At 68.2% G+C, this 51,209-nt stretch carries 49 protein-coding genes; 18 read left to right on the top strand and 31 right to left on the bottom strand.

All coding sequences use genetic code 11. The features are described from left to right. Window positions 1–648: ATP-binding cassette domain-containing protein (locus A5652_RS00395; RefSeq protein WP_156745066.1), on the top strand; the 648-nt coding region annotated here is incomplete at its 5' end. Next, window positions 635–2,440: a thiol reductant ABC exporter subunit CydC gene (gene cydC / locus A5652_RS00390; RefSeq protein WP_082983715.1), complete on the top strand. Its 1,806-nt coding sequence runs from the start codon at window positions 635–637 to the stop codon at window positions 2,438–2,440. The genes A5652_RS00395 and cydC, both read left to right, overlap by 14 nt. Here the strand turns inward: cydC and A5652_RS00385 are convergent. The 10 genes from A5652_RS00385 to A5652_RS00340 form a co-directional block, all read right to left on the bottom strand. Then, window positions 2,387–3,787, bottom strand: a complete 1,401-nt coding sequence (locus A5652_RS00385; protein WP_067345340.1) for a bifunctional lysylphosphatidylglycerol flippase/synthetase MprF — start codon at window positions 3,785–3,787, stop codon at window positions 2,387–2,389. The genes cydC and A5652_RS00385 overlap by 54 nt on opposite strands. 143 nt (window positions 3,788–3,930) lie before the next feature. Then, window positions 3,931–4,848 (bottom strand): acyl-CoA thioesterase II, encoded by a 918-nt coding sequence (locus A5652_RS00380; protein WP_067345332.1) that lies wholly within the window; start codon window positions 4,846–4,848, stop codon window positions 3,931–3,933. Window positions 4,849–4,862: 14 nt separating this feature from the next. Then, window positions 4,863–6,281, bottom strand: coding sequence for a pyruvate kinase (pyk, locus tag A5652_RS00375; protein ID WP_067345328.1), 1,419 nt, complete (start codon window positions 6,279–6,281; stop codon window positions 4,863–4,865). A gap of 66 nt (window positions 6,282–6,347) precedes the next feature. Further along, window positions 6,348–6,701, bottom strand: coding sequence for a DUF2752 domain-containing protein (locus tag A5652_RS00370; RefSeq protein ID WP_067345337.1), 354 nt, complete (start codon window positions 6,699–6,701; stop codon window positions 6,348–6,350). A 179-nt stretch (window positions 6,702–6,880) separates the two neighbouring features. Next, window positions 6,881–8,527, bottom strand: coding sequence for a prolipoprotein diacylglyceryl transferase (locus tag A5652_RS00365; RefSeq protein ID WP_067345325.1), 1,647 nt, complete (start codon window positions 8,525–8,527; stop codon window positions 6,881–6,883). Further along, a complete protein-coding gene (gene trpA / locus A5652_RS00360) occupies window positions 8,524–9,339 on the bottom strand; it encodes a tryptophan synthase subunit alpha (RefSeq protein WP_067345322.1) in 816 nt (271 codons plus the stop codon). The genes A5652_RS00365 and trpA overlap by 4 nt, the downstream gene beginning before the upstream one ends. Then, a complete protein-coding gene (trpB, locus tag A5652_RS00355; protein ID WP_197513667.1) occupies window positions 9,336–10,598 on the bottom strand; it encodes a tryptophan synthase subunit beta in 1,263 nt (420 codons plus the stop codon). The genes trpA and trpB overlap by 4 nt, the downstream gene beginning before the upstream one ends. 70 nt (window positions 10,599–10,668) lie before the next feature. Next, window positions 10,669–11,487, bottom strand: a complete 819-nt coding sequence (gene trpC / locus A5652_RS00350; protein WP_067345315.1) for an indole-3-glycerol phosphate synthase TrpC — start codon at window positions 11,485–11,487, stop codon at window positions 10,669–10,671. Between the two features lie 111 nt (window positions 11,488–11,598). Continuing rightward, the gene (locus A5652_RS00345) at window positions 11,599–12,285 is read right to left on the bottom strand and encodes a TIGR02234 family membrane protein (RefSeq protein ID WP_067345312.1); all 687 of its coding nucleotides are present in this window, start codon (window positions 12,283–12,285) and stop codon (window positions 11,599–11,601) included. After that, a complete protein-coding gene (locus A5652_RS00340) occupies window positions 12,278–13,810 on the bottom strand; it encodes an anthranilate synthase component I (RefSeq protein WP_067345310.1) in 1,533 nt (510 codons plus the stop codon). Before A5652_RS00340 ends, A5652_RS00345 begins: the two co-directional genes overlap by 8 nt. Before the next feature lie 72 nt (window positions 13,811–13,882). Between A5652_RS00340 and A5652_RS00335 the strand changes: the two genes are divergently transcribed. Continuing rightward, entirely contained in the window at window positions 13,883–14,341 is a 459-nt protein-coding gene (locus A5652_RS00335) for a peroxiredoxin (protein ID WP_067345335.1), read from the top strand. Between the two features lie 3 nt (window positions 14,342–14,344). On the opposite strand, the gene A5652_RS00330 is transcribed toward A5652_RS00335, so the two are convergent. The 9 genes from A5652_RS00330 to hisD form a co-directional block, all read right to left on the bottom strand. Then, window positions 14,345–15,436, bottom strand: coding sequence for a calcium:proton antiporter (locus A5652_RS00330; protein WP_067345307.1), 1,092 nt, complete (start codon window positions 15,434–15,436; stop codon window positions 14,345–14,347). Window positions 15,437–15,603: 167 nt separating this feature from the next. Next, the gene (gene hisI, locus A5652_RS00325; protein WP_067345304.1) at window positions 15,604–15,951 is read right to left on the bottom strand and encodes a phosphoribosyl-AMP cyclohydrolase; all 348 of its coding nucleotides are present in this window, start codon (window positions 15,949–15,951) and stop codon (window positions 15,604–15,606) included. Next, entirely contained in the window at window positions 15,948–16,736 is a 789-nt protein-coding gene (hisF, locus tag A5652_RS00320; RefSeq protein WP_067345301.1) for an imidazole glycerol phosphate synthase subunit HisF, read from the bottom strand. Before hisF ends, hisI begins: the two co-directional genes overlap by 4 nt. 1 nt (window position 16,737) lies before the next feature. Then, a complete protein-coding gene (locus A5652_RS00315; RefSeq protein ID WP_067345298.1) occupies window positions 16,738–17,538 on the bottom strand; it encodes an inositol monophosphatase family protein in 801 nt (266 codons plus the stop codon). A 6-nt stretch (window positions 17,539–17,544) separates the two neighbouring features. Next, window positions 17,545–18,276 carry a bifunctional 1-(5-phosphoribosyl)-5-((5-phosphoribosylamino)methylideneamino)imidazole-4-carboxamide isomerase/phosphoribosylanthranilate isomerase PriA gene (priA, locus tag A5652_RS00310; protein WP_067345296.1) on the bottom strand — a complete coding sequence of 244 codons (732 nt, stop codon included), beginning with the start codon at window positions 18,274–18,276 and terminating at the stop codon, window positions 17,545–17,547. 82 nt (window positions 18,277–18,358) lie between these two features. Next, window positions 18,359–18,991 carry an imidazole glycerol phosphate synthase subunit HisH gene (gene hisH, locus A5652_RS00305; RefSeq protein WP_067345293.1) on the bottom strand — a complete coding sequence of 211 codons (633 nt, stop codon included), beginning with the start codon at window positions 18,989–18,991 and terminating at the stop codon, window positions 18,359–18,361. Further along, window positions 18,988–19,608, bottom strand: a complete 621-nt coding sequence (gene hisB / locus A5652_RS00300) for an imidazoleglycerol-phosphate dehydratase HisB (protein ID WP_067345290.1) — start codon at window positions 19,606–19,608, stop codon at window positions 18,988–18,990. Before hisB ends, hisH begins: the two co-directional genes overlap by 4 nt. Further along, window positions 19,605–20,756 (bottom strand): histidinol-phosphate transaminase, encoded by a 1,152-nt coding sequence (locus A5652_RS00295; protein WP_067345286.1) that lies wholly within the window; start codon window positions 20,754–20,756, stop codon window positions 19,605–19,607. The genes hisB and A5652_RS00295 overlap by 4 nt, the downstream gene beginning before the upstream one ends. Continuing rightward, window positions 20,753–22,099, bottom strand: a complete 1,347-nt coding sequence (hisD, locus tag A5652_RS00290) for a histidinol dehydrogenase (protein WP_067345283.1) — start codon at window positions 22,097–22,099, stop codon at window positions 20,753–20,755. Before hisD ends, A5652_RS00295 begins: the two co-directional genes overlap by 4 nt. Before the next feature lie 86 nt (window positions 22,100–22,185). Between hisD and A5652_RS00285 the strand changes: the two genes are divergently transcribed. Further along, window positions 22,186–22,599 (top strand): nitroreductase family deazaflavin-dependent oxidoreductase, encoded by a 414-nt coding sequence (locus A5652_RS00285; protein WP_067345280.1) that lies wholly within the window; start codon window positions 22,186–22,188, stop codon window positions 22,597–22,599. A 117-nt stretch (window positions 22,600–22,716) separates the two neighbouring features. Here the strand turns inward: A5652_RS00285 and nadC are convergent, their stop codons facing one another. From nadC to nadA, 3 genes are read right to left on the bottom strand one after another with little or no spacing between them, the layout of a single operon-like run. Then, a complete protein-coding gene (gene nadC / locus A5652_RS00280; protein ID WP_067345276.1) occupies window positions 22,717–23,577 on the bottom strand; it encodes a carboxylating nicotinate-nucleotide diphosphorylase in 861 nt (286 codons plus the stop codon). After that, window positions 23,574–25,154, bottom strand: coding sequence for an L-aspartate oxidase (locus tag A5652_RS00275; RefSeq protein ID WP_067345273.1), 1,581 nt, complete (start codon window positions 25,152–25,154; stop codon window positions 23,574–23,576). The genes nadC and A5652_RS00275 overlap by 4 nt, the downstream gene beginning before the upstream one ends. Continuing rightward, window positions 25,151–26,200 carry a quinolinate synthase NadA gene (gene nadA, locus A5652_RS00270; protein ID WP_067345270.1) on the bottom strand — a complete coding sequence of 350 codons (1,050 nt, stop codon included), beginning with the start codon at window positions 26,198–26,200 and terminating at the stop codon, window positions 25,151–25,153. The genes A5652_RS00275 and nadA overlap by 4 nt, the downstream gene beginning before the upstream one ends. Window positions 26,201–26,246: 46 nt before the next feature. Here nadA and A5652_RS00265 point away from each other — a divergent pair, with 46 nt between their 5' ends. Together A5652_RS00265 and A5652_RS00260 are read left to right on the top strand one after the other, a co-directional pair. Continuing rightward, window positions 26,247–26,972 (top strand): NUDIX domain-containing protein, encoded by a 726-nt coding sequence (locus A5652_RS00265; RefSeq protein WP_067345267.1) that lies wholly within the window; start codon window positions 26,247–26,249, stop codon window positions 26,970–26,972. Window positions 26,973–27,132: 160 nt separating this feature from the next. Continuing rightward, entirely contained in the window at window positions 27,133–28,473 is a 1,341-nt protein-coding gene (locus A5652_RS00260; RefSeq protein ID WP_067345264.1) for a lipase family protein, read from the top strand. Here A5652_RS00260 and A5652_RS00255 read toward each other — a convergent pair. From A5652_RS00255 to bioB, 3 genes are read right to left on the bottom strand one after another with little or no spacing between them, the layout of a single operon-like run. After that, the gene (locus tag A5652_RS00255) at window positions 28,468–29,136 is read right to left on the bottom strand and encodes a DUF2567 domain-containing protein (RefSeq protein WP_067345261.1); all 669 of its coding nucleotides are present in this window, start codon (window positions 29,134–29,136) and stop codon (window positions 28,468–28,470) included. The two genes, A5652_RS00260 and A5652_RS00255, sit on opposite strands and share 6 nt — an antisense overlap. Next, window positions 29,133–29,360 carry a hypothetical protein gene (locus A5652_RS00250; RefSeq protein WP_064883538.1) on the bottom strand — a complete coding sequence of 76 codons (228 nt, stop codon included), beginning with the start codon at window positions 29,358–29,360 and terminating at the stop codon, window positions 29,133–29,135. Before A5652_RS00250 ends, A5652_RS00255 begins: the two co-directional genes overlap by 4 nt. 29 nt (window positions 29,361–29,389) lie before the next feature. Then, a complete protein-coding gene (gene bioB / locus A5652_RS00245; protein ID WP_067345258.1) occupies window positions 29,390–30,427 on the bottom strand; it encodes a biotin synthase BioB in 1,038 nt (345 codons plus the stop codon). A gap of 134 nt (window positions 30,428–30,561) precedes the next feature. Between bioB and A5652_RS00240 the strand changes: the two genes are divergently transcribed. The 4 genes from A5652_RS00240 to A5652_RS00225 all read left to right on the top strand — a co-directional run bounded on the left by A5652_RS00240 (window position 30,562) and on the right by A5652_RS00225 (window position 34,429). Further along, window positions 30,562–30,753, top strand: a complete 192-nt coding sequence (locus A5652_RS00240; protein WP_067345256.1) for a hypothetical protein — start codon at window positions 30,562–30,564, stop codon at window positions 30,751–30,753. Between the two features lie 112 nt (window positions 30,754–30,865). After that, complete coding sequence (locus A5652_RS00235; RefSeq protein WP_067345253.1) at window positions 30,866–32,698, top strand: hypothetical protein; 1,833 nt, start codon at window positions 30,866–30,868, stop codon at window positions 32,696–32,698. Between the two features lie 4 nt (window positions 32,699–32,702). After that, window positions 32,703–33,068, top strand: a complete 366-nt coding sequence (locus A5652_RS00230) for a hypothetical protein (protein WP_067345251.1) — start codon at window positions 32,703–32,705, stop codon at window positions 33,066–33,068. After that, window positions 33,065–34,429 (top strand): hypothetical protein, encoded by a 1,365-nt coding sequence (locus A5652_RS00225; protein WP_067345248.1) that lies wholly within the window; start codon window positions 33,065–33,067, stop codon window positions 34,427–34,429. The genes A5652_RS00230 and A5652_RS00225 overlap by 4 nt, the downstream gene beginning before the upstream one ends. On the opposite strand, the gene A5652_RS00220 is transcribed toward A5652_RS00225, so the two are convergent. From A5652_RS00220 to A5652_RS00205, 4 genes are read right to left on the bottom strand one after another with little or no spacing between them, the layout of a single operon-like run. Then, window positions 34,426–34,938 carry a 2'-5' RNA ligase family protein gene (locus tag A5652_RS00220; RefSeq protein ID WP_067345245.1) on the bottom strand — a complete coding sequence of 171 codons (513 nt, stop codon included), beginning with the start codon at window positions 34,936–34,938 and terminating at the stop codon, window positions 34,426–34,428. The two genes, A5652_RS00225 and A5652_RS00220, sit on opposite strands and share 4 nt — an antisense overlap. Continuing rightward, the gene (gene bioD, locus A5652_RS00215) at window positions 34,938–35,618 is read right to left on the bottom strand and encodes a dethiobiotin synthase (RefSeq protein ID WP_067345241.1); all 681 of its coding nucleotides are present in this window, start codon (window positions 35,616–35,618) and stop codon (window positions 34,938–34,940) included. The genes A5652_RS00220 and bioD overlap by 1 nt, the downstream gene beginning before the upstream one ends. Before the next feature lie 9 nt (window positions 35,619–35,627). Beyond that, window positions 35,628–36,773 (bottom strand): 8-amino-7-oxononanoate synthase, encoded by a 1,146-nt coding sequence (locus A5652_RS00210; protein ID WP_067345238.1) that lies wholly within the window; start codon window positions 36,771–36,773, stop codon window positions 35,628–35,630. 6 nt (window positions 36,774–36,779) lie between these two features. Then, complete coding sequence (locus tag A5652_RS00205; protein WP_067345235.1) at window positions 36,780–38,084, bottom strand: adenosylmethionine--8-amino-7-oxononanoate transaminase; 1,305 nt, start codon at window positions 38,082–38,084, stop codon at window positions 36,780–36,782. Between the two features lie 62 nt (window positions 38,085–38,146). Here A5652_RS00205 and A5652_RS00200 point away from each other — a divergent pair, with 62 nt between their 5' ends. The 7 genes from A5652_RS00200 to A5652_RS27965 all read left to right on the top strand — a co-directional run bounded on the left by A5652_RS00200 (window position 38,147) and on the right by A5652_RS27965 (window position 48,597). Further along, window positions 38,147–38,623: a hypothetical protein gene (locus tag A5652_RS00200; RefSeq protein WP_067345233.1), complete on the top strand. Its 477-nt coding sequence runs from the start codon at window positions 38,147–38,149 to the stop codon at window positions 38,621–38,623. Window positions 38,624–38,948: 325 nt separating this feature from the next. Further along, the gene (gene ripD, locus A5652_RS00195) at window positions 38,949–39,788 is read left to right on the top strand and encodes an NlpC/P60 family peptidoglycan-binding protein RipD (protein WP_067345231.1); all 840 of its coding nucleotides are present in this window, start codon (window positions 38,949–38,951) and stop codon (window positions 39,786–39,788) included. Window positions 39,789–39,933: 145 nt separating this feature from the next. Continuing rightward, window positions 39,934–42,099 (top strand): acyltransferase family protein, encoded by a 2,166-nt coding sequence (locus A5652_RS00190; protein WP_067345228.1) that lies wholly within the window; start codon window positions 39,934–39,936, stop codon window positions 42,097–42,099. A gap of 61 nt (window positions 42,100–42,160) precedes the next feature. Beyond that, window positions 42,161–44,362: a glycogen debranching protein GlgX gene (glgX, locus tag A5652_RS00185; protein WP_067345225.1), complete on the top strand. Its 2,202-nt coding sequence runs from the start codon at window positions 42,161–42,163 to the stop codon at window positions 44,360–44,362. A gap of 3 nt (window positions 44,363–44,365) precedes the next feature. Then, on the top strand, window positions 44,366–46,666 hold the full coding sequence (gene treY / locus A5652_RS00180; RefSeq protein ID WP_067345223.1) for a malto-oligosyltrehalose synthase: 2,301 nt from the start codon (window positions 44,366–44,368) through the stop codon (window positions 46,664–46,666). After that, the gene (treZ, locus tag A5652_RS00175) at window positions 46,659–48,398 is read left to right on the top strand and encodes a malto-oligosyltrehalose trehalohydrolase (RefSeq protein WP_067345220.1); all 1,740 of its coding nucleotides are present in this window, start codon (window positions 46,659–46,661) and stop codon (window positions 48,396–48,398) included. The genes treY and treZ overlap by 8 nt, the downstream gene beginning before the upstream one ends. A gap of 37 nt (window positions 48,399–48,435) precedes the next feature. Next, a complete protein-coding gene (locus A5652_RS27965; RefSeq protein ID WP_197513665.1) occupies window positions 48,436–48,597 on the top strand; it encodes a hypothetical protein in 162 nt (53 codons plus the stop codon). A gap of 7 nt (window positions 48,598–48,604) precedes the next feature. On the opposite strand, the gene A5652_RS00170 is transcribed toward A5652_RS27965, so the two are convergent. Beyond that, window positions 48,605–49,933, bottom strand: coding sequence for an aminotransferase class I/II-fold pyridoxal phosphate-dependent enzyme (locus A5652_RS00170; RefSeq protein WP_067345217.1), 1,329 nt, complete (start codon window positions 49,931–49,933; stop codon window positions 48,605–48,607). Window positions 49,934–49,973: 40 nt separating this feature from the next. Between A5652_RS00170 and A5652_RS00165 the strand changes: the two genes are divergently transcribed. Beyond that, entirely contained in the window at window positions 49,974–50,645 is a 672-nt protein-coding gene (locus A5652_RS00165) for a pyridoxamine 5'-phosphate oxidase family protein (protein WP_067345215.1), read from the top strand. Window positions 50,646–50,659: 14 nt separating this feature from the next. Here the strand turns inward: A5652_RS00165 and A5652_RS00160 are convergent. Then, a partial coding sequence (locus A5652_RS00160; protein ID WP_156745065.1) for a phosphatase PAP2 family protein occupies window positions 50,660–51,209 on the bottom strand: 550 nt, incomplete at its 5' end.

Here is a 51,209-nt window from a genome sequence, read left to right as displayed (position 1 = left end):
AGCCTCGATCGTCTGACCGTGGACGGCCGCGACGGCCCGGCGCCACGCGATCTGAACGCGATCATCGAACCCGGCTCGGTGACGGTGCTGACCGGACGTAACGGCGCCGGCAAGAGCACCACCCTGCAGGCGATCGCCGGCATCAGCGTGCCATCATCGGGTCGGGTCATCGTGGACGGCGTCGCCGTCGCCGACCTCGAGCCGGCCGCATGGTGGGCGCAGCTGTCCTGGCTTCCGCAACGCCCGGTGCTCGTGCCGGGCACCGTCGACGAGAACCTCATGCTGCTAGGGAACCTCGACGACGTCGAAAAGGCTTGTGCCGACTCCGGGTTCGACACGGTGTTGGCCGAGCTGCCAGAAGCGGGCGGCACCGCGCTCGGACGCGGCGGTGTCGGGTTGTCGCTGGGACAGCGACAACGGCTGGGTCTGGCCCGGGCGCTCGGCTCGACGGCCGCCGTGCTGTTGCTCGACGAGCCGACCGCACACCTGGACGCCGCCACCGAGGAACGCGCCTTGCGGGCCATCGTCGAGCGGGCGCGGGCGGGTGCGACCGTGATCGTCGTCGGCCACCGCGCGCCCGTCCTGGCCATCGGCGACCGGGTGATCGAAGTCGTCGCCGAGCGGGGAGTGCGTTATGCCCCAGCGTGATTCCGCGTCGCGTCGCCGCGCCGCGCCCGCGGCGATCGCAAGCGCGGCGAAGCCGGGCGCTGCGGGTCGGCGCGCTAGGTTACCGTTGGCCGCCGCCGACCTGCTGCGCCCGCGGCTGCCCCGCGTCCTGGCGGCTGTCACGCTCGGGGTCCTTTCGCTAACCAGTGCGCTGGCCCTGGCCGGCGTTTCGGCATGGCTGATCACGCGGGCATGGCAGATGCCGCCCGTGCTGGACCTGTCGGTGGCGGCGGTCGCGGTCCGCATGTTCGCGATCTCGCGGGGCGTGCTGCACTACTGCGAGCGACTGGCCACCCATGACACGGCCTTGCGCGCGGCCGGCACCGCGCGCGTACAGATCTACCAACGCCTGGCGCGCGGACCGGCCGAGGCCTCCATCCGGCTGCACAGCGGTGAACTGGTGGCGCGGGTGGGTGCTGACGTCGACGAGCTCGCCAACGTCCTGGTGCGCGCCCTGGTGCCGATCGGCGTCGCAGTGGTGCTGGCGCTGGCGGCGACGGCGGTCGTCGGTGCCATCTCACCGTCGGCGGCCGTCGTGCTGGCCATCTCCCTGCTGACCGCCGGGTTTGTCGCTCCCCGGCTGGCAGGTCGGGCCGCAGCCACGCAGGAAGACGTCGCCCGGCAGCATCATTCCGAGCGCGACACGTCGGCCATGATCGCCCTCGAACACGCGCCCGAGCTCCGGGTGGCCGGCCTGCTTCCCGATGTCATCGCCGAATCGCAACACCGTCAACGCACTTGGGGCGATTCGCTGGACGCCGCCGCCAAACCGGCCGCCATCGCCGAAGCGATGCCCACCGCGGCGATTGGGGCCAGCGTGCTGGGCGCGGTCGTGTCCGGGATCGGGTTGGCGCACGCGGTCGCCCCCACCACGCTGGCCGTGCTGATGCTGCTGCCGCTGTCCGCCTTCGAGGCGATGACGCCCTTGCCGGCCGCCGCCGTTCAATTGACACGGTCGCGGATCGCCGCGCGTCGACTGCTCGAACTGACCGCTCCCGGGTCTGAGACCACGACGGCGAGAGCGTCCACTCCGCTGCACGTCGGCTCGGGACCGACTTCGGCTTGCGCGAAATTGTCCGCCGACGTGCGTTCGGGTCACGACGATGCGGCACGCTCCACCCGCATCAAGGTGGACCTGGCGCCGGGCGCGCGACTGTGCGTCACCGGCGCCAGCGGATCCGGGAAGACGACCCTGCTGATGACACTCGCCGGCCTGCTGCCGCCACTGGACGGGCAGGTGACGCTGGACGATGTGGATGTGAGCGGGCTCGACGAAGCCGATTTGCGCAGCGCGATCGGCTTTTTCGCTGAGGACGCCCATATCTTTGCCACCACGGTCCGCGACAACCTGTTGGTCGCGCGCGGAGACTGCCCGGACGAGAAACTGACCGCAGCGCTGGAAGCGGTCGGCCTGCAGACGTGGATCGCCGGTCTACCCGACGGATTATCCACGGTGCTGACCGGTGGGGCGCAAGCTCTTTCGGCCGGCCAGCGCAGACGGCTATTGCTCGCCCGGGCGGTGATCTCGCCCGCGGGCATCGTGCTGCTCGACGAACCCACCGAACATCTCGACGTCACCGACGCGGAGCAGATTCTGCGAGATCTGTTGACCCCGGAAACGGGGTTGTTCACCGCGCAGCGGACCGTGGTAGTGGCGACCCACCACCTGCCCGAGGGGCTGGGCTGTCGGCAACTAACCGTCAAGGAGACGCAGGCACACTCAGATGTGTCGCCGCCGCGGCGTGAATTCCAGCGACAACAACACGAACAGTAGCGGAACGATCTGCGTCATGGAGATCAGCGCGTAGCGCCGGGCGTCAAGGGCATGCCATTTGCGTAAATACCGATACAACGATTCGAGGGCGATCAGCGGGTCGAGAACGTGACTCAACCGATAGAAGACGCGTTGGGTCCGTCCACGCTGCTTGTCGTCGAAGATCTCGGGGAACGCGGCGAAGGCAAGCGATACCCGCTGCGCCCCAGTCTCTTTGCCCGCCATGATCATGTCGACGCTGAGCCGCTCGTCAAGGCCGTTCGGGGCACTGCGCCGGCGCCACGGCACGTCGAGGGTGATGTCGCTGCCCCCGCCGGCCGTGGCGTACCGGTGAAACGCCTGCACGGTGCCCGCTTTGTCCCTGGCGATGATCAGCTGAATCCCGGGGAATCGGCCTTCCAGTACGCCGTCGAGGTTCATGTGGAATCCGCGGTCGGCGTGGGCCCCCTTGGATGACTCCCGCACCACCTCGGTGAGCTCGGCCAGCAGCTTGTCGTCGAGTTCCTGCTCCGCCACGATTTCGGTTGTCACGCCGCAGTTGTGGGTGCGTTGCACCGCTTGACGCAGGTTGCGGAATCTGCGGCCCACCATATCGAAGCCGGACACGTCGACCACGACATCCCGGCCAATCGGTATGGGCCGCAACGATTGTCCTAGTAGCGACGAATCGTTCCACAGGCTCAGCCGCCGCTCGCTGCAGCCGACCACGGCGATGCGCCACCCGTGGGCGTGGCAGGTGGCGGCGAAATCGGCGATCAGTTCCGGGAAGTGCGCCTCATCACCCACCGGGTCACCGCCGACCACGGCGATACCCATCCGCGTGCGGTAGGCCAGCGCCGCGGTGCCGTCGGCGGTGAAGTGGTAGCTCTTGCCGGTCTGCATGGTGAACGGGGCAAGCACGTCGCCGCTGGTCGCATTGATCAAGTTCCACAGCCGGGGCAGGTCATCGGGCCGGGGATGGGAGGTCGTCGGCCACATCAACACGATGCCCGAGCTTGCGATCACCACGTCGCCGAACAGATCGAAGGACAACACATGCAGGCCAAGCCCGACCACCACGAATAAGGCGGCAGCGATGGCATGCATCGTCGTCACGGGCCGCCCCAGGAAGATGCCGCGAGCCATCCAGGCCACCGCCACCAGAACGGTCAGCGACCAGGCCAACCGGTCGGTGTAGTCCCAGCTCGGATGGCGGTGGTGGTGAGCGAGTATCCCGATGAACCAGCAGGTGGCGCAGAGCAGCGCCAAAGCACCGATCAGGCGGGCCGCGAGTGAATCGACCGACAGGACAACGCGTTCGCGCGCGCGCGTTCTCGCTGCCGTGACGTCCACTACCGGGCCGTTCACAATCACCTCCCGATGCGCTGATATCAGCCGGCGGCTTGATCGCCGCCTGTGCACCGCTTCCCGACCACGTCAACGCTACGCCCGAACACGACCGTTTCGGGGCCGAATTCGCACGAGAGATTCCGCACCTATTCGGTCACGTTTTAGCGGCCCGAAGAAGGGAAGTATTTGAGCACGCCTTCTTGCACGACCGTGGCCAGCGGTTGCCCGGACCGATCGAAGAAATATCCCGTGCCCAGCCCGCGCGAATCGGCTGCTACCGGCGACGATGTGGAGTACAACACCCAGTCGTTGAAGTTGACCTGCCGGTGAAACCAAATGGAATGATTGGCCGACGCGGCGAATATGCGGTCGAATCCCCACGAAAGACCGTGCGTGGTGATAACCGAGTCCAATACCGTGGTGTCCGACGAATACACCATTGTTGCCGTGTGCAATAAGGGGTCGTCGGGAAGGTCGCCCAGGGCCTTGACCCAGACCCGATTGTGCGCGAGGCGGTCGCCCTTGGTGCGCATCACCCATGCCGGGTCGTTGGTGTAACGCCATTCGATGGGCTGCAATGCATTGACGAAGTGCGGAACGGTCTGCTCGTAGCCGCGCAGCAGTTCGCCGATCGTGGGCTGCGTGTGCGGCTCGGCCACCTGTGGCGGCTCGATGCCGTGCTCCAGGCCGCGGCCGCCGGCCATGTAGGAGATCATCGCCGAGCACAGCAGCGTGCCGTCTTGCATCGCATCGACGCGCCGATTGGCGAAGCGGCGCTCGTCGCGCAGCCGGGTGACGCGAAACTCGATGTCCTTGGCGGTGTCTCCCCCATTGATGAAATGCACCGACAGCGCGCTCGGCGGCAGGTCGTCGCGAATCAGGCTGCGACTGCTCGCGACGAACGACTGCGACATCAGCTGGCCACCGAAGGTTCGCATCGGGTTCTTGCTCGGGTGCGAACCGATGAACAGGTCGTCTTCGACACGGTGGAGGTCGAGTGTCGCCAGCAGCTCCGCGAAATCCGAATGGGCCTGTGCCGCGGCTTCTTCTGGGTCTCGAGACTCACAGCCGGCCGCCACACGATCTCCTCTACCTAGACGTCGTCCTCCCCGATCCGGTGCACGTGGATGAGGTTGGTTGACCCTACTGTGCCAGGTGGCGCGCCGGCGACGATGACCACCAGGTCGCCGCGCTTGTAGCGCCCGAGCTCCAACAGCGACTTGTCGACCTGGCGGATCATGCCGTCGGTCGAGGTCATCATCGGGACGATGAACGTTTCGGTGCCCCAGGTCATGGCGAGCTGGCTACGCACCTCGGGCCACGCCGTGAAGGCAAGCAGCGGCAGCGGGGTATGCAGGCGTGCGAGGCGCTTGACCGTGTCGCCGGACTGAGTGAACGCGACCAGTGCCTTGGCGTCGAGCCGCTCGCCGATGTCGCGGGCGGCATAGGAGATCACCCCGCGTTTGGTGCGCGGCACGTGTGTCAGCGGCGGCGCGGCCGTGGAATTGTCCTCGACCGCGCAGATGATGCGCGCCATCGTCCGAACGGCCGCCAGCGGGTACTTCCCCACCGAGGTTTCCCCGGACAGCATCACCGCGTCGGCGCCGTCAAGGACCGCGTTGGCGACATCCGAAGCCTCGGCCCGGGTCGGCCGTGAGCTCTCGATCATCGAATCAAGCATCTGGGTCGCCACGATCACAGGTTTCGCGTTCTCCCGGGCCATCTGGATGGCCCGCTTCTGCACCAGCGGAACTTCTTCCAGGGGCAGTTCGACGCCAAGGTCGCCACGGGCCACCATGATCGCGTCGAAGGCCAGCACGATGGCTTCCAGATTGTCGACCGCCTCCGGCTTCTCCAGCTTGGCGATCACCGGCACCCGCCGGCCGACGCGGTCCATCACCTCGTGCACCAACTCGACGTCGGATGGCGAACGCACGAAGGACAGCGCAACCAGGTCCACCCCGAGTTCCAGCGCGAAGGTGAGGTCCTCCACGTCCTTGTCCGACAGGGCCGGTGCGGACACGTTCATCCCGGGAAGCGAGATGCCCTTGTTGTTGCTGACCGGCCCGCCCTCGACGACCGTGCAGATGACGTCGTCGCCCTCGATACCGTCGATGAGCAGGCCGACCTTGCCGTCGTCGACGAGAATTCGGTCACCGACCGTGGCGTCCTCGGCCAACTTCTTGTAGGTGGTCGACACCCGGTCGTGGTCACCTTCGCAGTCGGCCACGGTGATCCGCACCGTTTCACCGTCGGCCCAATACGTCGGGCCGGTGGCGAAACGTCCCAGTCTGATCTTGGGGCCCTGCAGGTCAGCGAGCACGCCGACGGCTCGGCCCGTGGCATCGGACGCGGACCTGACACGCTCGTAGGCGGCTTTGTGATCGGAGTAGTCGCCGTGGCTGAAGTTCAACCGGGCGACGTCCATTCCGGCCCCAACCAGGGCCAGGATCGACTCATCCGAACTGGTCGCGGGGCCAAGGGTGCAGACGATCTTTCCGCGTCTACTCACGCCGACCCAGCATAGTCGCGTGTGAACCCCGCGGCGCGCACATAATCGCCGCCGCGCAGTGTGCTCTTACCCACCAAGAACGGTGGGAAACAACGGGAAGGCGGGCAGGTTACGCAGCACCGTCCAGGCGATCGTCGCGAGCACGATCGTCAGCAACGCCACTTTGGACGGCCACCCCTTGCCGCGGGCGCGGCGCACCAGCATCCACGCGATCAGCAGCGGGATTCCCACGAGCGCGAAGACGTTGTCGTGGATGGCGGCGATCAGGTCGCCGTGCAACAGGTCGTGCGTCATCCGCAGGCCGCCGCAAAACGGGCAGTTCCAGCCTGTGAGCAACTTGAACGGGCACGCCGGGTAGACGGAACTGGGGCTGTGCGGGTCGGCCAGGGCGACGTAGCCGAGCGCGCCGCCCAACGCCACGCCGGTACCGGCCGCGACGAAGATGCGATGACGCCGCGCGCCGCACGGATGGGGTTGTCCCGGGGTCTGCGCGGGCGGATGAGGCTGCATCACTTAGCCCGCTGACCTTGCGTTGGTCACGCCTTTCAGGATGCCAGATCCGTTGCGCCCCGCCGTGCGAAGTCGGGGCACGGCGGCGGTTAGCGGCCCGACAACCTGTTCCGCAGTCGCGAGCCCCATCGCCGACGCGGTTCCGGCTGAGCCGGGGTCGTTTCGGCGGGCTCTTCGGGCTCGGGTTTTTCGGATTCGGGTTCGGTGGCCGCCGCCGAGTCGACGTCTGCCGTTTCAGGTTCGGCTGCCTCGGCTGTTTCGGCGACAGGCTCGTCGTCCGAATCCTCGTCGACGGACTCGTCTTCCGTTGCGGCTTCCGGTTCTTCGGCTTCAGGTTCTTCGGCTTCAGGTTCTTCGGCTTCCGCGTCGGCTTCGGCCTCCGGCTCGTCGGCTTCGACCTCGGTGGCTTCCGCTTCCGGTTCGTCAGGCTCCTCGGCTTCGGGCTTTTCCGCTTCGGGCTCTTCCGCTTGCAATTCCTCGGCTTCGGCTTCGGACTCTTCGGCTTCGGACTCTTCCGTTTCGGGCTCTTCCGCTTCGACCTCTTCCGGTTCCGCGTCGAGCTCTTCAGCTTTGCCTACCGGCTCGTCCGACTCGGAGCCCTCGGCTGCGGGCTCGGTTTCGGGCTCGGCTTCCGTTTCGACCTCGAGCCCGTCTGTCCCGGCCTCACTCGGTTCCACACCGGCGGCCGCTTCCGTCGAGTCCGCCACCGGTTCTTCTGCGGCCGCGGCGGCGCTGTCGTCAGCCTCCACCGTCTCCCCCGACCCTGGCGGCGCGTCGGCCCCCGCCGCAGCGCCCGCAGCAGTCGTCGCGACGGCCACCGGTGCGGGCTCATCCTCCGACTCGGCGACGGCCGCTCCCTCGTCGAGGTACTCGTTGCCGCGCAGGCTGGCGGGATCTTCGCGCCCCTTCGGCGCCGCCATCAGGTACACGACGGCCCCGATGAACACAAAAGTCGATGTGAACGAGTTGATCCGGATGCCGGCGATGTGGGTGGCGGTGTCGTCGCGCAGCAGCTCAACACAGAACCGCCCCACGCAATAGCCCGCCACATACAACGCGAACAGTCGGCCGTGGCCCAGATTGAAGCGCCGGTCGGCGTAGATCAACGCGATGAAAACCAACACATTCCAGATCAATTCGTAAAGGAACGTCGGCTGCACCACGAATGCGATCTGGCCCGTCGAGATGCCGTCCAGCGAATGCGGGTCGATGTATCCCGAGGGGTCTCGGCGGTAGAAGACCTCCAGGCCCCACGGCAGGGTGGTTTCGCGGCCATAGAGTTCCTGGTTGAAGTAATTGCCGAGCCGACCAATGGCCTGCGCCAGAATGATTCCCGGGGCCAGCGCGTCGGCGAAGGCCGGAAGCGGAATCCCGCGCCGGCGGCAGCCGATCCAGGCGCCGACGCCTCCGAGGGCCACCGCGCCCCAGATGCCCAGCCCGCCGTCCCAGATCCGCACGGCCGCCCCGAGTCCCGCGCCGCCGGGGCCCCAATAAGTGCGCCAGTCGGTGGCCAGGTGGTAGAGCCGACCACCGATCAACCCGAACGGCACGGCCCACAGCGCGATGTCGTAGATCACGCCGCGCTCGCCGCCGCGGGCTACCCAGCGCCGGTCACCGATCAGCAATGCGACCACGATGCCGGCAATGATGAACAGCGCGTAGGCCCGGATGGGCAGTGGCCCGAGGTGCCATACACCCTGCGACGGGCTCGGAAAATAGGCCAGTAGTTTCGTCACGAGGCGGCCGCCCTCTGACGAACACCGGCGGCGAGTTCTTCAGTCAGTGCACGCAATGCAGTCAACCCTCCGTCTCCCAGCGCCGACACCAGCGCGGACCCGACAATGACGCCGTCTGCGTAGCCGCCGATTTGGGCGGCCTGCTCGCGCGATCGCACTCCCAGACCGACGCCGACAGGTATGTCGGATATCTCCTTGACTCTGCTCACCAACTCGGGCGCCGCGTTGGACACGACGTCACGCGCCCCCGTCACGCCCATAGTCGAAGCCGCGTAGACGAAGCCGCGCGACGCCTCGACCGTCATTGCCAACCGCTGCGGCGTCGAGGACGGCGCGACGAGAAAGATCCGGTTCAACCGATACTCGTCGGACGCCGCCAACCACTGGGCGGCCTCGTCGGGGATGAGATCGGGCGTGATCAGGCCGTGCCCGCCGGCCGATGCCAGATCCCGCGCGAACGCGCCAACCCCGTAGCGCACCACCGGGTTCCAGTAGGTCATCACCACGGCGTGGCCACCCGCCGCGCTGATCGCCTCGACCGCGGCGAGCGTGTCGCGAACGCGAACTCCCCCGTTTAGCGCGATCTCGGTGGCCTTGGCGATGGTCGGGCCGTCCATGCCGGGATCCGAATAAGGAATGCCGACTTCGATGATGTCGCAACCCGATTCGACCAGTGCGGTCATCCCCTTCACCGATGTCGGCACGTCGGGGTAACCGGTGGGCAGATAACCGATCAGCGCCGCGCGGTTGTCTTTGCGGCAGCTATCGAATACCGACTCGAGCTTGTCCGCTTCACTGTGTTTGACCGTCATCGATCGCTGGATCCCAACAGCCCGAACCACTTCGCGGCGGTCTCGACGTCCTTATCGCCGCGGCCGGACAGGTTGACCACAATGATCGCGCCCCGCCCCAATTCCGGGCCCAATTTCAGGGCACCGGCTACCGCGTGCGCCGATTCGATCGCGGGGATGATTCCCTCCGTGCGGCACAGGATGCGGAACGCATCCATCGCTTCGGAGTCGGTAATCGGACGGTACTCGGCGCGTCCCGTCTCGCGCAGATACGCATGTTCTGGGCCTACTCCCGGGTAGTCGAGACCCGCTGAGATGGAATGGGATTCGATGGTCTGCCCATCCTCGTCCTGCAACAGGTACGAAAACGATCCCTGAAACGCACCAGGTGAGCCACCGCTGAATGTCGCAGCGTGCCTTCCGGTTTCGACACCATCGCCGGCGGCCTCGAATCCGATCAACCGCACGTTCGGGTCGTCGATGAAAGGGTGGAAGATGCCGATGGCATTGGAACCGCCGCCGATACAGGCCACTACGGCGTCGGGCAGCCGGCCCGCCTGGGCCTGGATCTGGGCGCGTGCCTCGAGGCCGATGATGCGTTGGAAGTCGCGCACCATGGCCGGGAAGGGATGCGGGCCGGCCGCGGTGCCGAAACAGTAGAAGGTGGTGTCGGCATTGGTAACCCAGTCCCGGAACGCCTCGTTGATGGCGTCCTTGAGTGTCTTCGAACCACTTTCGACCGAGACGACCGTGGCCCCGAGCAGCCGCATCCGAGCCACGTTGAGTGCCTGACGCTCGGTATCGACGGCGCCCATGTAGATCACGCATTCGAGGCCGAGCAAGGCGCACGCGGTGGCGGTCGCCACGCCGTGCTGGCCGGCACCGGTCTCGGCGATCACCCGCTTCTTGCCCATCCGCTGGGCCAGCAACGCCTGCCCAAGCACGTTGTTGATCTTGTGAGAACCGGTGTGGTTCAGGTCTTCTCGCTTGAGGAAGATGCGCGCGCCGGCCTGGTCGGACAGCCGGGGCGCCTCATACAGCGGCGACGGTCGGCCCGCGTAATTCGCCTGCAGGTAATCGAGGGTGTCCAGGAAATCCTGGTTGACACGTTCCTTCTCGTAGGCGGCAGTGACCTCTTCGATCACAGCCATCAACGCCTCGGCGACGTAGCGGCCGCCGTACACGCCGAAATGGCCACCCGCATCGGGTTCGTGACGGGTGGGTTCTGCGATGGCTGCGCTCGGGAGCGGAAGGTCCGGGCGGGACAGGTCCACCATCACCAAGGCTCTACGCGGGGATGGCTCATGGGTTCAACGTATCAGCGCAGGGGCTTGTGGAGTGACGTAGCGACTAGCGAGCCGGTTTCGGACAGGACGGATGTGTGCCCGCGGTAACCAGGTCGGCAACCGCGGCGCGCGGATCACCGCTTTTGACCAGGCCTTCGCCGACCAAGACGGCATCGGCACCCGCACCGGCATACGCCAGCAGGTCGCCGGTACCGCGCACACCGGACTCGGCGATCCTGATCACGTTGCTGGGCAGCCCGGGAGCGATGCGCGCGAAGCAATCCCGGTCCACCTGCAGTGTCGCCAGATCGCGGGCGTTGACGCCGATTACTTTGGCGCCGGCCTTGAGCGCCCGGTCGGCTTCCTCTTCCGTGTGCACCTCGACGAGCGCCGTCATGCCCAGCGATTCGGTGCGGTCCAGCATCGACACCAACGCCGACTGCTCCAGCGCGGCGACGATGAGCAGCAGCATGTCGGCGCCGTGCGCACGGGCTTCGTGGATCTGATAGGGCTGCACGACAAAGTCTTTGCGCAGAATCGGTATCGAGACCGCCGCCCGAACCGCGTCGAGGTCGTCGAGCGAGCCGTGGAAACGTCGCTCCTCGGTCAAGACGCTGATGATGCGGGCGCCACCGTCTTCGTAGGCGCGCGCCAGCTTGGCCGGATCGGCAATGGTCGCCAGGGAACCCGCCGACGGGCTCGCGCGCTTGACTTCGGCGATGACGCCGATTCCGGGCTCGCGCAGGGCGGCCATCACATCGCGTGGCGGCGGCGCGGCCGCGGCGGCGGCTTTGATCTCCGACAGGCTGATGAGCGCTTCGCGCGCGGCAACGTCCGCCCGGACCCCCTCGAGGATGGAGTCAAGCACGGTTGCCGGACTCATGCCTGTCGTTTCCCTTCGCCCTGTCGTCCGCTGTAATCCCACGGCCACTGTGTGTCCCGAGCCGATCGCGACGACGTCAATGAAGGGTAGCGGCCCGCGGCTTGCGGCCCGTCACCGACCCTCGGTGTCAGACTCACCTGCCCGATCGGTCGGGTCGCGTCCCTCGTCAAGCGCGTCCCAGATCATCCGCTCCGACATTCCCGGCGTCTCCGGCTCCTCCAGCATCGCCCCGTCGGCCTGTTTGCGTCGTGCAATCGACCGGCGCGTCGCCGGTGTCGCGTATTTCATTGCGCTCGACCGAGCCGACCCCGAGTCCGACGCCGACCGCATGAGGAGGACGGCGGCAACCAGCGTGCACGCCGCGGCGACCACCGTGATGCCCGCGCCCCAGTACCGTCGCTCGCTTCCGACCAGCGACATCACCGAGATATGCGCCAGCTCCGCGCCGCGGACCGCCACGTCGGGCAGCACCCATAGGCTGACCCCGAGGTAGCCGACTGCCAGACTGATCACCGCCAGCAGGCCCGCCAGCGCGCGCAGGAGCCAGCCCCGCACGGCGATGGCGGCGACGGCCGCGGCCAGCAGGAGCAACGCCAGCGGCAGCAGCGCCGTCGACCACGCCGCGCCAGCCAAGGTCACTTGCTTGGGCGGCCCCAGCCCGTCGAACGATCGGATGACGACCCACGGCAGGCGCGAGGCCACCCACAGTGTGCCGGCGGCGACCACCAGCGCTAATTGGGCAATACGGATCAGCCACCGGTTCCTCGGCCGTCCGGTGTCAGCGCCGGCCTCACTCATCGCCGACGGGTTCGGTCAGCGTCTCGGCGGCGGCGATCGCGCTGAGCACCGCGCGGGCCTTGTTGCTCGCCTCGGTGTACTCGTAGGGCCCGTTGGAGTCCGCGACTACCCCGCCGCCGGATTGCACGTACGCGGTGCCGTCGCGCATCAGGGCGGTGCGAATGGCGATCGCGAAGTCGGCGTTACCGGCGAAGTCCAGGTAGCCGACCACGCCGCCGTACAGGCCGCGGCGGGTCTTCTCCACCTCTTCGATGAGTTCCATGGCCCGTACCTTTGGTGCGCCCGAGAGCGTGCCGGCGGGGAAGCAGGCGGTCACCGCATCCAACGCGGTACGGCCCTCGCCGAGCGTGCCCGTCACCGTCGACACCAGGTGCATGACGTGGCTATAGCGTTCGATGTGGCTGTAGTCCTCCACGCGCACCGTGCCCGGCGCGCAGACCCGGCCTAAATCGTTGCGGCCCAGGTCGACCAGCATCAAGTGCTCGGCGCGTTCCTTCTCGTCGGCCAACAGCTCCTTTTCCAGCAGCTGGTCCTCCTCGTCGGTGCCCCCGCGCCACCGCGTTCCGGCGATCGGATGGGTGGTCGCGGTGCCGTCGGCGACGGTCACCAGCGCCTCGGGGCTGGAGCCGACGATCGAAAAGTCAGTTCCGCCAGCGTCATTCGGGACATGCAGCAGATACATGTAGGGGCTCGGGTTGGTGACCCGCAACATCCGGTACACGTCGATCGGATTGACGTGGGTGTCCATTTCGAACCGCTGCGAAGGCACCACCTGAAAGGCCTCGCCCGCGGCGATCTGTTCTACGAGGTAGTCGACGATCTTTCCGTACTCTTCGACGCTGCGCTGGGCGCGGTAGCGCGGCTCGGGGCGTTCGAACGTGCCGACCGTCGACGACAGCGGCTGGCCCAGCGCCGCCGTCATCACGTCCAGGCGCGCGATCGCGTCGTCGTAGGCCTCGTCGACCCGCTCGTCGGTCCCGTTCCAGTTCACGGCGTTTGCGACCAGCGTGATGGTGCCCTCGTGGTGATCGACCGCCGCCAGGTCGGTGGCCAGCAGCAGCAACATGTCGGGCAGCCGCAGGTCATCGACCGCCAGTTCGGGCAGCCGTTCCAGACGCCGGACCATGTCGTAGGCGAAGAATCCCACCATGCCGCCCGACAGCGGCGGCAGCCCCGGAACCGGTCCGGTGGCCAACAGCTCAATGGTTGCCCGCAAAGCCTGCAGCGGGTCGCCCCCGGTCGGTGCGTCCCGTGGCACCACACCCAGCCAGACGGCTTCACCGTCGCGCACAGTCAGCGCCGACGGAGCTCCTGCACCGATGAACGACCACCGCGACCAGGAACGGCCGTGTTCGGCGGATTCCAGCAGAAAAGTGCCTGGGCGGTCGGCGGCGAGTTTGCGGTAGGCCGACAACGGCGTCTCACTGTCGGCCAGCACCTTGCGGGTCACCGGGACCACGCGATGCTCGGCTGCCAGCTGGCGGAAATCCTCTCGTGAGGTCGTCGCGGCGAGGTGGGCGTGCACCGAACCATCCTCCCAGACGCGTTGCCGTGCTTCGGCCCAGCCTGACGCCGGCGGCGGCGTAGCGTGTCCGCCATGAAACCTGGTGACACCGTCGCGGACTTCGAACTACCCGATCAGACCGGGACGCCGCGCAAGCTCAGCGAGCTGCTTTCCGGTGGGCCCGTGGTCCTGTTCTTCTACCCGGCCGCGATGACACCCGGTTGCACCAAGGAAGCCTGTCATTTCCGCGACCTGGCCTCCGAATTCGCCGCGGTCGGGGCCAACCGGGTGGGTATCAGCGCCGACGCCGTGCAGAAGCAGGCCAAGTTCGCCGACATGCAGAAGTTCGACTACCCGCTGCTGTCGGACCCCGACGGCACCGTCGCCACCCAGTTCGGTGTCAAGCGCGGCCTGCTCGGCAAGCTGATGCCCGTCAAACGCACGACATTCGTCATCGACACCGACCACACGGTGCTCGAGGTGATCTCCAGCGAGTTCAACATGGACACCCACGCCGACAAGGCGCTGGCGACGCTGCGGACTCGCACGTAACCGTCAGGGATTGATCGCCAAAAACACGTAGGCGGCCAGCAGCACCAGGTGCACCTCGCCCTGCAGGCGGGTCGCCCGGCCGGGCACCACCGTCAACATGCTGATCACGACGGTCAGGGCAAGCAACACCAGCTGGATGGCGCCGAGGCCGAGCACCAGCGGCCCTTTGAGCCATATCGACGCCAGCGCGATCGCCGGGATGGTGAGCCCGATGCTGGCCATCGCCGAGCCGTACGCCAGGTTCAAGCTGATCTGGATACGGCCCTTTCGCGCCGACCGCGCCGCCGCGAGCGTCTCGGGCAGCAGCACCAGCGCCGCGATGATCACACCCACGAACGACTGCGGCAAGCCCGCCACCACCACCGCGTGTTCGACGGCCGGGGATTCCTCCTCGGCCAGGCCGACCACCGCCACCAGGGCGCAGAGCAGCAGCACCAGGCTGCTCAAGGCCTGCCGCCGGGAGGGTGGATCCGCGTGACTCTCGTCCTCGAACACGCGTTTTTGGCCCTTCTGCGCGATCGGCAGAAAGAAATCGCGGTGCCGCATGGTCTGGGTGAACACGAACAGCAGGTACACCAAGAGCGTTGCGATCGCGGCGAAGGCAAGCTGGCTAGGGGTGAACTCCTTGCCCGGGTGCCCGGTGGTGAAAGCGGGCAAAACCAGGCTCAACGTGGCCACGGTCGTGACCGACGCCAGTGCGGCTCCGGCGCCTTCCGCATTGAACAGCGTCACGCCGTAGCGCCGGGATCCGAGCAGCAGCGACAAACCGGCGATCCCATTGGTGGTGATCATCAGCGCGGCGAACGCGGTGTCCCTGGCCAGCGTCGCGGCCTCATTGCCGGCGGACGTCATCAGGGTGACGATGAGGGCCACCTCGATGATGGTGACCGCGGCGGCGAGGATCAGCGACCCGAAGGGCTCACCGACCCGGTGTGCGACCACCTCCGCGTGATGCACCGCGGCGACCACGGCGCCGACGAGGAACAGCGCAGCGACCCCGACAAGTACCGGTCCCAGTTTCTCGCCCCAGATCGCTGCCAGCACGACGACGGACAGCACCGGCACAACGGCGTTCCAGGACAACCATTTCGACATTGACTGCCATTCTTATCGAAGTCGTGCGCCCACTGCTGCGGAAGTGACCCCAGACACGCCTGGCCACGCTTGTCCGGTCCCACACCGCCGCCGCCCGGCGGGAATGCACACGCGCCGCGCTGCCCGCGCCCAACGGACTCAATGCGCTGCGGAGCTGATTCGGCGGGTCAGCGCTCCGGCGCCAGCAGCATGTCGGCGTCGAAGCAGCTGTGATCGCCGGTGTGGCAGGCCCCGCCGACCTGGTCGACCGTCAGCAGCACGGTGTCGCCGTCGCAGTCCAGGCGCACCGAATGAACATATTGGGTGTGGCCGGACGTCGCTCCCTTGATCCATTGCCGGCCGCGGGACCGTGAAAAATAGGTTGCCTCACGGGTTTCCAGGGTTCGGGCCAGGGCGGCGTCGTCCATCCAGGCGACCATCAGCACGTCACCGCTGCCGCGCTCCTGTACCACGGCGGTGAACAGGCCGTCGGCGTTGCGCTTCAGCCGCGCGGCAATCTGGGGGTCGAGGGTCATCGCACGGTGATCCCTTCTGCGGCCATGGCGGCCTTCACCTCGCCGATGGTCAGCTCCCGGAAATGAAACACGCTGGCCGCCAACACCGCATCGGCGCCGGCCGCGATGGCGGGTGCGAAGTGTTCGGCTGCCCCGGCGCCACCGCTGGCGATGACCGGCACCGTGACCGCAGAGCGCACGGCCTGCAGCATCTCCAGGTCGAATCCGGCTTTGGTGCCGTCGGCGTCCATCGAGTTCAGCAGGATCTCACCCACTCCGAGATCGGCTCCGCGCGATGCCCACTCGACCGCATCGAGCCCGGTGCCGCGGCGCCCGCCATGGGTGGTGACCTCCCAGCCCGACGGCGTCGGCACCGCGCCCGGGGGCACCGTGCGGGCATCGACCGAGAGGACGATGCACTGAGAGCCGAACTGCCGCGCCATTTCGGCCAGCAGCTCGGGCCGGGCGATCGCGGCGGTGTTGATCGAAACCTTGTCGGCGCCCGCACGCAGCAATACGTCGACGTCGGCCACGGTGCGCACCCCGCCGCCGACGGTCAGTGGAATGAAGACCTGCTCGGCGGTACGGCGCACCACCTCGAGCATGGTGGCCCGTCCCGACGAGGATGCGGTCACGTCGAGAAAGGTCAGCTCATCGGCGCCTTCGGCATCATAGGCGGCCGCAAGCTCTACGGGATCGCCGGCGTCCCGGAGGTTTTCGAAGTTGACGCCTTTGACCACCCGGCCGCCGTCGACGTCCAGGCACGGGATCACACGCACCGCAAGGCCGTTGGGGTCAGGGGGCATCTCAGTAGTCCTCCGGCCGTCCGGTGGCGCGCAGGATTTCGAGGATCTCGGCATGCGCGGCGGGACCGGCTGCCAGCGCGGAATCCGATGCGGGAGTCCACGGCTCCCCGGCCAAATCGGTGACGAAGCCACCGGCGGCCCGGACCAGCGCTACTCCGGCGGCATGGTCCCACACGTGGCCACCGAAACTTATTGCCGCACCGAGTATTCCGTCGGCGACGAACGCAAGGTCGAGTCCGGTGGAGCCGTGCATACGCAAACGCGATGAGACCCGGCTCAGGTTCTCCAACAACGCGATTCGATAGCGTCCGGGGAATCGGCCCCGGGCGTCCGCGCTGAACGACCCGGCGCCGACCAGGGCGTCGGCCAGGTCGACGGAGGTCAGCGGCGGTTGCGGCACCCCATTCTTGCGTAACGGACCGCCCGCCACCGCGGTGTAGCGCTGGTCCATGAAAGGCAGCCAGGTCAATCCGGCCACCGGTTCGCCGTGACGCAGCAGGCCGAGCAGGATGCCGGCCATCGGCGATCCGGCAGCGTAGTTGAAGGTGCCGTCCACCGGATCCAGGACCCACACCCATGGCGAGTCGACGGCCGAGCCGCCGAATTCCTCGCCGTGTACCCCGATTCCGGTGGACTCTACGAGTGCCGCGACCACCTGCCGCTCGATCGCGAGGTCGACATCGGTGGCAAAGTCGTTGCCCTTTTTGCGGACCGCGGAATCGGCGCGATGACCGGCAAGGAACGGCTCGACCGCGTCGTCGAGAATCGCCGACGCCTGCGCCACCAACGTGTCCACGTCCATGCGGTGCTACTCCGCCACCGCGGAAAGCGCCTGGGGCAAGGTGAATCGTCCCGCGTAGAGGGCCTTGCCGACGATGGCGCCCTCGACCCCGCGCTCCGTGAGGGTGGCGATGGCACGCAGGTCGTCGAGGCTCGACACGCCACCCGAGGCGATCACAGGGGCATCGGTGCGCTCGGCAACGGACGCCAGCAAGTCCAGATTAGGGCCGCCCAGCGTGCCATCCTTGGTCACGTCGGTGACCACAAACCGCGAACAACCTTGCCCGTCAAGGCGTTCCAGCACTTGCCATAGATCACCACCGTCGGTTTCCCAGCCTCGCCCGCGCAGCCGGTGCTCACCGTCGACGATCTGCACGTCCAGACCAACGGCGACCTTCTCACCGTGTTCGCTGATCGCCCGGGCGCACCACTGCGGGTTCTCGAGGGCCGCCGTGCCCAGGTTCACCCGGGCGCAGCCGGTGGCCAGGGCGGCGGCTAGCGAATCGTCGTCGCGTATGCCGCCGGACAGCTCCACCTGCACGTCGAGCTTGCCGACCACCTCGGCAAGCAGTTCGCGGTTGGAGCCGCGTCCGAACGCCGCATCCAGGTCGACCAGATGGATCCATTCAGCACCGTCGCGCTGCCAGCTAAGCGCGGCGTCCAGTGCCGAGCCGTATTCGGTTTCACTGCCCGCCTTGCCCTGCACCAGACGCACGGCGCGGCCGTCGACCACGTCGACCGCGGGCAACAAGATCAACACATCTCCTCCTGTGTGCCGAGATTGCAACGCGTCACGTGCATCCCCGACTTGTGCTCGGTAGAAAGCGCTCTCGCGAGGACCTTCACAGTCCCTGGACCCAATTGCTCAACACGGCCGCGCCGGCATCCCCGCTCTTCTCCGGGTGGAATTGGGTGGCCGATAGCGGCCCGTCCTCGACCGCCGCCAGAAACGGGCCCTCGTGGCTGGCCCACGTCAGCACCGCATCGGGCGAACCCTCCCACTGCTGTGCGGCGTAGGAGTGCACGAAGTAGAACCGGGTGTCGGCATCGAGCCCTTTGAACAGCACGGTGCCGGGCCCGGATTCGACGACATTCCACCCCATGTGCGGAATGACCGGCGCCTGCAGCCGCGTGACGTATCCCGGCCACTGACCGCATCCCTGCGTCTCCACACTGAATTCGACGCCGTGGGCGAACAGGATCTGCATGCCGACGCAGACGCCCAGCACCGGCCGACCGGCGGCGACACGCTCGGCGATGATCCGCTCACCGCCGATGCCGCGTAGCCCAGTCATGCAGGCCTCGTAGGCGCCCACGCCGGGCACCATCAATCCGTCGGCGGCAGCCGCGGCATCGGCATCGCCGGTCACCTCGACCGACGCGCCGACCCGCTCGAGGGCGCGCTGAGCCGACCGCAGGTTGCCCGAGCCGTAGTCGAGGACAACTACTTTCTTCGGGTGGTTGAGCGCCGTCACAGAACCCCTTTGGTGGACGGCACATCCGAGACCCGAGGGTCGGATTCGACCGCCTGGCGCAGCGCGCGGGCAACCGCCTTGTACTGCGCTTCGGTGATGTGGTGCGGGTCGCGCCCGTATAGGACGCGCACGTGCAGCGCGATCCGCGCGTTCATGGCCAGCGATTCGAACACGTGCCGGTTGATGACGGTGTGATAGGGCACCGAGTTGCCGGCAATAGTGGTGTGCTGCAAGTGATCCGGCTCTCCGCTGTGCACGCAGTAGGGCCGGCCGGACACGTCAACCGCGGCGTGGGCCAGCGTCTCATCCATCGGGATGAAGGCGTCGCCGAACCGGCGGATGCCCCGTTTGTCACCCAGGGCCGCGCCGAGCGCCTGGCCCAGCGCGATGGCGGTGTCCTCGATGGTGTGGTGTCCCTCGATCTCGACGTCGCCCTTGGTGCGTACGGTCAGGTCGAAGCTGGCGTGACTGCCCAGGGCCGTGAGCATGTGGTCGTAGAACGGCACGCCCGTGTCGATGTCGACCTGGCCGGTGCCGTCGAGGTCGAGTTCGATGACGATGTCGGATTCCTTCGTGCGGCGCTCGATGCGCGCACGGCGGGTAGCGGTCGCTGTCACGGTGCTCCTACGGGGCTGGGGGTAACTGGTGCCAGTTCGGTGGCGGCGATCCGGGCGCTGGCGCGCAGGAAGGCGTCGTTCTCGTGCGCAAGTCCGGTCGTCGCGCGCAAGTAGCCCGGGATTCCGACGTCGCGGATCAGCACGCCGACATCCAGATAGCGCTGCCAGGCGGCGGGCGCGTCGGCGAATTCCCCGAACAGCACGAAGTTCGCGTCGCTGGGAATCACCCGAAAACCCATGCCCATCAGAGCGGTTGAGACACGTTCGCGTTCGGCGATCAGCGTCGCCACACTGCCCAGCGTGTCGTCGGCGTGCCGCAGCGCGGCGCGTGCGGCGGCCTGGGTGAGCACCGAGAGGTGATACGGCAACCGCACCAGCAGCATCGCGTCGATCACCGCCGGGGTCGCGATGAGGTAGCCAAGGCGGCCGCCGGCGAATGCGAACGCCTTGCTCATGGTGCGCGAGACGACGAGCTTGGTCGGATACTCCCCCACCAGTTCCACCGCGCTGGGCTGCGAAGAGAATTCGCCGTAGGCCTCATCGACGATCAAGATGCCGGGCACCGCGTCGAGCAGCCGGCGCAGGTCCGGCAGCGAAACACTTTGCCCGGACGGGTTGTTCGGGCTGGCTACGAATACCACATCGGGCCGGCGGTCGGTGATGACCGCCACGGCGGCGTCGACATCCAGGCTGAAGTCGTCGGCTCGGGCGGCCTGCAGCCATTCGGTGCGGGTGCCGTCGGAGATGATCGGGTGCATCGAGTAGGACGGGACGAACCCGATGGCGGTGCGCCCGGGCCCCCCGAACGCCTGCAGCAGCTGTTGCAGGATCTCATTGGAACCATTTGCCGCCCAGAGGTTCTCGGTTCCCAGCCGAACACCGGTCTGGGCGCTCAGGTAGGCGGCCAGGTCGGTGCGCAGGGCCACCGCGTCGCGGTCGGGGTAGCGGTGCAATTCGGCGGCGACCGCGCCCACCGACCGCACCACGTCGTCCACCAGTGCCTTGCTGGGCGGGTGCGGGTTCTCGTTGGTGTTCAGCCGCACCGGGACGTCCAATTGCGGTGCGCCGTAAGGCGATTTACCGCGCAAGTCGTCGCGCAGCGGCAGGTCATCAAGTGTCGGTTGGCGCGTGGTCCTCCCGGTGCTCATCGCTCGAACCTCCGCCGCACCGCTTCGCCGTGTGACGGCAGGTCTTCGGCCTCGGCCAGCGCGATCACATGCCCGGACACGTCTTTCAGTGCCGCCTCGGTGTAGTCGACCACGTGGATGCCGCGCAGGAAGGTCTGCACGGACAGGCCGCTGGAATGCCGCGCGCTGCCGGCGGTCGGCAGCACATGATTGGACCCAGCGCAGTAGTCACCCAGGCTCACCGGCGCATACGGGCCGACGAAAATGGCTCCGGCCGATCGGATTCGGCGCGCTACGGCGGCCGCATCGACGGTCTGGATCTCCAGGTGTTCGGCGGCATAGGCGTTGACGACTTCGACTCCGGCGTCCAGGTCGTCGACGAGGATGATGGCCGATTGGCGTCCGCCGAGCGCTGCCGTCACCCGCTCGCGGTGCACGGTCGTCTGCAGCTGGGCGGCCAGCTCGGCGTCGGTGGCGGCGACCAGGTCCGCGCTGGGGGTGACCAGCACGCTGCCCGCCATCTCGTCGTGCTCGGCCTGACTGATCAGGTCGGCGGCCACATGCGCAGGATCGGCGGTGTGATCAGCCAGGATGGCGATTTCCGTCGGGCCGGCTTCGGCGTCGATCCCCACGCGAGACCTGCACAACCGCTTGGCGGCGGTGACGTAGATGTTGCCGGGTCCGGTGATCATGTCGACGGGCGCCAGCTCGGCGCCGTCGAGATCGGTGCCGCCGTAGGCCAGCAACGCGACCGCCTGCGCGCCGCCCACCGCCCACACCTCGTGAACCCCCAGCAGGCGGGCGGCGGCCAGGATCGTCGGGTGCGGCAGGCCGCCGAACTGGGCCTGCGGCGGGCTGGCCACCACCAGCGAGGCGACGCCGGCGGCCTGGGCCGGCACCACGTTCATCACCACGCTGGAGGGGTACACGGCGTTGCCGCCAGGCACGTAGAGCCCCACCCGGTCGACCGGGACCCACCGCTCGGTGACCGTCGCGCCCGGGCCAAGGGTGGTCGTGACGTCGGTGCGGCGCTGGTCGGCGTGCACGGCGCGGGTGCGTTCGATCATCACCCGCAACGCGTCGGCCACGCCCGCGTCCAACCCGGCCAGGGCCTTCTCGAGCGCTGCATCGGGCACCCGGACTGCCGGGGGCCGGACCCCATCGAAGTCGGCCCCGAACTCCAAAGCGGCTTCGGCGCCGCGCTCGGCAACGGCCTGCACGATCGGCCGGACCTTGGGCAGCACCGTCTCCACGTCGGCGCCGCCGCGGGGCAGCGCCGCCCGCAGTCGGGCAGCCGTCAACTCCACGCCCCGCAGGTCGATGCGGGCCATCGGCGACGGTTGGATGGTGGTCACGGTGTCCATTGTCCCAGAGGAACTCAAGTCGATATCCGACCGGTACAGTGCCGGTATCGAGGCCATACCCCGCATTGCCGACCCAGGGAGCCGCCGTGTCCGCCAAGGATCACCCCAACAATGCCCCTGGCGTCCCGATGGTTTTCCCGCCCTGGTTCGAGCGTTTCCAGATCAAATACGTCAACCCGGCGCTCAGGCCGATCGCGCGGTACCTGCCCGGCACCGCGACGATCAAGCATCGTGGCCGCAGCTCCGGCAAGCCCTACGAGACGATCGTGACCGCTTATCGCAAGGGCAACACCCTGGCGATCGCGCTGGGCCACGGCAAGACGAACTGGGTGAAGAATGTGCTGGCCGCCGGCCAGGCGGACGTGGAATTCAGCCGCAACCGAACGGTGCACCTGATCAACCCGCGGATCCTGCCCGCCGGCTCGGATGGGGACGGCCTGCCGGGGATGGCGCGCATGCAGCTGCGCCGGATCGGGGTGTTCGTCGCCGACATCGCCTGAGGCCGTTTGGCCGCCGGCTCGGCGTCCAGTGTGCGCTGGCGGCGTTCAGGGTGCGCTCAAGGCGGCGACACGCCGAAAAGCGGCGCCCACGATGCACACTCGACGCGGCCGAACGCGCTACATATCGAGACCGATGTCCAAGACCCGCACCGAGTGCGTCAGCGCGCCGACGGCCAGGTAGTCCACCCCGGTCCCGGCGTAGGCGGCCGCATTCTCCAGGCTGAGCCCGCCCGACGATTCGAGCAGCACCGCGGGTGCGCGCGCGTCGCGGCGCTGCACGGCCATCTGCGTCTGCCACACCGGGAAGTTGTCCAGCAGGACCAGCTCAGGCTTTTCGGGCAGCACTTCGTCCAGCTGTTCGAGTGAATCCACCTCCACCTCGCAAGGCAGCTCCGGTGCCGCGTCGCGCACCGCCCGCAGCGCGTTGACCACCGACCCCGCCGCCACCACGTGGTTGTCCTTGATCAGGGCCGCGTCGCCGAGTCCCAGCCGGTGGTTCACGCCGCCGCCGACGCGGACCGCGTACTTCTGCAACCCGCGCAGGCCAGGCAGGGTTTTGCGGGTGTCGCGCACCTTGGCCTTGGTGCCGCGAACGGCGGCCACCCAGTGCGCCGTCGTGGTGGCGATCCCGGACAAGTGGCAGATCAGGTTCAGCATGGTCCGCTCGGCGGTCAGCAGTCCGCGCGTTTCGGCTCGTAGCGTCAGCACCGGCTGACCCGGCTCCACGTGGGTCCCGTCCTGGACGCGGTCGATCACCTCGTAGCCGCGGGCACCGAGCACCTCGTCGAGCACCAGCAACGCGATGTCGATGCCCGCGATCACGCCGGGCTCGCGGGGCACCATGGCCGCGGTCGCAATCGTTTCGGCGGGCACCGTCGCCAGGGTGGTGACGTCGGGTCCGTAACGGAGGTCCTCGGCCAGGCCGCGCTTGATGGTTTCGCGGGCCGCGGTCAGTTCACAGTCGGACATCGTGGTCATACGACCGCCGCCAGCGCCTCCACCAGCACCGTGTTCTCGTCGTCGCTCAGGCGCAGCACGTTGCTGCGCCCCAGCTCGGACGCGGTCTGCGGGAATTCCTCGCGGTGATGGCAGCCCCGGCTCTCGGTGCGGGCCAGGGCGGCGGCCGTGACCGCGCGGGCGGCCACGGCCAGCGCGACATCCTCGAAGTCGCGGCGGCCGGACACCGGGCGGATCCGCGCCTCTGACAACGCGGTGGACAGCCGGGTCAGCCCGGCGGCGTCGCGCACCACCGACGCGTCCCGGCTCATCGCGCGCTGCAGTTCGGCGCGCTCGGGCGCGGTGTGCACGACCGGCTCGGGCGCGACGGCGTGCACACGCCCTGTTGTCGCGGCATGCGCGGCCGCCAATTTGCCGGCCCGCCCGCCGACCACCAAGCCTTCCAGCAGGCTGTTGGACGCCAGCCGGTTGGCTCCATGCAGTCCGGTGCGCGCCACCTCGCCCGCGGCGAACAATCCGGGCAGCTCGGTTTGGCCGTACACATCGGTGACGATGCCGCCACAGCTGTAGTGCGCACCGGGGACCACCGGAATGGGTTGCCGGACGGGATCGATGCCGGCGGCCCGGCAGGCCGCCGTCACCGTCGGGAACCGGTTGGCGAAGTCGCCGATGTGGCGGGCATCGAGGAAGACGCAGGCATCGCCGGTGGCCTTCAACCGTGCGTCGATGGCCCCGGCGACGACGTCGCGGGGGGCCAGATCTCCCATCGGATGAACACCGGCCGTCACCGAATTACCTTGCCGGTCAACCAGTTTCGCGCCCTCACCGCGGATGGCCTCGGTGACCAGCGGACGGCGCCCACTGGCGGCGTCGGGCGCGAAGAGCATCGTGGGATGGAATTGGATGAACTCGAGATCGCTGACAGCGACACCGGCCCACAGGCCCAGCGCGAGTCCATCGCCGGTGGAGCCCTCGGGATTGGTGGTCGCGCCATACAGGTGCCCGAGTCCGCCGGAAGACAGGATCACCGACGGCGCGCTGATGATTCCGCACCCGTTCGCGGTGCCGACCAGGACACCGGTCACGCCCGCATCGTCGCGCAGAATCCGCAGCGCGACATGGCCGGCGCGGATGTCCAACATGCGCGCGGCGTGGTCAAGCGCGCGCTGTACTTCCGCACCGGTCGCGTCGCCGCCGGCGTGCACGATGCGGCGCCGGGAGTGTCCACCCTCACGGGTCAGCGCCCACTTGCCGGGCGCTGATTCGTCGAATCGTGCTCCGTCGCCGACCAATTCGGCGACCGCCGCGTACCCGTCGGCGACGATCGAATAGACCGCCTCGGGGTCGCACAGACCCGCGCCCGCGACAACGGTGTCGGCGACGTGGGCTTCCACCGAGTCGTCGTTGTCGGGCAGCACCACCGCGATGCCGCCCTGCGCATAGTGCGTCGCGGTCGCCCCGCGAGCCTGGTCGGCCTTGCTCAGCACCACGACGCTGCGCCCGGCGCGGTGTGCCGCCAGCGCGGCGGCCAATCCCGCGACGCCGGTGCCGATGACGACGACGTCGGAACTATACGTCCACTGGGGGCGGGCGGTCATTCGCCACCGCCCGGCTGGCCGATTTCGATCATTCGCTGCACGCTGCGCCGCCCGGCGGCGGCGACATCGGGGTCTACGTCGACTTCGTCGGCCCCCTCGATCAAGCAGCGCAGCAGCGCCGCCGGGGTGATCATCTTCATGAACTTGCAGGAGGCCCGATCGTTGACCGCGCGGAAGTCGACTTGCGGTGCGGCCCGGCGCAGTTGATACAACATGCCGACCTCGGTGGCGACCAGCACCTTGCGTGCGTTGGTCTGGTTGGCGGCCTCCAGCATGCCGCCGGTGGACAGGATCTTCACCCGGTCCGGCGGGAAGGCGCCCTCGCCCGCGAGATACAGCGCCGAAGTGGCGCAACCACATTCGGGATGCACGAAGAGCTCCGCATCGGGATTGGCGCGGGCCTGCTCGCCGAGTTCGTCGCCGTTGATCCCCGCGTGCACGTGGCATTCGCCCGCCCACACATGCAGGTTCTCCCGACCGGTCATCCGGCGCACGTGTGCGCCGAGAAATTGATCCGGGCAGAACAACACCTCGCGGTCCGGGTCGATGGACTCGACGACCTCGACCGCGTTCGAAGAGGTGCAGCAGATGTCGGTGAGCGCCTTGACCGCCGCCGTGGTGTTGACGTAGGAAACGACGACCGCGCCGGGGTGTTCGTCCTTCCAGGCGCGCAGTTCGTCGGCGGTGATGGAGTCCGCCAGCGAGCATCCGGCGCGCTGGTCCGGGATGAGCACCGTCTTGTCGGGGCTCAGGATTTTCGCGGTCTCGGCCATGAAGTGCACGCCACAGAACACGATGGTGTCCTCGGGCGCCTCGGCGGCGATCCGCGACAGCGCCAGCGAGTCGCCCACGTGATCGGCGACGTCCTGGATTTCGGGCAGCTGGTAGTTGTGCGCCAGTACGGTGGCGCCGCGCAGCTTGGCCAGGCGGCGAACCTCGGCGGCCCATTGCTCATCACCGGCCACACCGGCGTACCCGGTGGGTGAATTCGTGATGTCGGCAACCATGCTTTCGGCGAGCGTGTCCATGCGATTGATAACCGTCATGGCGGCTCCTTTCAGCCCAGGAGGTTTTCGACTTATAATCGAAAACATGGCCCATGGTAGCACCGCCCACGAAGTGCTCGCGGTCGTGTTCCAGGTTCGCGGGGTGACCGGACAGGCTACGAAGGGACGCCACACCGCGAAACCGCAGCTGAACGTGCTGTTATGGCAGCGCGCTAGGGAGCCGCAGCAGGGTAAGTGGTCGCTGCCGGGCGGGCAGCTGCGCAACGACGAGGACATGATCACCTCCGTCCGGCGGCAACTCGCCGAGAAAGTCGACCTCAAAGAGCTGGCACACCTGGAACAGCTCGCGGTGTTCTCCGATCCGCACCGGGTGCCGGACACCCGGATGATCGCGTCGACCTTCCTGGGCCTGGTGCCCTCCCCCGCCAGCCCCGAGCTGCCGCCGGACACCCGCTGGCATCCGGTGAACTCCCTGCCGCCGATGGCCTTCGACCACAATCAAATGGTGGACAACGCCCGCACCCGGCTGATCGCCAAGCTCTCCTACACCAATATCGGCTTCGCTTTGGCGCCAAGGGAATTCGCGCTTTCCACGCTGCGCGACATCTACGGCGCCGCGCTGGGCTATCAGGTCGACGCGACGAACCTGCAGCGAGTGCTGGCCCGGCGCGGCGTGATCACGGCGACCGGCACCATCGCGCAGTCAGGGCGCAGCGGCGGACGTCCGGCCGCGCTATATCGGTTCACCGACGCGGCGCTACGGGTGACCGACGAATTCGCCGCGCTCAAGCCGCCGGGCCTTCCTGGCTAGGCTGATGGAAAAGCGTCGTCGGGCGACGCGCGGGCGAATTCACTTGATTAGCGCTCTGACCTGGCCAATGTGACGAGAAGTCGCTCACAATGCGGCGATTACGTTTTGGTTACCTGCCGTTCGTGCGCGAGAATGCCGGGTGGCCACGAAGGGAGCCTCAATGGCTGAGCTCGGCAACCTGGCAGGCACGCACGGCGCGGAATGGATCGCCCGGCCGCCACACGAGGAACTGCAGCACAAGGTGCGTCCGCTGCTGCCCTCGGACGACCCGTTCTACCAGCCGCCGCTGGGTTTCCAGCACGCCGAGCCCGGCACCGTGCTGCGCTCGCGCGACGTCGAGTTGGCGTTCCTCGGGCTGATCCCGCAACCCATGAAAGCCGTCCAGCTGCTCTACCGGACCATGGACATGAACGGCGAGCCGGAGGCCACCGCCACGACGGTGATCGTCCCCGCCGACCTCGCGCCGGGTCAGTCGTGCCCGCTGTTGTCGTACCAGTGCGCGATCGACGCCGTCTCGTCGCGCTGTTTTCCCTCCTACGCGCTGCGGCGCAGGGCGAAGGCCTTGGGCGCCATCGGCCAGTTCGAGCTCTTCCTGATCACCGCCGCCGTCGCCGAGGGGTGGGCCGTCTCGGTGCCCGACCACGAGGGCCTGCGCGGCTTGTGGGGAGCGCCCTATGAACCCGGCTACCGCGTGCTCGACGGCATCCGGGCCGCGCGGAGCTCGGAGCGCCTGAACCTGTCCTCGTCGGCCCCAGTCGGGCTGTGGGGATACTCCGGCGGCGGACTGGCCAGCGCATGGGCCGCCGAGATGTGCGCCGAATACGCGCCCGAACTGGACATCGTGGGGGCAGTGCTGGGCTCACCCGTCGGGGACCTCGGTAACACCTTCCGCCGGCTCAACGGCAGCTTTCTGTCCGGGCTTCCCGCGCTGGTGGTAGCCGCGCTTGCGCACATCTATCCCGACCTGGACCGGGTGATCCGGGAGCACACCAGCGAGGAGGGGCGCGCCCTGCTCGACTCGCTGGAGAAGATGACGACGGTGGAAGCCGTGGTGCGGATGGCCGGCAAGAACATGGGCGACTACCTCGACGAGCCGCTCGAGCAGATCCTGTCCACCCCTGAAGTCACCTACGTCTTCGACCACATCAAGCTGGGTGCCGCGGTCCCGACACCCCCGGTGCTGATCGTGCAGGCAGTGCACGACTACCTGATCGACGTGCACGACATCGACGTGCTGGCCGATGCGTACTCCGCCGGCGGCGCGCACGTCACCTACCACCGCGACGCCTTCAACGAGCACATGATGCTGCATCCGCTGTCAGCGCCGATGGCGCTGCGCTGGCTGACGGATCGCTTCGAAAGCCGCCCGCTGACCGAACACCTGATCCGGACCACGTGGCCGACGATGTTCAACCCGATGACCTACGTCGGCATGGCCCGGCTGATGAAGATCGCGGCAAAGGTGGTCACGGGCCGCAAGATCGGCCGTCGTCCGCTATGACATGGGCGCTTCCGCGGGGCCTCCACCCGCCACGGGCAGCGCTTCGGAAAACCTAGGCTGCGGCGGAAGCGCACCCAGGTCGTCGCGGGCGTCGGCGGCCGCACGCACGGCGTAGATCAGGGCCGCGATACCGGCCGGCCACGACAGGGTCATCGCGATCTGCAGCGGGCCGTCCGAGAAGAACACCGGCGGCGCCTGCACGACGTAGGCGACCGACGGGCTGTTCGTCAGCGGTACCGCGTCGAAGTTCAGGGCACCGTAGCTCAGCCGAACCAGCCCGGCCCCCACCGCCGAGGCCGCGGTGGCCGCCGCCACCATGCCGCTCGACAGGGCGATCACCATCGCCGGCCCGCGGTGCTCGCGCCACTGCCACACCCCGACCGAGGCCACCGCCGCCAGCACGGTCAACAGCCCCAGCATCAGGGCCGGCGCGACGAAGAACTGCTCGGACTCGTTACCCAGATAGTCATGAACGCGCTCACCCGAGCGGGTGAGCGCCACCACGGCGTGGATCGGCGGGGCGATCCACGCCCACGCTCCGCCGATCACCACACCGGTGACCGCGGACCCCAAGACCACGACCAGGAGTGCGCGCGTTCGCGCCCGCCGGGAAACGTCGGACGCGGCGCCATCCACGGCGTCCGACTTGGCCGGGTCGGTCACCGCTGCGTCTCCAGATCACCGGAATCGACCTCACCGTGCCGCGAGCAGCGCGCCCGCCAGCCGTCGGGCCGGACCTGCACCACCATCCGGCGCCCACACGCCGCGCAGAACCGGGGAGGCTCGAGACCCAGCTGAGCCGCTGTCGGCACTGAGGTGCCCCCTAATTCCCCGGTGTAGACGTTGTAGACGCCGGCGCTCACCGCAGCGCCCAGATCGCCAACCACAAGTCTCCAACCCTAGCCGCGACAGCCGCCTACAAGCTGGCGTTTAGCCCCTTGAGGGGCATCTGCAGATCGTCCAGCAATTCCAGGTCTGATTCGGCGGGACGACCCAGCGTCGTCAGGTAGTTGCCCACGATCACAGCGTTGATGCCGCCCAGGATGCCCTGCTTGGCACCCAGGTCTCCCAGCGTGATCTCGCGGCCACCGGCGAATCGCAGCATGGTGCGCGGCAGGGCCAGACGGAAGGCGGCCACAGACTTCAGCGCCTCGCTCGCCGGCATGACCTCCAGGTCGCCGAACGGGGTTCCGGGCCGCGGGTTGAGGAAGTTCAGCGGCACCTCGTCGGGGCCGAGTTCGGCCAGCTCGGCGGCGAATTCCGCGCGCTGCTCGAGGGTCTCACCCATGCCGAGGATGCCGCCGCAGCAGACCTCCATGCCGGCGTCACGGACCATCGACAACGTGTCCCAACGCTCCTCCCAGCTATGGGTGGTCACGACGTTGGTGAAGTACGAGCGGGCGGTCTCGAGGTTGTGGTTGTAGCGGTGCACGCCCATCTCGGAGAGCTGCTCGACCTGATCGGCCGTCAGCATCCCCAGCGAGCAGGCGATGTTGATCTCGACTTCGTTTCGGATCGCTTCGATACCGGCCGCGACCTGGGCCAACAGCCGCTCATCGGGGCCGCGCACCGCCGCCACGATGCAGAATTCGGTGGCACCGGACTTTGCGGTCTGTTTGGCCGCCTCGACCAGGCTGGGAATGTCCAGCCGGGCGCTGCGCACCGGCGACGCGAACAGGCCCGACTGCGAGCAGAAGTGGCAGTCCTCCGGGCAGCCACCGGTCTTGAGGCTGATGATGCCCTCGACCTCGACCTCGGGGCCGCACCAGCGCATCCGCACCTCGTGTGCCAGCGCCAGCAATTCATCGAGCCGGTCGTCGGACAGCTGCAGCACCCGCAGCACCTGCTCCCGGTTCAATCCCTGGCCGTCCTCCAGCACCTGCTGCCGGGCCACCGCCAAGATGTCCTCGTCGTTGCCGGTTTCGGCCGTCGGTCGAGTTGCCGCTTGCGTCACCAGGTACTCCCCTGCCTCTTTTTCGTGTCCGCACGTGGGGACACACCTGCCACATGGTGATGGCAGCGATGAATGAAAAGTGTTCAAAGTAGGGTAACGGCCGAAGTACACGACCTACCTATGGGTATACGACCATGGTGACTTTCCACGCCGAAATCCTGGCGCACCACATGCTGCTATTGGCGGCGCCGGCGTTCCTGCCTGCGGTGATCGTGGTGGGGGTCATCTTGTACATCGCACTGCGCGACCGACGCGCGGGCCGCAACGCCACGCGTTCGGTAAACGACGGCTCCCAGCCCGACACGCCCGACAAAAAGCGTGATTGACGAGCCCTGCGTCGGGGCATTAAACAAACAATCACGTACCTACTTGGCGGTAATAAGCGGTTGAGGGAATCGGATCCTCCGGGGCAGCCCGGCGCGGTTGGGAGGCACGACGATGCGGTCGAATGAAATGACGATTCTTGCCGAGTCACCGGCACGCGGTGCGGGGCTGAACCAGGTGATCGGGCTCTCGATCGCCGCGCTGGTGATCACGCTGCTGATGCTGTGGGTGGGCCATGCCCATCGCACCCGTCGCATCACCTGGTTGACCCGCCTCGCCGACAAGCTCGGCGAGAAGTTCCACCGGCCCGGCTGGGTCGCCCTGCCGGTGCTGGTGTTCACCACCTCGATCATCTGCGCGCTGTTCGGTTTCATCTGGGACGTCAGCTGGCATATCGGCAACGGCCGCGACCCGGGGCCGTTGGCCAACCCCGCGCACTACTTCATCATCATCGGACTGTTCGGAATCTTCGTGGGCGGAATGACGGCCGTCGTCCTGCCGTATGACCAGCCAGGCCCGGCGGCGGTGCGCATCACGCAGAACTGGCGCGCACCGGTCGGGGGTGTGCTGATGGCCGGCTGCGGGCTGTACGCGATGATCGGGTTCCCGCTCGACGACATCTGGCACCGAATCTTCGGCCAAGACGTAACCCTTTGGGGCCCAACGCATTTGATGATGATCGGCGGTGCCTGTTTCTCGTTGTTCGCGGTGCTGATGCTGGAGCGCGAGGGTGAGGCCGAGGAAGGCGAAGACGTCTACCACGGCGTCTTCATCACCTTCCTGCGTTACCTGTCCTTCGGCGGGTTGTTCATCGGCCTGTCGGTCTATCAGATCGAGTTCGATTTCGGCGTCCCGCAATTCCGCCTGGTGTTCCAACCCATGCTGATCGCCGGCGCTTCAGCCCTGGCGGCGATCGCTGCCCGCATCACCATGGGACGAGGCGCGGCCCTGATCTCGGCCGTCTTCGCCATCGCCCTGCGTGGTGGTGTCGCCTTTCTGGTCGGGCCGATACTGGGCGCGCCCATCAACTGGTTCCCGCTCTACCTCGGACCCGCGCTGGCAGTCGAGCTGGTCGCGCTGACCCCGCTTTTCAAGCGCCCCATCCTGTTCGGCGCCGTCGCCGGGCTGGGGGTGGGCACGGTCGGGCTTTGGCTTGAGTCGCTGTGGATCGCGGCGGTCTACCACTACCCCTGGCCGATGAGCATGTGGCCCGAGGCCCTGGCCACGGCCGTGCCGGTGGCGGTCCTGATGGGTATGTGCGGCGCCATGTTCGGCATGGTGCTCACCGGGCAGCGCCTCCCCGGACGCGCCATCGGCATTTCGGTGATCGTCGTGACGGTGTTGGTGATCGGCGGCGCCGTGGCCAACGGCTTGCACATCGTGGTGCCCAGCAAGAACAACGCCACCATCACGTTGACCGATCTGCCCAGTCCGCCAGGGCAGCGCATGGTGTCGGCCGACGTCCAACTTCTGCCCTCCGACATGGTCAGCGACAATCCGGACTGGCTGACGATCCTGTCCTGGCAGGGGCGCATGAATAACGACCGCGGCCTGGCCATCGACCGGCTCGCCAAGGTCGGGCCGGGGCACTACCGCTCCACCCAGCCGGTCCCGGTGTGGGGGGAATGGAAGACGCTGCTCCGGGTCCAGGACGGCCGCACGATGACGGCCGTGCCGATCTGGGAACCGGCGGACGCCGCCATTCCGGCCCCCGAGGTCCCGGCGCTGGCATCGAGCACGCGTCCGTTCGTCCTGGAAGTCACCATCCTGCAGCGCGAACGCGACCAGAGCGCGCCTGCCTGGTTGTTTACCGCGGGCGGGATCGTGGTGCTGTTCCTGACGCTCATGGTGATCGCCGGATTGACCTGGGGCGCCGGCCGGCTCAACAACTCCCTCGCCGAGCCGGAACCCGTGGAAGACAAGCAGCCGATTCCGCGGGCGGCGTAGGTCGATGTCACTTCGAGGCACCCTAGTAGCGGCGTGCGCGGCGACGCTGGTCTGCGGCCTGGTCGGCTGCGGCGGCGGCTCCACCAGCAAGTCTCCGGCCGCACCGCTGACTATCGACGTGACCATCGCCAACGGGCAGGTCACTCCGACCAACGCCACGCTGCAGGCCAAGGTGCATCAGCAGATCACCCTGCGCGTCAGCAGCGACGCCACCGACGAGCTGCACGTGCATTCGACGCCCGACCATAAGTTCCAGGTCGCGGCCGCACCCAACCAGACATTCGGCTTCGCCGTCGACGTGCCCGGCAACGTCGCGGTCGAGCTGCACCATCTGGACCGCACCATCGCAACAATCCAAGTGCAGTCGTGAGCCCCGCCGCCGCGGCGGTGGTGCTCGCGCACGGTCTCGGTGGCTCGGGTGACCTCCCGGTGCCCTATGCCTACGCGATGGTCGGGGCGGCCTGGGCCCTGACCTTCACCTTCGCCCTGGTGGCATTCGCGTGGCGGCGGCCGCGGTTCGATCCGCTCAAGCCGGGCCGGCCGTTGCCGACGGCGCTGACGACGTTGGTCGACTCCCGGGTGGCGCGCTGGTCGGCGGCCGCGGTGGCCCTGGTGTTCGCGGCGTGGGCGGTCGCCGCCGGAGTGTGGGGTCCCGAATCGGAGTCCAACGGTCTTTTGGGCGCGTTCTACGTGCTGCTGTGGGTCGGCCTGGTAGCGCTGTCGTTAGCCGTCGGACCGGTGTGGCGGGTGATTTCGCCGATGCGCACGGTGTATCTGTTGCTCCGGCGCATCGTCCCGGAGCGGCTCGGCCGGCCACGGCTGTCCTACCCCGAAAGCTGGGGGTATCGGCCCGCTGCCGTCGGCCTGTTCGCCTTCGTCTGGATGGAGCTGGCCAGCCCCAACTCGGCGTCACTGCCCTGGGTGAGGACGTGGATAGCCTGCTACGGCGTGCTGATGCTGGCCGGCGCGTGGCTGTGCGGGCAGCGCTGGCTGGCCCGCGCCGACCCGTTCGGCGTTTACAGCATGGCGGTCTCCCGGCTGTCGCCGTTTCGGCGCGGCCGGGAGACCGGAAAGATCGTCATCGGCAACCCGCTCGACCACCTGCCGTCGCTACCGGTGCGGCCCGGGGTCGTGGTGCTGCTCGCGGTGCTGCTCGGCTCGACGGCGTTCGACAGTTTCTCGTCATCTCCGACGTGGCGCGGCTTTTCCGACCAGCTCACCCGCGATTTCGGCGCGTCCCCGACCTTGGCGTCGTCGGTGCTGCGCACGATCGGTCTGATCGTCTTCATTTGCGTTGTGGCAGTGACATTTTCACTCGCGGCACGCGCCACCGGCGGGGTCACCGCAGAGCAGCGCCGCGAGTTGCCCGGCGAGATGGCGCATTCGCTGATCCCAATCGTGGTGGGCTACATCTTCGCGCACTACCTGTCCTACCTGGTGGAGCGTGGCCAGCAGGCGCTGTTCGCGCTGGCCGACCCCTTCGGCCACGGGTGGAATCTGCTGGGTCTGGCGCATCTGCACGTGGCCTACGTGTTGTCCATGCACCCTCCGGTGCTGGCCGCGGTCAAGGTGACGTGTGTGGTCACCGGGCACATCGTCGCGGTGATCGCCGCCCACGACAAAGCGCTGCGGCTGCTGCCCGCAGGCCATCAGCTCACCGGGCAGCTGACGATGATGCTGGTGATGGTCGGCTACACATTCACCGGGTTGTATTTGCTCTTCGGGGGCTAACCGCCGATCAAATGCTCGACCTTCTTGTTGCCGTCCCAGCGCCGCAAACCCGCGAAGCTGCCGTCGATTTGGGTGGGCCGGGCCGCCACGCGCAGCGCTCGCCCGAGTTGTGCGCCGCCGACACGGCGCGCCAGGGTGACGTGCGCGGTCCACTGACCGGGCAGGCTGTTGGGCATCGGACCGGGCTTCAGGTGCGGAGCGCACACCCGGTGCACCTGGGCGTGCAGGGCCAACAGCTCGCCGGACGGCACCACGAGCCGCGCGAAAACCGCAGTGGCGCGGCCGAATAACACCGGCGCACCGATGAGGCAGCGCAGTGGCAGCCGCTCGGTCAGCGGGCTCAGCAGCTCGTCGACGTCGGCGGCGATGCCGTCGGCCACGGCCAGCGTCACGTGCGGTCGGCTGGCGGGCGCCTGACTGGGAATTCCCGCCGAGGCCAGCGCTTCCCAGATGTGCCGGATGGCGGACTCGGTGTCGCGGTCGAAGACCAGCTCGATGGAGTGGACCATCAGCCCACCAGCGAGGTGACCCAGTCGCGGTCGAACGCCTGGGCGCACATGGCCGCGAATTCGGCGGCGTCCAGCGACGCCGCACCTTCGGGCAGCACCGCGCGAACCGCCGCCAGCCGGGCCAGCGCGGGCCGGTTCGTCGTCTCCACCGCCCCAGGCCGCCGGGGCCAGCTGCCGATGACCAGGCCTGCGCATGAAAGATTTTGCGCGGCAATTGATTCCAGAGTCAGCGCCGTGTGATTGAGGGTGCCCAGGGAGGGGCTGACCACGACCAACACCGCGGCGCCCAACGCGACAGCGAGATCGCGTGCGGTGACACCGTTTTCACCGAGTTCGACCAGCAGCCCCCCGGCGCCCTCGACCAACGTCAGCCGGCCCGGCCGGTCCAGCTCACCGATGAGCGCCAGCAGTTGCTCACGGGGGGGCAACGGCATTCCGGCCGCCTCGGCGGCGGCCACCGGCGCCAGCGGCTGCGGGTACCGGGCGAACCCGGCCAGCTCGCGCACCCCGGATAGCCGGGCCACCTCGGCGAGGTCGTCGTCGCCGGCGTCGATGCCGGTCTGGACCGGTTTGCACACGGCGACGTCGAGGCCGGCCTGACGGGCGTGACACGCCAGCGCCGCGGTGGCCACCGTCTTGCCGACCCCGGTGTCGGTGCCGGTGACGAGCAGGACCGTCACCGGCGCGCCTCAGCCAAGCTTCCCGAGCACATCGGTCAGGACTCGGCGCGCGACCTCCAGCTCGGCGTCGTCCAGCGACGCGCGGGCGGTCAGCCGCAGCCGCGACGTCCCGGCGGGCACAGTCGGGGGCCGGAAGCAGCCCACCCGCACGCCGGCATCCAGGCAGGCGGCCGCGGCAGCCACCGCCACGTCCGGGTCGCCCAGGATCACCGAGACCACCGCCGATTGCGGGGCCTCGCATACGCCGCAGGCCCGGGCCAGGATGGCGGCGTGGCGCAGCACCGCGGCCGCCCGCCAGGGCTCCGAACGCAGCACCGCCAGCGCGGCCCGCGCGGCGCCCACCGCCGCAGGGGCCAGGCCGGTGTCGAAGATGAACGTCCGCGCCGCGTCGATGAGATGGGCGCGCACCGACGCCGGGCCGAGCACCGCGCCGCCCTGACTGCCCAGCGCCTTCGACAGTGTGGTGGTCATGACCACGTCGGGTGCACCGGCCAGCCCGGCCTCGTGCAGCAGCCCGCGCCCGGCGCCGCGCACCCCCAGACCGTGCGCCTCGTCGACGATGAGCAGGGCGCGGTGGCGACGGCACGCCTCGTGCAGTTCCCGCAGCGGTGCCAGCGCGCCATCGGTGGAGAACACCGACTCGGTGATGACGACCGCGCGCTCCTCGTCGCGCGCCCGCAGCGCCGCCTCCACGGCGCCGACGTCGCGATGCGGCGTCACCGCCACCCGCGCTCGGGACAGCCGACAGGCATCCACCAACGACGCGTGCGAATACTCGTCGGAGACCAGGAGCGAACCCCGGCCCGACAGCCCGACGACGGCGCCCAGGTTGGCCGCGTAGCCGGACGAGAACAGCAGCCCGGATGCGGCGCCGACGTAGTCGGCCAGCTCGGACTCGAACTGCTGGTGCAACTCGGTGTCGCCGGTGACCAGCCGGGACCCGGTCGCCCCGGCCCCCCACATGCGCAGCGCGGCGACCCCTCCGTCGATCACGTCGGGGTGTTGCGAGAGGCCGAGGTAGTCGTTGGAGGCCAGATCCAGCTCGGTGGCGACCGCGGGACGCGGCCGCAGTGAGCGACGCAGCCCGGCCTCGCGGCGCTGCCGTTCCACCGCCTCCAGCCAGGCCAGCGGGGAAACCTCGATTGGTGCCTTCATCGGCGTTCAGCCTACGAGGCGGACGACCTGCACCATCGCCGAGGTGATCTTGGCGATCTCGTCGGGCGTGCAGATGTAGGGCGGCATCGCGTAGACCAGGTTGCGGAACGGGCGCAGCCAGACGCCGCGGTCCAGGGCCGCGGGGGTGGCGACGGCCAGGTCGACGGGGCGCTCACACTCGACGACGCCGATGGCGCCGCACACCCGTACGTCGCTCACGCTGGGCAGCGCCCGGGCCGGCTCGAGTCCGGCGGCCAGGCCGGCGCCGATCTCACCGACCCGCGACCGCCAGTCCTGCCCGAGCAGCACCTCGACGCTGGCCACCGACACCGCGCAGGCCAGCGCGTTCGCCATGAAGGTGGGGCCGTGCATCAGCGCTCCGGCCTCGCCGCCGCTGATGGTGTGGGCGATGTCGGCCGTGCACAGGGTGGCGGCCAGGGTCAGGTATCCCCCGGTCAGTGCCTTGCCGACGCACATGATGTCCGGGCTCACGCCGGCGTGGTCGGCGGCGAACAGCTCGCCGGTGCGCCCGAAGCCGGTGGCGATCTCGTCGAAAATCAGGAGCACGTCGTGCCGTCGGCAGATCTCGCGCAGGTCACGCAGGTATCGCGGGTCGTGGAAGCGCATGCCGCCGGCGCCCTGCACGACGGGCTCGACGACGACCGCGGCCAGCTCGGCGGCGTGCCGGACCAGTTGCTCCTCGAACGCCGCGCTGTAGCCGGCGTCGTAGTGCCGCGGCACCTGCGGGGCGAACACCTGCTTGGCCAGGATGTCGGTCCACAGCGAGTGCATGCCGCCCTCGGGGTCGCAGACGCTCATCGGCGTGAAGGTGTCGCCGTGGTAGCCCCCGCGCCACGTCATCAGCCGATGCTTGCCGGGCCGGTCGCGGCTGCGCCAGTACTGCAGCGCCATCTTGACCGCCACCTCCACCGATACCGAGCCGGAGTCGCTGAAGAACACCGTTTCCAGGCCCGCCGGGGTGATCTCCACCAGCAGCTGGGCCAGGCGCGCCGCGGGTTCGTGGGTCAGCCCGCCGAACATGACGTGGTTCATGGCGCCGAGCTGGGCGGATAAAGCCGCATCCAGTACCGGGTGGCCGTGCCCGTGGATCGCGGTCCACCAGGAGCTCATCGCGTCGAGCGCTTCGACGGGCTTGCCGTCACGCATCAGGGTGAGCCAGGCACCGCGGGCGCCGACCGCCACGACGGGCGCAACGGATTCGGCGCCGATGGTGCTGTAGGGATGCCACAGATGCGCGGCGTCGATCGCGCTGATCTGATCGGGCGTCAACCCGGCCTTCGCCGCGGGCATAGTGATCGAGGGTAAAGCAGCCGATTCGCGCAAAACTCCGACGTCGGGAAGCATGGGACATCATGGCCACGCCGCAGCAGCCCGACAGCGCAGCGCAGGGAGCCGAAGCCGGGCCCGCGCCGGGGCCGGGCTGGTCCCGGGACACCCACTACCCGCTGTTGGAGTACGACGACGAAGCGCCGCGGGTGCTTCGCGTGCGCGTGGCGCCCTGGGACATCATCTGCACCGTCGTATTGCTGGTCCTGCTCGCGGTGCTGGCCACGGCGACCACCTGGCCGACGCGGCTTTTCGGCTTCCTGGCGAATGTCTGCGAGGACGAGACCTGCGGGCCGGTTCCCTATGGACTCGACCTGTACATCCACCCGGTGGTGTGGGGCGGCATCGGTGCGGCCATGACCGCGGCGGTCATCGGGCCGGTCGTATCCCTGCTGAAGGGCTGGTACATGTCTTTCTGGCCGGTGCTGTCGCTGGCGCTGGTGATGGTCAGCTCGATAGCCGGATCGCTGCTGACGATGTTCAGCGAACGCTACTGGCTCTGATCGCCGCGCCGCCGGCCTCCGGCGGACGCGCGGATCTGTAGCGCTGAGACCGAAATCACAACTGCGCATACGGGATTGGGCGCGCCAGTCACCGTCCGGTCACGGTACGACAAAAAATCCAGCGTGGACCTGGCGGCCAACACCATCTGTTGTCAAAGTGGCTTGTGTGACTGATGTGAACTAGCGGCTCGGCCGTTGATTCACTTCGCAAGTGCCATGGACCGCGTCCGGCCCCAGCGTGGGGGCCTCGGTTGGTCCATGACCCGGGGGCGGACGCGCGAAGTCACCGCGCCGAGGCCATTGAGCGCCTGGAGAGGCCAGAAACATGAAACGCATCTACGCCTTCGCGATCGGCTTGGCCCTGCTCGGGGCGCCGATGGTGGTTCCCGCCATCGCGACCGCCGACCCGGGCGCCAGGTCGATGGACTACCAGCAGGCCACCGACGTGGTGGTCGCCCGCGGTCTGTCGCAGCGCGGTGTGCCGTTCTCCTGGGCCGGTGGCGGCATCAACGGCCCCAGCCGTGGCACCGGCACCGGCATCAATACGGTCGGTTTCGACGCTTCGGGGCTGATGCAGTACGCCTACGCCGGCGCCGGCATCAAGCTGCCGCGGTCGTCGGGCGCGATCTACCGGGTCGGCCAGAAGATCGTGCCGCAGCAGGCCCGCAAGGGTGACCTGATCTTCTATGGCCCCGAGGGCACCCAGAGCGTCGCGATGTACCTGGGCAACAACCAGATGCTCGAGGTCGGCGACGTCGTGCAGGTCTCGCCGGTGCGCGCCAACGGCATGACGCCCTACATGGTCCGGGTGCTCGGTGCCTCCGCGCCGGTGCAGCAGGCGCCGCTGCAGCAAGCGCCACAACAGCTGCCCGCCCAGCAGACACCGCAGCAGCTGCCCGCCCAGCAGGCACCCGTGCAGCAGTCGCCGTACCAGCAAGCGCCACAGCAGCTGCCCACCCAGCAGGCGCCCCTCCAGCAGGCACCCGCCCAACAGGCACCGCTGCAGCAATCGCCGTATCAGCAGGCCCCGCAGCAGCTGCCCACCCAGCAGGCACCCGCGCAACAGGCCCCGCAGCAGCAATCGCCGTTCCAGCAGCCTCCCGTGCAGCAGCTGCCGACCCAGCAGTCGCCGTTGCAGCCGACCGGCGCCGGCATCGGCAGGTAATTTCCCTAGTCCATCTCCGACCGTCCGACGCCCGCCACTTGCTCCCCGCCGCCCGGCGCGGAAGCTCAGCGACCCACCTGAGCAGCCGCCGCGCCGCGAGCTGCCGGGAGCCCGTGGCGGGTTTTCGGTAAATTGACTGTCGATCATGCAGACCCCGCCACCGTCTCTTGCGCCGGACGCCATCGCCGATCCGCGGGCCACGGGGGTGCACAAAGCGGGGTCCGAGAGGTTTTATCGCTACGACCTTGACGGCCTGCGGGGCATCGCTATAGCGCTGGTCGCCGTCTTCCATATCTGGTTCGGTCGGGTCTCCGGCGGCGTGGACGTGTTTCTCGCGCTGTCCGGATTCTTTTTCGGCGGCAAGGTCATTCGCGCCGCACTGAACCCGACTGTGACTCTGTCGCCGGTGTCCGAGGTGATCCGGCTGACCCGACGCCTTGTCCCCGCCCTCGTCGTGGTGCTGGCCGGTTGCGCGGTCTTGACCATCCTGGTTCAACCCGAGACCCGCTGGGAGACATTCGCCGATCAAAGCCTCGCCAGCCTCGGCTACTACCAGAACTGGGAGCTGGCCAACACCGCGTCCGACTACCTACGGGCGGGCGAAGCCGTCAGCCCCTTGCAGCACATTTGGTCGATGTCGGTGCAGGGTCAGTTCTACGTCAGCTTCCTGGTTCTGATCGCCGGCCTGACCTATCTGTTCCGGCGCCGTCTGGGCGCCCGGTTGCGCGCCGTGTTCGTGGGGGTGCTGACCGCGTTGACGGTGGCCTCGTTCGTCTACGCGATCATCGCGCATCAGCACGACCAGGCGGCCGCCTACTACAACAGCTTCGCGCGGGGTTGGGAGCTGCTGCTGGGCGCGCTGGTTGGCGCGCTGGTCACCCGCGTCCGCTGGCCTATGTGGTTGCGGACGGTGTTGGCCACGGTCGCGCTGGGCGCGGTGCTGTCCTGCGGGGCGTTGATCGACGGCGTGCACGAGTTCCCCGGGCCGTGGGCCCTGGTGCCGGTCGGCGCCGCCATGCTGATGATCCTGGTCGGAGCCAACCTGCCGGGCGGTCGCGGTGGCCGGCTGCCGCTGCCCAATCGCCTGCTGGCGACGCGTCCGTTGGTGGAGTTGGGCGCCATGGCGTATGCGCTGTACCTCTGGCACTGGCCGCTGCTGATCTTCTGGCTGTCCTACAGCGGCCATAAGCACGCCGGCTTCGTCGAAGGCGCGGTGCTGCTGCTCGTGTCCGGTGTGCTGGCGTATCTGACCAACCGGCTCGTCGAGGACCCGTTGCGCTACCGCGCATCCTCGCGGCCGGCTGCGGCGGTGCCGACCATTCCGTGGCTGACGCGCCTGGCCCGGCCGACGATGGCGCTGGGATCGGCCATCGTGTTGCTGGGAGTGACGCTGACCGCGACGTCGTTCACCTGGCGCCAGCACGTCACGGTCTTGCGATCGGCCGGAAAGGAGCTCAGCGTCCTCAACCCGCAGGACTATCCGGGCGCTCGTGCCCTCACCGAACACCTGCGCGTGCCCGCGTTGCCCATGCGGCCCACGGTCTTAGAGGTCAAACAAGACCTGCCCGTTTCGACCCGGGACGGCTGCATCAGCGACTTCGTCAACCCCGCAGTGGTCACCTGCACCTACGGCGATGTCGCCGCCGACCGAACCATCGCACTGGCGGGTGGGTCGCATGCCGAGCACTGGCTGCCCGCGTTGGACATCCTGGGCAAGCAGCACCGCTTCAAGGTCGTGACGTACCTCAAGATGGGCTGCCCGCTGTCGACCGAGCAGGTCCCACTGATCATGGGCAACAACTCCCCCTACCCCCAGTGCCGGGAGTGGGTGCAACGAACGATGACCAAGCTGGTCACCGACCGGCCCGATTACGTTTTCACCACCACCACCCGGCCGTGGAACATCAAGACCGGCGATGTGATGCCCGCCACCTATATCGGGATCTGGCAAACGTTGTCCGACAACAACATTCCCATCCTCGGCATGCGAGACACGCCCTGGCTGGTCAAAAACGGTCAACCGTTCGACCCGGCGGACTGCCTGGCCAAACGGGGCGGCACCGCGCAGTCATGCGCGATCAAACGGTCCGACATGCTCTCCGACCACAACCAGACACTCGATTTCGTCGAGCAGTTCCCGCAGCTCAAGGTGCTCGATATGTCGGATGCGATCTGCCGCGCCGACGTGTGCCGCCCGGTCGAGGGGAACATCTTGATCTATCACGGCGCCCACCACCTGTCCCCCACCTACGTGCGGACCATGGCACCCGAATTGGGCCGCCAGATAGCCGAGGCCACCGGCTGGTGGTGACCCGCCTTACTCCTGGCCTCCAACCCGCGTGAGCGCAGCCGGGCGCGGATAAGGTCGATGGGTGTCAACCAACAGTCCCGCTTCAGAAGCAGGCGGTAACCACCAACCCAAACTCGCCAGGGTGTGGCCGGGCGAGCCGTATCCGCTCGGCGCCTCCTACGACGGCGCGGGAACCAACTTCTCGTTGTTCTCCGAAATCGCCGAGAAGGTGGAGTTGTGCCTGATCGACCATCAGGGCAGCGAGTCGCGGATTCCCTTGGAAGAGGTGGACGGATTCGTCTGGCACGCCTATCTGCCGAACATCACCCCCGGCCAGCAATACGGCTTCCGCGTCTATGGTCCGTTCGATCCGGCCGCCGGTCACCGCTGTGACCCCAGCAAGCTGCTGCTTGACCCTTACGGCAAGGCTTTTCACGGCGACTTCACGTTCGGCCAGGCGCTGTTCTCCTACGACATGAAGGCCGTTGACCCGGACGGACCCAACGCCGATGGAGCCGACCCGGGCGTTCCCCCCATGGTCGACTCGCTGGGCCACACCATGACCAGCGTGGTGAGCAACCCGTTCTTCGACTGGGGATCCGACCGCGCACCGCTGACCCCCTATCACGAGACAGTCATCTACGAAGCCCATGTCAAGGGGATGACGCAGACCCACCCCAGCGTCCCCGAGGAGCTTCGGGGCACCTATGCCGGGCTGGCCCACCCGGCCATCATCGACCACCTCAAGTCGCTGCGGGTCACGGCCATCGAGCTCATGCCCGTGCACCAGTTCATGCACGACTCGCGGCTGCTGGACCTGGGGCTGCGAAATTACTGGGGCTACAACACTTTCGGGTATTTCGCTCCGCACAACCAGTACGCGGCCAACCGCACGTCCAGCGTCGCAGAGTTCAAGTCCATGGTGCGCAGCTTCCACGAAGCCGGCATCGAGGTGATCCTCGACGTGGTCTACAACCACACCGCCGAGGGCAACCACCTGGGACCGACCATCAACTTCCGTGGCATCGACAACGCCGCGTACTACCGGCTGGTCGACACCGACCTGCGGCTGTACAAGGACTACACCGGCACCGGCAACAGTCTGAATCCGCGCCACCCGCACGTGCTGCAGCTGATCATGGACTCGCTGCGCTATTGGGTGACCGAGATGCATGTGGACGGTTTCCGCTTCGACCTGGCCGCCACGCTGGCCCGCGAACTGCACGACGTCGACCGGTTGAGCGCGTTCTTCGATCTGGTGCAGCAGGATCCGATCGTCAGCCAGGTCAAATTGATCGCCGAGCCGTGGGACGTCGGCGAGGGTGGCTACCAAGTCGGAAATTTCCCGGGTTTGTGGACCGAGTGGAACGGGAAGTATCGCGATACTGTGCGCGATTACTGGCGGGGCGAGCCCGCAACCCTGGGCGAGTTCGCTTCCCGGCTGACCGGGTCGTCGGACCTGTACGAGGCGACCGGTCGGCGCCCGAGCGCCAGCATCAACTTCGTCACCGCACACGACGGGTTCACCCTGGCCGACCTGGTGTCCTACAACGAGAAACACAACATGGCCAACGGGGAGGAGAACCGGGACGGGGAGAGCCACAACCGGTCGTGGAACTGTGGCGTGGAGGGCCCCACCGACGACCCCGACATCATCGAGCTGCGCTGCCGCCAGATGCGCAACTTCTGGGCGACCCTGATGCTCAGCCAGGGCACGCCGATGATCGCCCACGGTGACGAGTTTGGCCGCACCCAGAACGGTAACAACAACGTGTACTGCCAGGACTCCGAATTGTCTTGGATGGACTGGTCTTTGGTGGACAAGAATGCCGACCTGCTGGAGTTCGCACGCCGGGTGACCACGCTGCGTAAGCGGCATCCGGTGTTCCGCCGGCGCCGGTTCTTCGAGGGCGAACCGATCCGCAGCGGCGACGAGGTGCGCGACATCGCGTGGCTGAATCCAAGTAGCCGCGAGATGACGCATGAGGACTGGGGTGAAAGCATTCACAAATGTGTCGCGGTGTTCCTCAACGGCGAGGCCATCACCGCACCCAACGCCCGCGGTGAACAGGTCATCGACGACTCATTCCTGTTGTGTTTCAACGCCGGTGAAGATCCGGTGGACTTCGTGACGCCGAACAGCGACTATGCGAAAGAGTGGACCGTGGAACTGGACACCAACGAACCGGCGGGACGCAAAGGAGGAGCCGATCAGGTGGTGACCGCAGAGGAGAAGGTGTCGCTGCCCTCGCGTTCACTGCTGGTATTGCGTAAGACGCAGTGACGCATGGCTTTACCCGTCATCTCCACTTACCGTTTGCAACTGCGTGGTGAATCCAGTGGGTTCGCGTTCACCTTCGCCGACGCGGAAGGTCTGCTCGACTACCTGAACGACCTCGGGGTGTCGCACCTGTACCTGTCTCCGATCATGACCGCGACCGCGGGATCGAGCCATGGCTACGACGTCACCGACCCGACGACGGTGTCTCCCGAGCTCGGGGGTCGTGACGGCCTGGCGCGGTTGTCGGCGGCGGCCCGGTCGCGCGGCATGGGCCTGATCGTCGACATCGTGCCCAACCACGTGGGCATCGACCAGCCGCGGCAGAACCCGTGGTGGTGGGACGTCCTGCGCAACGGCCGTTCTTCGCCCTATGCAACGTTTTTCGACATCGACTGGGACCTGGACGACGACGGCCGCATCGTGCTGCCGGTGCTGGGTTCCGACGACGACGCCGCCGATCTCACGGTCGACGGGGACGTGTTGCGCCTGGGCGATCTGGCGTTTCCGATCGCGCCAGGTACCGCGGGGGAAAGCGGTCCCGAGGTACACGACCGTCAGCACTACCGGCTGGTGGGATGGCGCAACGGCGTATGCGGCTACCGCCGCTTCTTCTCGATCACCTCGCTGGCCGGGTTGCGTCAGGAGGACCGCGCTGTCTTCGACGCCACCCACGCCGAGGTCGGCCGGTGGTTCGCGGAAGGGCTGGTTGACGGCATCCGCATCGACCACCCCGACGGCCTGTCCGACCCGTGTGGGTATCTGGCATGGCTGCGCGAACTGACCGGCCCGGAAGCCTGGATTGTGATCGAGAAGATCCTGGCCGTCGACGAGGCGCTCGAGCCCACCCTGCCCGTCGGCGGCACCACCGGTTATGACGTGCTGCGCGAAGTCGGCGGCGTCCTGGTGGATCCCAGCGGCGCCCCCACCTTGACCGAGCTGGTGGAATCCGCCGGCGTGGACTACGCGGCGATGCCGGACATGCTGGTGGACCTCAAGATCCATTCGGCCACCGACACGCTGGCCAGTGAGCTGCGTCGCCTGCGCCGCAGCATCGTGGCGGCCGCAGGCGCCGACCACCCGCTGCTGCCCGATGCGGTGGCCGCGCTGCTCACCCATATCGGGGTCTACCGCTGCGATTACCCCGGTCTGGCCGCACTGCTGCCCACCGCGCTGGCCGAAACCGAGGCGACCGCACCGCAGTTGGGCCCCGCGCTGCAGGTGCTGGCCGCGGCGCTGGCCCGCGGCGGGGAGCCGGCCACCCGGCTGCAGCAGCTGTGTGGCGCCGTCACCGCCAAGGCCGTCGAGGACTGCTTGTTCTACCGCGACGCCCGGTTGGTGTCGCTGAACGAGGTGGGCGGCGAGCCGCACCGGTTCGGTGTCGGCGCGGCCGAATTCCATCACAGCGCCGCCACCCGGGCCCGGCTGTGGCCGCAGACCATGACGGCGCTGACCACCCACGACACCAAACGCGGCGAGGACGTGCGCGCACGCATTTCGGTGCTGTCACAGGTTCCCTCGCTGTGGACGGAGTTCCTTGCCCGCTGGGAGATCGACGCGCCCTCCCCCGATCCCGCGACCGGACAGTTCCTGTGGCAGAACATCTTCGGCGTATGGCCAGCCAACGGGGAGGTCACCGACGCGCTGCGCGAGCGGTTGCACGGCTACACCGAAAAGGCCATCCGGGAAGCGGCCTGGCATACCTCGTGGAACGAGCCGGACGCCGACTTCGAGGGCGCGGTGCACCAATGGCTGGACACCGTGCTCGACGGCCCGGTGGCCGGCCAGCTGACCGAGCTTGTCGCCCAACTCAATCCGCACGCCGCCAGCGACGCGCTGGCCCAGAAGCTGCTCGCGCTGACCGTACCCGGAATTCCGGACGTGTATCAGGGCACCGAGCTATGGGACGACAGCCTGGTCGACCCGGACAATCGCCGTGCCGTCGACTATGCCGCCCGCCGCGCCGCCCTGCGGGCCCTGGAGCATCCAAAGATCCGCGTCGTCACCACCGCACTTCGCGTGCGCCGTCACCATCAGGACACCTTCCTGCACGGCGACTACCTGCCGCTACTCGCCAACGGCGACGCCGGCGATCACGTGCTGGCCTTCCGCCGCGGCGAGGACATCGTGGTGGCGGTGACCCGCTGGACGGTCCGGCTGGCCGAAATCGGCTGGGGCAATACGGTTTTGCCGCTGCCGGACGGAACCTGGAAGGACGCCCTCACCGGGGCGATAGCCGACGGTCCGACGTCGGCCGCCCAATTGTTCGCCGACCTGCCGGTGGTCCTGCTGGAGCGCCATCATGACTGAATTCCGGGTCTGGGCGCCCAAACCCGCGCAGGTTCGGCTCGACGTCGAGGGCCAGGTGCACGCCATGACGCGCTCGGCCGGCGGTTGGTGGCATGCAACCGTGGACACCGCGCCGGACGCCCGCTATGGCTACCTGCTCGACGACGACCCCACCGTGTTGCCGGACCCGCGCTCACCCCGCCAGCCCGAGGGAGTGCATGCCCGCTCGCAATTGTGGGATCCCGCCGCCGCGACGTGGACCGACGGCGGGTGGGCCGGGCGTGCGGTCGAGGGCGCGGTGATCTACGAGCTGCATTTGGGCACGTTCACCGAGGCCGGAACCTTCGACGCCGCCATCGAGAAGCTGGACTATCTGGTCGACCTCGGCGTCGACTTCGTCGAACTGATGCCGGTGAATTCTTTTGCCGGTACCCATGGTTGGGGCTACGACGGTGTGCTGTGGTACAGCGTGCACGAGCCCTACGGCGGCCCCGACGGGTTGGTGCGCTTCGTCGACGTCTGCCACGCCAAGGGTTTGGGGGTGCTGATCGACGCGGTCTTCAACCACCTCGGACCGTCGGGGAACTACCTACCGCGATACGGGCCCTACCTGTCGTCGGCGAGCAACCCGTGGGGCGAGGGCATCAACATCGCCGACGCCGATTCCGACGAGGTGCGCCGCTACATCATCGGATGCGCGCTGCGCTGGATGCGTGATTTCCACGCCGACGGCTTGCGGCTGGACGCCGTCCACGCGCTGGTGGACACCACCGCGATCCACATCCTCGAGGAGCTCGCCACCGAAACAGACTGGCTGGCACAGCAATTGAGGCGCCCGCTGTCGCTGATCGCCGAGAGCGACCTGAACGACCCGCGGCTGATCACCCCGCGCGACCGTGGCGGCTACGGTCTGACCGGGCAATGGGCCGACGACATTCATCACGCCATTCACACCGCTGTTTCCGGTGAGCGTCAGGGCTACTATGGCGACTTCGGCAGTCTGGCCACCCTGGCGCAGACGCTTCGCCACGGCTTCTACCACGCCGCCACCTATTCGTCGTTCCGGCATCGCCGCCATGGGCGGCCGCTGGACACCAGCGAGGACACCGGCATCCCGGCCACCCGGCTCATCGCCTACACCTGCACGCATGACCAGGTCGGCAATCGCGCCCTGGGCGATCGTCCGTCGCAGAACCTGACCGGCGGACAGCTGGCCGTCAAAGCCGCACTCGTGCTCGGATCCCCGTATACCGCCATGCTTTTCATGGGTGAGGAATACGCGGCCTCGACCCCGTTCCAGTTCTTCAGCTCGCACCCCGAACCGGAGCTGGCCCGGGCCACAGCCGAAGGACGCAAGGCCGAGTTCGCCGAACACGGCTGGGACGCCGACGAGATCCCCGATCCGCAAGACCCCCAGACATTCGCGCGCTGCAAACTGGACTGGAACGAGGTCGGCGCCGGCGAGCACGCCCGGCTGCACCGCCTGTATCGGGACCTGATCGCGTTGCGGCGCAACCACCCCGACATGGCCGATCCGTGGCTGGACCACCTCACGGTCGACTACAACGAGGACGAGCGATGGATCATCGTCTACCGCGGCCGGTTGCGCATCGTGTGCAACCTCGGCGGCGAGCCGGTGAGGGTCCCGGTCAGCGGTGACGTGGTGCTGGCCTGGGACGAGCCGACCGTCGATGCCGACGGCACTGTGCTAGAAGGCCATTCGTTGGCCATCCTGTCGGCTGTGGATAACTGACTGGCGGCTCCGCGGGCTCACCCCGGATGATGCCGCCATGAGCCAATTCGGTCAACGACGAATCTGCCGGAACCAGCCGAGCCATCGCGCGGACACCGTATCGGACCGGCGTACCGTGCGCCACGACATCGTGCCCAATGCCGGCGTCGAACTGTTATGGAGCGAACCCGCGCCCCCTGCCACCGACGAGGACGCCTGAGCTGGGCCTACACGATCATCCGGCCGTCGGGACGCGCCGCCCGTGCGACCGCGTCGGCGAGCGGGTCGATCTCGTCGAGAGTCAGCTCGGAGATCGTGATGCGGATGCCCGCGGGCGTGTTCATCCGGAACCGGCTGCCCGGTGCGGCCGCCCAGCCCGCGCCGAGCAACCGGGAAACCGCGACCGCCTCATCGGGAACCGGCACCCACACATTGAGTCCGGAGCGTCCGTGCGCCGGCAGGCCGCGTTCGGCCAAGGCGTCGCATAGCCGTTGACGTCTGGCGGCGTAGTGATGTTCGGCCGTCGCGACAAGCGCCACCGACGCCCGGTCGGACCACAAGTCGACGGCGAGGCGCTGGAGGAAATGGCTGACCCAGCCCGGCCCGAGCCGCAATCGGCCATGCACCCGCTCGACGGTGCGCTGGTCGCCGGCGAGGACGGCAACTCGCAGATCGGGGCCGTAAGCCTTGGAGGCCGAGCGCACGAACGCCCAATGCGCGGTGCAGCCGGCCAGGGCGCGCAGCGATACCCCGGAAATGCCCGCGCAGTGATCGTCTTCGACCAGAAGCAGATCGTCGGCCCGCCGCGTCAGCAGATTGCGCAACGATTCGGCGCGATCCGCCGAAAGCGCTGCGCCCGTGGGGTTTTGCGCGCGGTTGGTGAGCACCAGAGCACGCACCCCGCTTCCCAGCGCCCGGGCCAGGTCGTCGGGCAGTGGGCCGTCGTCGTCGACCCGCACCGGCTCGGCCGAGAGTCCCAGCGCCGCAAGGAGATCGAGCAGGTTCGCCCAGCCTGGATCCTCGACGGCGACGCGATCGCCGGGGCGCAGATGCGCGATGAGCGCGCGTTCGATGCCGTCCAGCGCGCCGCTGGTCACGGCCAGGCGATCGGCGGGGATCCCGTCCGCGGTCAGCGCGCGGCGGGCGAATTCCTCCAGCTCGGCCGAGAGGGCGTGCTGGCCGTAAAGAGCCGGCTGGCCGGCACCCGAACCGGCCAGCGAGGCGCGGGCGATGGGCAGCAGGCCCGGGTTCGGGTTGCCGGTCGATACGTCGCGCACGCCTGCGGGCACGTCCAGGCCGAGCAGCGAGCGCGGCGTGGTCGCCGGGCGGTGGCGCACGCGGGTGCCACGCCGGCCGGCGGTCTCGACGGCCCCGCGATGACGCAGCAGGCGGTAGGCCGCGGCGGCGGTGTTGGCGTTCACGCCGAGCTGGCCGGCGAGCTCACGGACCGGCGGGAGCGCGTCGCCTGGCGCCAGGGCACCGGTCGAGATCGCCGCCTCGATGCTGGCGGCTATGGACTCCGCACCCCTTCCGGCTATGCTGTTTTGTACTGGCACGCAACTTATTATGTACTAGGACAAAACTGAGGGCAAACTCGTGGAGACCGAATATCAGCCGACGGCACGCACCACCCCGACCCGCTACCGCGAGCGCGCTCGCTACGACCGCCCCGCCATTCACGCCATCCTCGACGAGGCGCTGATCTGCCATCTGGGTTACTCGACCGCCGGTCGGCCGGTGGTCTTGCCCACGACGCACGCCCGCTGCGACGAAACCCTCTACCTGCACGGTTCGACGGGCAGCGGCCCGTTGCTGGCGGCCAAGGCGGCCAGCGCATCAGGGGCGGGCCTGCCGGTCTGCGTCACCGTCACCCTGGTCGACGGTCTGGTGCTGGCCCGGTCCGCGATGCACCATTCGGTCAACTTCCGCTCTGTGGTCGTGCTGGGTGATGCGCGCGTCGTCGACGATCCGGCGGAGAAGTCGCAGGCGCTGCGCTGCCTGCTTGACCACATCGCGCCGGGGCGCGCCGAGGACTGCAGGGCCCCCGATGCCCGCGAGCTCGCCGCGACCGGGGTGCTCGCGCTCGACCTCGTCGAGGTGTCGGCGAAGGTGCGTAGCGGTCCGCCGGCCGACGATCCGGAGGACATCCCGCTGCCTCATTGGGCGGGCGTGGTGCCGCTGAGCCTGACGGCCGGAACGCCAGTGGTGGCCCACGACCTCCAGCCCGGCATTCCTGTGCCTCCGTACCTTCGGCAGCACCGCCTCTGATCCGCCGGGGGTGCTCACGCGTCCGGCCGTCGCGGGCCCGCGCGCGTGGTGCTGTCCCACCAGAATCCGGCGAGCATTACGACGCCGGCCCAAGCGATGCCCAGCATCCAGCCGGCGAGCACATCGCTCACGTAATGGACGCCCAGATAAACGCGCGAGAACCCGATCAGGAACACCGAACCGATCGCCACGGTCCAGACCACCACGCGTGCGGTCCACCACGGGATCAACCAGCGGGTCAGCATCCACGCGGTGATGACCGTGATCGCGGCGGTGCCGGTTGCGTGCCCGGAGGGAAACGAATACCCGTCCGCGTCGACCAGGGCGAACGGCACGGGCGGGCGTTCTCGACCAACCAAGGCTTTGGCGGTGAAGAGCACCAGTGGAATCCCGCCGCCACAAACGAGGACAAGCACCACGGGCCGCCACGACCTGCACCGCCAGGCGGCGGCAACCGCAATCGGCAACGCAAATGCCGCCAGCAAGAGTGGACCGCCCGCATGGGTGACCACCCGCAGGGTGTTCGTCAGCCATAGATCACGGTGGGCCGCAAGCCACGAAGTT

Source organism: Mycobacterium sp. 1165178.9 (assembly GCF_001673555.1).
In the GTDB taxonomy this organism is placed as follows: Bacteria; Actinomycetota; Actinomycetes; order Mycobacteriales; family Mycobacteriaceae; genus Mycobacterium.
The sequence above is the reverse complement of the archived record's forward strand: the minus strand, read 5'-3'. Positions and strand labels throughout refer to the sequence as shown.

What these genes read in the sequence shown, in the direction of transcription:
- cydC (WP_082983715.1), top strand. Translation starts at nt 635, where the DNA reads ATGCCCCAGCGTGATTCCGCGTCGCGTCGCCGCGCCGCGCCCGCGGCG.
- trpA (WP_067345322.1), bottom strand. Translation starts at nt 9,339, where the DNA reads ATGACGGTCAAACACAGTGAAGCGGACAAGCTCGAGTCGGTATTCGAT.
- trpC (WP_067345315.1), bottom strand. Translation starts at nt 11,487, where the DNA reads ATGAGTCCGGCAACCGTGCTTGACTCCATCCTCGAGGGGGTCCGGGCG.
- A5652_RS00345 (WP_067345312.1), bottom strand. Translation starts at nt 12,285, where the DNA reads ATGAGTGAGGCCGGCGCTGACACCGGACGGCCGAGGAACCGGTGGCTG.
- A5652_RS00335 (WP_067345335.1), top strand. Translation starts at nt 13,883, where the DNA reads ATGAAACCTGGTGACACCGTCGCGGACTTCGAACTACCCGATCAGACC.
- A5652_RS00330 (WP_067345307.1), bottom strand. Translation starts at nt 15,436, where the DNA reads ATGTCGAAATGGTTGTCCTGGAACGCCGTTGTGCCGGTGCTGTCCGTC.
- hisI (WP_067345304.1), bottom strand. Translation starts at nt 15,951, where the DNA reads ATGACCCTCGACCCCCAGATTGCCGCGCGGCTGAAGCGCAACGCCGAC.
- hisF (WP_067345301.1), bottom strand. Translation starts at nt 16,736, where the DNA reads ATGCCCCCTGACCCCAACGGCCTTGCGGTGCGTGTGATCCCGTGCCTG.
- A5652_RS00315 (WP_067345298.1), bottom strand. Translation starts at nt 17,538, where the DNA reads ATGGACGTGGACACGTTGGTGGCGCAGGCGTCGGCGATTCTCGACGAC.
- A5652_RS00295 (WP_067345286.1), bottom strand. Translation starts at nt 20,756, where the DNA reads ATGAGCACCGGGAGGACCACGCGCCAACCGACACTTGATGACCTGCCG.
- hisD (WP_067345283.1), bottom strand. Translation starts at nt 22,099, where the DNA reads ATGGACACCGTGACCACCATCCAACCGTCGCCGATGGCCCGCATCGAC.
- nadC (WP_067345276.1), bottom strand. Translation starts at nt 23,577, where the DNA reads ATGACCACGATGTCCGACTGTGAACTGACCGCGGCCCGCGAAACCATC.
- A5652_RS00275 (WP_067345273.1), bottom strand. Translation starts at nt 25,154, where the DNA reads ATGACCGCCCGCCCCCAGTGGACGTATAGTTCCGACGTCGTCGTCATC.
- nadA (WP_067345270.1), bottom strand. Translation starts at nt 26,200, where the DNA reads ATGACGGTTATCAATCGCATGGACACGCTCGCCGAAAGCATGGTTGCC.
- A5652_RS00265 (WP_067345267.1), top strand. Translation starts at nt 26,247, where the DNA reads ATGGCCCATGGTAGCACCGCCCACGAAGTGCTCGCGGTCGTGTTCCAG.
- A5652_RS00260 (WP_067345264.1), top strand. Translation starts at nt 27,133, where the DNA reads ATGGCTGAGCTCGGCAACCTGGCAGGCACGCACGGCGCGGAATGGATC.
- A5652_RS00240 (WP_067345256.1), top strand. Translation starts at nt 30,562, where the DNA reads ATGGTGACTTTCCACGCCGAAATCCTGGCGCACCACATGCTGCTATTG.
- A5652_RS00235 (WP_067345253.1), top strand. Translation starts at nt 30,866, where the DNA reads ATGCGGTCGAATGAAATGACGATTCTTGCCGAGTCACCGGCACGCGGT.
- A5652_RS00230 (WP_067345251.1), top strand. Translation starts at nt 32,703, where the DNA reads ATGTCACTTCGAGGCACCCTAGTAGCGGCGTGCGCGGCGACGCTGGTC.
- A5652_RS00220 (WP_067345245.1), bottom strand. Translation starts at nt 34,938, where the DNA reads ATGGTCCACTCCATCGAGCTGGTCTTCGACCGCGACACCGAGTCCGCC.
- A5652_RS00210 (WP_067345238.1), bottom strand. Translation starts at nt 36,773, where the DNA reads ATGAAGGCACCAATCGAGGTTTCCCCGCTGGCCTGGCTGGAGGCGGTG.
- A5652_RS00205 (WP_067345235.1), bottom strand. Translation starts at nt 38,084, where the DNA reads ATGCCCGCGGCGAAGGCCGGGTTGACGCCCGATCAGATCAGCGCGATC.
- A5652_RS00200 (WP_067345233.1), top strand. Translation starts at nt 38,147, where the DNA reads ATGGCCACGCCGCAGCAGCCCGACAGCGCAGCGCAGGGAGCCGAAGCC.
- ripD (WP_067345231.1), top strand. Translation starts at nt 38,949, where the DNA reads ATGAAACGCATCTACGCCTTCGCGATCGGCTTGGCCCTGCTCGGGGCG.
- A5652_RS00190 (WP_067345228.1), top strand. Translation starts at nt 39,934, where the DNA reads ATGCAGACCCCGCCACCGTCTCTTGCGCCGGACGCCATCGCCGATCCG.
- treY (WP_067345223.1), top strand. Translation starts at nt 44,366, where the DNA reads ATGGCTTTACCCGTCATCTCCACTTACCGTTTGCAACTGCGTGGTGAA.
- treZ (WP_067345220.1), top strand. Translation starts at nt 46,659, where the DNA reads ATGACTGAATTCCGGGTCTGGGCGCCCAAACCCGCGCAGGTTCGGCTC.
- A5652_RS27965 (WP_197513665.1), top strand. Translation starts at nt 48,436, where the DNA reads ATGAGCCAATTCGGTCAACGACGAATCTGCCGGAACCAGCCGAGCCAT.